51 protein-coding genes, 2 tRNA genes and 1 riboswitch (2 of these 54 only partly in view) are annotated in these 55,882 nt (G+C 70.1%); of the genes, 33 read left to right on the forward strand and 20 right to left on the reverse strand.

Going from position 1 to position 55,882, the window contains the following annotated elements; all coding sequences use genetic code 11:
• The 3 genes in view from AB0O76_RS07995 to nudC are tightly spaced (at most 59 nt apart) and all read left to right on the forward strand, a layout consistent with a single transcriptional unit that may run on beyond the window.
• On the forward strand, positions 1 to 2,552 hold the 3' portion of the coding sequence (locus tag AB0O76_RS07995) for a UvrD-helicase domain-containing protein (protein WP_365486617.1). The gene continues 1,012 nt to the left of window position 1, outside the view; 2,552 of the gene's 3,564 nt are visible here — the last part of the coding sequence; its start codon lies beyond the left edge, outside the window; it ends in the stop codon at positions 2,550 to 2,552.
• 59 nt (positions 2,553 to 2,611) lie between these two features.
• The gene (locus AB0O76_RS08000; RefSeq protein ID WP_365486619.1) at positions 2,612 to 4,051 is read left to right on the forward strand and encodes a dipeptidase; all 1,440 of its coding nucleotides are present in this window, start codon (positions 2,612 to 2,614) and stop codon (positions 4,049 to 4,051) included.
• Between the two features lie 51 nt (positions 4,052 to 4,102).
• Positions 4,103 to 5,050, forward strand: coding sequence for an NAD(+) diphosphatase (nudC, locus tag AB0O76_RS08005; RefSeq protein WP_365486621.1), 948 nt, complete (start codon positions 4,103 to 4,105; stop codon positions 5,048 to 5,050).
• A 4-nt stretch (positions 5,051 to 5,054) separates the two neighbouring features.
• Here the strand turns inward: nudC and AB0O76_RS08010 are convergent, their stop codons facing one another.
• The gene (locus AB0O76_RS08010) at positions 5,055 to 5,297 is read right to left on the reverse strand and encodes a mycoredoxin (protein ID WP_249587883.1); all 243 of its coding nucleotides are present in this window, start codon (positions 5,295 to 5,297) and stop codon (positions 5,055 to 5,057) included.
• Positions 5,298 to 5,447: 150 nt separating this feature from the next.
• Between AB0O76_RS08010 and AB0O76_RS08015 the strand changes: the two genes are divergently transcribed.
• The 5 genes from AB0O76_RS08015 (at position 5,448) to AB0O76_RS08035 (ending at position 9,385) form a co-directional block, all read left to right on the forward strand.
• Positions 5,448 to 7,658, forward strand: a complete 2,211-nt coding sequence (locus AB0O76_RS08015) for an ATP-dependent DNA helicase UvrD2 (protein WP_365486623.1) — start codon at positions 5,448 to 5,450, stop codon at positions 7,656 to 7,658.
• Positions 7,659 to 7,821: 163 nt separating this feature from the next.
• Entirely contained in the window at positions 7,822 to 8,187 is a 366-nt protein-coding gene (locus AB0O76_RS08020) for a hypothetical protein (RefSeq protein WP_365486625.1), read from the forward strand.
• 170 nt (positions 8,188 to 8,357) lie between these two features.
• Positions 8,358 to 8,726 (forward strand): WhiB family transcriptional regulator, encoded by a 369-nt coding sequence (locus tag AB0O76_RS08025; protein WP_266870611.1) that lies wholly within the window; start codon positions 8,358 to 8,360, stop codon positions 8,724 to 8,726.
• Positions 8,723 to 9,049 carry a hypothetical protein gene (locus tag AB0O76_RS08030; RefSeq protein WP_365486628.1) on the forward strand — a complete coding sequence of 109 codons (327 nt, stop codon included), beginning with the start codon at positions 8,723 to 8,725 and terminating at the stop codon, positions 9,047 to 9,049. Before AB0O76_RS08025 ends, AB0O76_RS08030 begins: the two co-directional genes overlap by 4 nt.
• 144 nt (positions 9,050 to 9,193) lie before the next feature.
• Complete coding sequence (locus AB0O76_RS08035) at positions 9,194 to 9,385, forward strand: hypothetical protein (RefSeq protein WP_365486630.1); 192 nt, start codon at positions 9,194 to 9,196, stop codon at positions 9,383 to 9,385.
• A gap of 34 nt (positions 9,386 to 9,419) precedes the next feature.
• Here the strand turns inward: AB0O76_RS08035 and AB0O76_RS08040 are convergent, their stop codons facing one another.
• Both AB0O76_RS08040 and AB0O76_RS08045 read right to left on the reverse strand, forming a co-directional pair.
• Positions 9,420 to 10,805 carry an AarF/ABC1/UbiB kinase family protein gene (locus AB0O76_RS08040; protein WP_365486632.1) on the reverse strand — a complete coding sequence of 462 codons (1,386 nt, stop codon included), beginning with the start codon at positions 10,803 to 10,805 and terminating at the stop codon, positions 9,420 to 9,422.
• A gap of 41 nt (positions 10,806 to 10,846) precedes the next feature.
• Positions 10,847 to 11,980, reverse strand: coding sequence for a TOMM precursor leader peptide-binding protein (locus AB0O76_RS08045; RefSeq protein ID WP_365486634.1), 1,134 nt, complete (start codon positions 11,978 to 11,980; stop codon positions 10,847 to 10,849).
• 211 nt (positions 11,981 to 12,191) lie between these two features.
• On the opposite strand from AB0O76_RS08045, the gene AB0O76_RS08050 reads away from it, so the two are divergent.
• From AB0O76_RS08050 to AB0O76_RS08065, 4 genes are all read left to right on the forward strand, one after another.
• Positions 12,192 to 12,788 carry a M48 family metallopeptidase gene (locus AB0O76_RS08050; protein WP_365486636.1) on the forward strand — a complete coding sequence of 199 codons (597 nt, stop codon included), beginning with the start codon at positions 12,192 to 12,194 and terminating at the stop codon, positions 12,786 to 12,788.
• A gap of 139 nt (positions 12,789 to 12,927) precedes the next feature.
• A complete protein-coding gene (locus AB0O76_RS08055) occupies positions 12,928 to 14,655 on the forward strand; it encodes a TerD family protein (RefSeq protein WP_365486638.1) in 1,728 nt (575 codons plus the stop codon).
• Between the two features lie 11 nt (positions 14,656 to 14,666).
• Positions 14,667 to 15,347 (forward strand): AIM24 family protein, encoded by a 681-nt coding sequence (locus AB0O76_RS08060; RefSeq protein WP_365486640.1) that lies wholly within the window; start codon positions 14,667 to 14,669, stop codon positions 15,345 to 15,347.
• Positions 15,348 to 15,363: 16 nt separating this feature from the next.
• Positions 15,364 to 16,119, forward strand: coding sequence for an AIM24 family protein (locus AB0O76_RS08065; protein ID WP_365486642.1), 756 nt, complete (start codon positions 15,364 to 15,366; stop codon positions 16,117 to 16,119).
• 105 nt (positions 16,120 to 16,224) lie between these two features.
• On the opposite strand, the gene AB0O76_RS08070 is transcribed toward AB0O76_RS08065, so the two are convergent.
• Positions 16,225 to 16,761: an NUDIX hydrolase gene (locus AB0O76_RS08070; RefSeq protein WP_365486643.1), complete on the reverse strand. Its 537-nt coding sequence runs from the start codon at positions 16,759 to 16,761 to the stop codon at positions 16,225 to 16,227.
• Entirely contained in the window at positions 16,758 to 18,218 is a 1,461-nt protein-coding gene (locus tag AB0O76_RS08075; RefSeq protein ID WP_365486645.1) for a zinc-dependent metalloprotease, read from the reverse strand. The genes AB0O76_RS08070 and AB0O76_RS08075 overlap by 4 nt, the downstream gene beginning before the upstream one ends.
• 191 nt (positions 18,219 to 18,409) lie before the next feature.
• On the opposite strand from AB0O76_RS08075, the gene AB0O76_RS08080 reads away from it, so the two are divergent.
• The 4 genes from AB0O76_RS08080 to AB0O76_RS08095 all read left to right on the forward strand — a co-directional run bounded on the left by AB0O76_RS08080 (position 18,410) and on the right by AB0O76_RS08095 (position 21,899).
• The gene (locus AB0O76_RS08080; RefSeq protein WP_135334375.1) at positions 18,410 to 19,522 is read left to right on the forward strand and encodes an SDR family oxidoreductase; all 1,113 of its coding nucleotides are present in this window, start codon (positions 18,410 to 18,412) and stop codon (positions 19,520 to 19,522) included.
• Positions 19,523 to 19,906: 384 nt separating this feature from the next.
• Complete coding sequence (locus AB0O76_RS08085; RefSeq protein ID WP_365486647.1) at positions 19,907 to 20,371, forward strand: molybdenum cofactor biosynthesis protein MoaE; 465 nt, start codon at positions 19,907 to 19,909, stop codon at positions 20,369 to 20,371.
• 179 nt (positions 20,372 to 20,550) lie between these two features.
• On the forward strand, positions 20,551 to 20,712 hold the full coding sequence (locus tag AB0O76_RS08090; RefSeq protein WP_365486649.1) for a hypothetical protein: 162 nt from the start codon (positions 20,551 to 20,553) through the stop codon (positions 20,710 to 20,712).
• Between the two features lie 98 nt (positions 20,713 to 20,810).
• Positions 20,811 to 21,899 carry a PDZ domain-containing protein gene (locus tag AB0O76_RS08095; RefSeq protein WP_365486651.1) on the forward strand — a complete coding sequence of 363 codons (1,089 nt, stop codon included), beginning with the start codon at positions 20,811 to 20,813 and terminating at the stop codon, positions 21,897 to 21,899.
• A 58-nt stretch (positions 21,900 to 21,957) separates the two neighbouring features.
• Here AB0O76_RS08095 and AB0O76_RS08100 read toward each other — a convergent pair whose 3' ends face one another.
• Positions 21,958 to 22,500, reverse strand: coding sequence for a PPA1309 family protein (locus tag AB0O76_RS08100; protein ID WP_365486653.1), 543 nt, complete (start codon positions 22,498 to 22,500; stop codon positions 21,958 to 21,960).
• A 146-nt stretch (positions 22,501 to 22,646) separates the two neighbouring features.
• Here AB0O76_RS08100 and AB0O76_RS08105 point away from each other — a divergent pair, with 146 nt between their 5' ends.
• The 4 genes from AB0O76_RS08105 (at position 22,647) to AB0O76_RS08120 (ending at position 28,020) form a co-directional block, all read left to right on the forward strand.
• The gene (locus AB0O76_RS08105) at positions 22,647 to 25,535 is read left to right on the forward strand and encodes a UPF0182 family protein (RefSeq protein ID WP_365487083.1); all 2,889 of its coding nucleotides are present in this window, start codon (positions 22,647 to 22,649) and stop codon (positions 25,533 to 25,535) included.
• Positions 25,536 to 25,585: 50 nt separating this feature from the next.
• Positions 25,586 to 25,659: transfer RNA gene (locus AB0O76_RS08110), tRNA-Met, on the forward strand.
• Positions 25,660 to 25,878: 219 nt separating this feature from the next.
• Positions 25,879 to 27,702, forward strand: a complete 1,824-nt coding sequence (locus tag AB0O76_RS08115) for a sel1 repeat family protein (protein ID WP_365486655.1) — start codon at positions 25,879 to 25,881, stop codon at positions 27,700 to 27,702.
• A gap of 244 nt (positions 27,703 to 27,946) precedes the next feature.
• Positions 27,947 to 28,020 (forward strand) — tRNA-Met (locus AB0O76_RS08120).
• A 46-nt stretch (positions 28,021 to 28,066) separates the two neighbouring features.
• Here the strand turns inward: AB0O76_RS08120 and AB0O76_RS08125 are convergent.
• From AB0O76_RS08125 to AB0O76_RS08140, 4 genes are all read right to left on the reverse strand, one after another.
• Positions 28,067 to 29,212 (reverse strand): ABC transporter substrate-binding protein, encoded by a 1,146-nt coding sequence (locus tag AB0O76_RS08125; RefSeq protein ID WP_365487085.1) that lies wholly within the window; start codon positions 29,210 to 29,212, stop codon positions 28,067 to 28,069.
• Positions 29,213 to 29,241: 29 nt separating this feature from the next.
• Complete coding sequence (locus AB0O76_RS08130) at positions 29,242 to 30,147, reverse strand: ABC transporter permease (protein ID WP_365486657.1); 906 nt, start codon at positions 30,145 to 30,147, stop codon at positions 29,242 to 29,244.
• Entirely contained in the window at positions 30,144 to 30,923 is a 780-nt protein-coding gene (locus tag AB0O76_RS08135) for an ABC transporter ATP-binding protein (RefSeq protein ID WP_365486659.1), read from the reverse strand. The genes AB0O76_RS08130 and AB0O76_RS08135 overlap by 4 nt, the downstream gene beginning before the upstream one ends.
• Before the next feature lie 292 nt (positions 30,924 to 31,215).
• On the reverse strand, positions 31,216 to 31,632 hold the full coding sequence (locus AB0O76_RS08140; protein WP_365486661.1) for a Fur family transcriptional regulator: 417 nt from the start codon (positions 31,630 to 31,632) through the stop codon (positions 31,216 to 31,218).
• Positions 31,633 to 31,776: 144 nt separating this feature from the next.
• Between AB0O76_RS08140 and AB0O76_RS08145 the strand changes: the two genes are divergently transcribed.
• The gene (locus AB0O76_RS08145) at positions 31,777 to 33,228 is read left to right on the forward strand and encodes a catalase (RefSeq protein ID WP_365486663.1); all 1,452 of its coding nucleotides are present in this window, start codon (positions 31,777 to 31,779) and stop codon (positions 33,226 to 33,228) included.
• Positions 33,229 to 33,309: 81 nt separating this feature from the next.
• Here AB0O76_RS08145 and AB0O76_RS08150 read toward each other — a convergent pair whose 3' ends face one another.
• Positions 33,310 to 33,711: a CBS domain-containing protein gene (locus AB0O76_RS08150; RefSeq protein WP_365486665.1), complete on the reverse strand. Its 402-nt coding sequence runs from the start codon at positions 33,709 to 33,711 to the stop codon at positions 33,310 to 33,312.
• 171 nt (positions 33,712 to 33,882) lie between these two features.
• Positions 33,883 to 34,683, reverse strand: coding sequence for a histidinol-phosphatase (hisN, locus tag AB0O76_RS08155; protein ID WP_365486667.1), 801 nt, complete (start codon positions 34,681 to 34,683; stop codon positions 33,883 to 33,885).
• Positions 34,684 to 34,844: 161 nt separating this feature from the next.
• On the opposite strand from hisN, the gene AB0O76_RS08160 reads away from it, so the two are divergent.
• Positions 34,845 to 35,450 carry a TetR/AcrR family transcriptional regulator gene (locus AB0O76_RS08160; protein WP_365486669.1) on the forward strand — a complete coding sequence of 202 codons (606 nt, stop codon included), beginning with the start codon at positions 34,845 to 34,847 and terminating at the stop codon, positions 35,448 to 35,450.
• A 13-nt stretch (positions 35,451 to 35,463) separates the two neighbouring features.
• Here the strand turns inward: AB0O76_RS08160 and AB0O76_RS08165 are convergent, their stop codons facing one another.
• The 4 genes from AB0O76_RS08165 to AB0O76_RS08180 form a co-directional block, all read right to left on the reverse strand.
• On the reverse strand, positions 35,464 to 35,787 hold the full coding sequence (locus AB0O76_RS08165; protein WP_160507132.1) for a multidrug efflux SMR transporter: 324 nt from the start codon (positions 35,785 to 35,787) through the stop codon (positions 35,464 to 35,466).
• Positions 35,788 to 35,896: 109 nt separating this feature from the next.
• Entirely contained in the window at positions 35,897 to 36,907 is a 1,011-nt protein-coding gene (gene rsgA, locus AB0O76_RS08170; RefSeq protein ID WP_365486671.1) for a ribosome small subunit-dependent GTPase A, read from the reverse strand.
• Between the two features lie 15 nt (positions 36,908 to 36,922).
• The gene (gene aroA / locus AB0O76_RS08175) at positions 36,923 to 38,239 is read right to left on the reverse strand and encodes a 3-phosphoshikimate 1-carboxyvinyltransferase (RefSeq protein WP_365486673.1); all 1,317 of its coding nucleotides are present in this window, start codon (positions 38,237 to 38,239) and stop codon (positions 36,923 to 36,925) included.
• A gap of 122 nt (positions 38,240 to 38,361) precedes the next feature.
• Positions 38,362 to 39,084 carry a M50 family metallopeptidase gene (locus AB0O76_RS08180; protein WP_365486675.1) on the reverse strand — a complete coding sequence of 241 codons (723 nt, stop codon included), beginning with the start codon at positions 39,082 to 39,084 and terminating at the stop codon, positions 38,362 to 38,364.
• Positions 39,085 to 39,133: 49 nt separating this feature from the next.
• Between AB0O76_RS08180 and AB0O76_RS08185 the strand changes: the two genes are divergently transcribed.
• From AB0O76_RS08185 to AB0O76_RS08230, 10 genes are all read left to right on the forward strand, one after another.
• On the forward strand, positions 39,134 to 39,949 hold the full coding sequence (locus AB0O76_RS08185; RefSeq protein ID WP_365486677.1) for an SOS response-associated peptidase: 816 nt from the start codon (positions 39,134 to 39,136) through the stop codon (positions 39,947 to 39,949).
• A gap of 1 nt (position 39,950) precedes the next feature.
• Positions 39,951 to 40,592 carry an alpha/beta family hydrolase gene (locus AB0O76_RS08190; RefSeq protein WP_365486679.1) on the forward strand — a complete coding sequence of 214 codons (642 nt, stop codon included), beginning with the start codon at positions 39,951 to 39,953 and terminating at the stop codon, positions 40,590 to 40,592.
• A gap of 275 nt (positions 40,593 to 40,867) precedes the next feature.
• Positions 40,868 to 41,536, forward strand: a complete 669-nt coding sequence (locus AB0O76_RS08195) for a sigma-70 family RNA polymerase sigma factor (RefSeq protein ID WP_249587852.1) — start codon at positions 40,868 to 40,870, stop codon at positions 41,534 to 41,536.
• Positions 41,533 to 41,823: a mycothiol system anti-sigma-R factor gene (rsrA, locus tag AB0O76_RS08200; protein ID WP_135334984.1), complete on the forward strand. Its 291-nt coding sequence runs from the start codon at positions 41,533 to 41,535 to the stop codon at positions 41,821 to 41,823. The genes AB0O76_RS08195 and rsrA overlap by 4 nt, the downstream gene beginning before the upstream one ends.
• A gap of 193 nt (positions 41,824 to 42,016) precedes the next feature.
• Positions 42,017 to 43,357 (forward strand): HD-GYP domain-containing protein, encoded by a 1,341-nt coding sequence (locus AB0O76_RS08205; protein WP_365486681.1) that lies wholly within the window; start codon positions 42,017 to 42,019, stop codon positions 43,355 to 43,357.
• 152 nt (positions 43,358 to 43,509) lie between these two features.
• Positions 43,510 to 44,721: an HD domain-containing protein gene (locus tag AB0O76_RS08210; protein ID WP_365487087.1), complete on the forward strand. Its 1,212-nt coding sequence runs from the start codon at positions 43,510 to 43,512 to the stop codon at positions 44,719 to 44,721.
• Between the two features lie 160 nt (positions 44,722 to 44,881).
• Complete coding sequence (locus AB0O76_RS08215) at positions 44,882 to 45,862, forward strand: hypothetical protein (protein ID WP_135335416.1); 981 nt, start codon at positions 44,882 to 44,884, stop codon at positions 45,860 to 45,862.
• A 64-nt stretch (positions 45,863 to 45,926) separates the two neighbouring features.
• The gene (def, locus tag AB0O76_RS08220; protein ID WP_365486683.1) at positions 45,927 to 46,577 is read left to right on the forward strand and encodes a peptide deformylase; all 651 of its coding nucleotides are present in this window, start codon (positions 45,927 to 45,929) and stop codon (positions 46,575 to 46,577) included.
• 302 nt (positions 46,578 to 46,879) lie between these two features.
• Positions 46,880 to 48,019, forward strand: a complete 1,140-nt coding sequence (gene cyc1 / locus AB0O76_RS08225) for an epi-isozizaene synthase (protein ID WP_365487089.1) — start codon at positions 46,880 to 46,882, stop codon at positions 48,017 to 48,019.
• Entirely contained in the window at positions 48,016 to 49,377 is a 1,362-nt protein-coding gene (locus AB0O76_RS08230) for a cytochrome P450 (RefSeq protein ID WP_365486685.1), read from the forward strand. Before cyc1 ends, AB0O76_RS08230 begins: the two co-directional genes overlap by 4 nt.
• Here the strand turns inward: AB0O76_RS08230 and AB0O76_RS08235 are convergent.
• The 3 genes from AB0O76_RS08235 to AB0O76_RS08245 all read right to left on the reverse strand — a co-directional run bounded on the left by AB0O76_RS08235 (position 49,331) and on the right by AB0O76_RS08245 (position 53,993).
• On the reverse strand, positions 49,331 to 50,332 hold the full coding sequence (locus AB0O76_RS08235; RefSeq protein ID WP_365486687.1) for a helix-turn-helix domain-containing protein: 1,002 nt from the start codon (positions 50,330 to 50,332) through the stop codon (positions 49,331 to 49,333). The two genes, AB0O76_RS08230 and AB0O76_RS08235, sit on opposite strands and share 47 nt — an antisense overlap.
• A gap of 242 nt (positions 50,333 to 50,574) precedes the next feature.
• Entirely contained in the window at positions 50,575 to 51,597 is a 1,023-nt protein-coding gene (locus AB0O76_RS08240) for a ribonucleotide-diphosphate reductase subunit beta (RefSeq protein ID WP_360767538.1), read from the reverse strand.
• Complete coding sequence (locus AB0O76_RS08245) at positions 51,597 to 53,993, reverse strand: ribonucleoside-diphosphate reductase subunit alpha (protein WP_365486689.1); 2,397 nt, start codon at positions 53,991 to 53,993, stop codon at positions 51,597 to 51,599. Before AB0O76_RS08245 ends, AB0O76_RS08240 begins: the two co-directional genes overlap by 1 nt.
• A gap of 158 nt (positions 53,994 to 54,151) precedes the next feature.
• Positions 54,152 to 54,229: riboswitch (cobalamin riboswitch) on the reverse strand.
• 125 nt (positions 54,230 to 54,354) lie between these two features.
• Between AB0O76_RS08245 and AB0O76_RS08250 the strand changes: the two genes are divergently transcribed.
• Positions 54,355 to 55,077 carry a hypothetical protein gene (locus AB0O76_RS08250; RefSeq protein ID WP_365486691.1) on the forward strand — a complete coding sequence of 241 codons (723 nt, stop codon included), beginning with the start codon at positions 54,355 to 54,357 and terminating at the stop codon, positions 55,075 to 55,077.
• Positions 55,078 to 55,144: 67 nt separating this feature from the next.
• Here the strand turns inward: AB0O76_RS08250 and mctP are convergent, their stop codons facing one another.
• A protein-coding gene (mctP, locus tag AB0O76_RS08255; RefSeq protein ID WP_365486693.1) for a monocarboxylate uptake permease MctP crosses the window boundary here: on the reverse strand, positions 55,145 to 55,882 show its final stretch. 924 nt of this gene lie beyond the right edge of the window; 738 of the gene's 1,662 nt are visible here — the last part of the coding sequence; its start codon lies beyond the right edge, outside the window; its stop codon occupies positions 55,145 to 55,147.

The raw sequence follows: 55,882 nt of genomic DNA on the forward strand, positions 1-55,882 counted from the left end.
ACGCGCTCAGCGAGAACCGCCGCAGCGGCGGACGTCTCCTGGACCTCGCCAATGGCCTCGCGGAGCCGCTGCGCGCCATGCACGCGGGCGTGGAGGCCCTGCGCCCCGCGCCCGGCGCCGAGCGCGAAGGGCTGGTGCGCTGCGCCCTGCTGCGCACGCACGCCGAGGAGATCGACTGGATCGCCGACTCCATCGCCCACCTCGTGGGCACCGGCAAGGCGCCGGGCGAGATCGCCGTCCTGTGCCGCACCGCGGCGGACTTCGCGCAGATCCAGGGCGCGCTGGTCGCCAGGGACATCCCCGTGGAGGTCGTCGGTCTCTCCGGGCTGCTTCACCTGCCCGAGGTCGCCGACCTCGTCGCCGTCTGCGAGGTGCTCCAGGACCCGGGCGCGAACGCCTCCCTGGTGCGCCTGCTCACGGGCCCGCGCTGGCGCATCGGCCCCCGCGACCTCGCCCTCCTGGGACGCCGCGCGCGCCTCCTCGTACGCCATGGGCACGCCGCTCCGGACGACCCCGACCGGCGCCTCGCGGCGGCTGTCGAGGGGGTCGACCCGGCCGAGGTGATATCGCTCGCGGATGCGCTCGACACCTTCCTGGAGATGCCCCTGGGCGATGACGCGGCAGACGACGGGCTGCCCTTCTCGGCGGACGCGAGAGTGCGGTTCGCCCGCCTCGCCGCCGAACTGCGCGACCTGCGGCGCTCGTTGGCCGACCCGCTGATGGACGTGCTGCACCGGGTGCTCGCCGTCACGGGCCTGGAGGTCGAACTCTCCGCGTCGCCGCACGCCCTCGCGGCCCGCCGCCGGGAGACGCTCTCGAACTTCCTGGACGTCGCCGCGTCCTTCGCCGCGAACGACAGCGGCGCGAGCCTGCTCGCCTTCCTCGCCTTCCTGCGCACGGCCGCCCAGTACGAGAAGGGCCTCGACAACGCGCTCCCCGGCGGCGAGAACACGGTCAAGGTGCTCACCGCCCACAAGTCCAAGGGCCTGGAGTGGGACGTCGTGGCCGTCCCCGGCCTGGTGACCGGGACGTTCCCCAGCACCCAGGGCCGCGAGAAGTGGACGGCCCAGGGCAAGGTCGTCCCGCACGCGCTGCGGGGCGACGCGGCGACCCTGCCCGACATCGAGGCGTGGGACTCCCGGTCCATGAAGGCCTTCCACGAGGACATGAAGGACCACCAGCGCACCGAGGAGCTCCGCCTCGGCTACGTGACTTTCACCCGCCCCCGCTCCCTGCTCCTGGGCTCCGGCCACTGGTGGGGCCCTTCCCAGAAGAAGCCGCGCGGTCCCTCCGACTTCCTCCAGGCGCTCTACGAACACTGCGCGGCGGGCCACGGCGAGATCGAGGCGTGGGCCGACGAGCCGGAGGAGGGCGAGGAGAACCCCGCCCTGACGGAGGCGTCCGCCGAGCACGCGTGGCCGCTCCCGCTGGACGACGCGTCCCTGGAGCGCCGCAGGGCCGCCGCCCGGACCGTCCTCGACCACCTGGACCGCCTGACGGGCGACGAGCCACCGGAGGTCGCGCACTCGCACGAGTCGGCCCACCCCTCCGCCTACGACGAGGCGCCTCCTGCGGAGGACCCGGACTGGCCCCCGCCGCCCGAGGACGACGAACCTCCTTACGAAGAGGCCGACTTCCCGGACGTCCCCCCGGAGGACTGGGACGCCCTGCCCCAGGAACGCCCGACGGTGCCCCGCCCTGCGGACTCGCACCGGGCGGCCGTCCCGCACCAGGCCTCCGCGCCGGACGCCCGTCCGCACCCGGCCGAGGCTGCCCCGGAGCACCCGTCCGAAGCCGTACCGGAGCGGGCCCGTCCCACTCCGGAGGAGGCCCGCACGCTCGCCTCCTGGGACCGGGACCTGGACGCGCTGACCGGTGAGCTCCTGCGCGCCCGCGATGCCATCAGGGACATCCCCGTGCCCGGATCGCTCACCGCGTCCGAGGTGCTGCGCCTGGCCGCCGACCCGGAGGGCTTCGCACAGGAGCTCGCGCGGCCCATGCCCAGGCCGCCGCAGCCGGCCGCCCGCCGCGGCACCCGCTTCCACGCCTGGATGGAGACCCGCTTCGAAGAGCTGCGGCTCCCGCTGCTCGGCCCGGAGGACCTGCCGGGCGGTGCCCCCGGAGAGGCCGAGATCGCCGACGAGCGCGACCTGACGGCCCTCAAGGAGGCCTTCGAGCGCACCGAGTACGCCCACCGCACCCCGCACCGCGTCGAGGTGCCCTTCCAGCTGACGATCGCGGGCCGCGTCGTCCGCGGCCGGATCGACGCGGTCTACAAGGAGGTCGACGGCGACGACGTGACGTACGAGATCGTCGACTGGAAGACCAGCAGGGCCCGCACCGCCGACCCCCTGCAGCTCGCCGTCTACCGCCTCGCCTGGGCCGAGCAGCACGACGTGCCCCCGGAGTCGGTGAAGGCGACGTTCCTCTACGTCCGCAGCGGAGAGACGTCCCGCCCGGCCGGCCTCCCCGGCCGGGCGGAGCTTGAGCGGATCCTCCTGGAGGAACCGAGCGGTGACCCGGGCGATGACCCGGGCGGTGCAACCGGGTGAGCGGCGGAGTGACGAACCACCGGACGAGTCGGTCACGGTGGGCGGCTAGGCTCGTGACCATGAGCAAGCCCGTTGACAGCGAGGTCAGCGACGTCAGCGCCGCCCATGGCGTCAGTGCCGTCCGTTCGTATGTCCAGAACCACCGCGCCGCGTTCCTCGACGACCTTGCCGAGTGGCTGCGCATCCCGTCCGTGTCGGCCCAGCCCGACCACGCCGGGGACGTGCGGCGCAGCGCCGACTGGCTGGCCGCCAAGCTGAAGGAGACCGGCTTCCCGACCGCCGAGGTCTGGCAGACGGCCGGTGCCCCCGCAGTCTTCGCCGAGTGGCCGTCGGGCGACCCGAAGGCCCCCACCGTCCTCGTCTACGGCCACCACGACGTGCAGCCCGCGGCCCGCGAGGACGGCTGGCACACCGACCCCTTCGAACCGGTCGTCCAGGGAAACCGCCTCTACGCGCGCGGTGCCGCCGACGACAAGGGGCAGGTGTTCTTCCACACACTCGGCGTCCGCGCCCACCTCGCCGCCACCGGCCGCACCGCCCCCGCCGTGAACCTGAAGCTCCTGATCGAGGGCGAGGAGGAGTCGGGCTCCCCGAACTTCCGCGCGCTGATCGAGGAGCACAAGGACCGCATCGCGGCCGACGCCGTGATCGTCTCGGACACCGGCATGTGGGCGGAGGACACCCCCACGGTCTGCACCGGCATGCGCGGCCTCGCCGACTGCGAGATCGAGCTGCACGGCCCCGACCAGGACATCCACTCCGGCTCCTTCGGCGGCGCCGTCCCGAACCCGGCGACCGCGGCCGCACGCCTCGTCGCCGCCCTGCACGACGAGCACGCGCGCGTGGCCGTACCAGGCTTCTACGAAGACATCGTCGAACTCACCGACCGCGAGCGCGAACTCTTCGCGGAGCTGCCCTTCGACGAGGACCGCTGGCTGCGTACGGCCAAGTCGCGGGCCACCCACGGAGAAGCGGGCCACACCACCCTGGAGCGCATCTGGGCCCGCCCCACCGCCGAGGTCAACGGCATCGGCGGCGGCTATCAAGGAGCGGGCGGCAAGACGATCATCCCGTCGTCCGCCCTCCTGAAGCTCTCCTTCCGCCTCGTCGCGGGCCAGGACCCGGACCGTATCGAAGAGGCCGTGCGCGCCTGGGTCGGCGATCAGCTGCCGGCCGGAATCAGCCACACGATCACCTTCGGCGCAGCCACGCGCCCGTGCCTCACGCCGCTCGACCATCCCGCCCTGCAGTCCGTCGTACGGGCGATGGGACAGGCCTTCGAGCAGCCGATCCGGTTCACCCGAGAGGGCGGTTCGGGACCGGCGGCCGACCTCCAGGACGTGCTTGCCGCACCCGTGCTCTTCCTGGGCATCTCCGTCCCGTCGGACGGCTGGCACGCACCGAACGAGAAGGTCGAGCTCGATCTGCTCCTCAAGGGAGTCGAGACGACGGCCTACCTGTGGGGCGATCTCGCCGAGCACTGGCGCGATGCACACTGAACTCACCGCCCTGCTGAATCAACCGTTCCATCGGGGGAGTTGGAAGCACCTGTGACCACCTGGACCGACCGCACCGCAGACCGTCCCGTCTCGCTCACCGCACCGAGCGGCATCGACCGAGCGGCCCACCACCGCCTCGACGAGGCCTGGCTGGCCGCCGCCTGGAGCCACCCGACGACTCGGGTCTTTGTGGTCTCCGGCGGTCAGGTGCTCATCGACGAGACCCCGGAGGGCAGCACCGAACTGGTGATGACGCCGTCCTTCGAGGCGCCCCTCACCGAGGCGCACCGCTACTTCCTGGGCACGGACGACGACGGCGTCAGCTACTTCGCGCTCCAGAAGGACTCCCTGCCGGGCCGCATGGACCAGTCGGCGCGCCCCGCGGGCCTGCGCGAGGCGGGCCTGCTCCTGTCGCCCCGTGACGCGGGCCTGATGGTGCACGCCGTCGCCCTGGAGAACTGGCAGCGCCTGCACCGCTTCTGCTCGCGCTGCGGCGAGCGCACCGTCATCGCGGCGGCCGGCCACATCCGCCGCTGCCAGGCGTGCGGTGCCGAGCACTACCCGCGCACGGACCCGGCAGTGATCATGCTGGTCACGGACGACGAGGACCGCGCTCTCCTGGGCCGCCAGGTGCACTGGCCCGAGGGCCGGTTCTCGACCCTCGCGGGCTTCGTCGAGCCCGGCGAGTCCATCGAGACGTCGGTGCGGCGCGAGGTCTTCGAGGAGGCGGGCGTCACGGTCGGCGACGTCGAGTACGTCGCGAGCCAGCCCTGGCCCTTCCCCTCCAGCCTGATGCTGGGCTTCATGGCGAGCGCCACGTCCTCGGAGATCAACGTGGACGGCGAGGAGATCTCGGAGGCCCGCTGGTTCTCCCGGGAAGACCTGCGGGCCGCATTCGAGTCCGGGGAGGTCCAGCCTCCCTACGGGATCTCGATTGCGGCCCGACTGATCGAGCTCTGGTACGGAAAGCCCCTGCCGAAGCCGGGCACCGTCGGCTAGTCGCTCAGGCGGCCAGCTTCTGCTTGACCTGCGCGAGCGACGGGTTGGTCAGCGTCGAGCCGTCAGGGAAGAGAACGGTGGGAACCGTCTGGTTTCCGCCGTTCGCCTTCTCGACGAAGGTCGCGGAATCCGGGTCGTGCTCAATGTTGATCTCGTTGTACGTGATGCCCTCGCGGTCCATCTGGCCCTTGAGCCGGCGGCAGTAGCCGCACCACGTGGTGCTGTACATCGTCACAGTGCCCGGCATGTTCTCGCGCTCCTTTGTTGCTCGGGGTGCGTCATCGCAATGACCTGAACGTACGTGACCCGGCCACCATTCCCGCATTAGTACGACTGCGTACGCCCCCCTGTGGACAACCCGGCTCACACGCCCCCGGCGACCTGGCAGCATGGCGGGGTGACATCAGCAACGCACTCCACCCTCTTCCCGCAGGTCCCGGACTCTGCCGACGCGGTGCTCGCCGGGCTCGACCCGGAGCAGCGCGAGGTGGCCACCGCCCTGCACGGGCCGGTGTGTGTCCTGGCGGGAGCGGGCACCGGCAAGACCCGCGCGATCACCCACCGGATCGCCTACGGGGTGCGCGCGGGCATCCTCCAGCCCGCCAGTGTGCTGGCCGTCACGTTCACCAACCGCGCCGCGGGCGAGATGCGCGGCCGCCTCCGCCAGCTCGGCGCCTCCGGCGTCCAGGCACGCACCTTCCACTCCGCGGCCCTGCGCCAGCTCCAGTTCTTCTGGCCGAAAGCAGTCGGTGGCCAGCTGCCCCGGATCGTCGACCGCAAGATCAAGCTCGTCGCCGACGCGGCCGCCGCCTGCCGCATCCGCCTGGACCGCAACGAACTGCGCGATGTGACGAGCGAGATCGAATGGTCCAAGGTCACCCAGACGGTGCCCGCCGACTATGTCGCTGCGGCCGCGAAGTCGGGCCGCCTCATCCCCCGGGACGCGGCGGAGATCGCCCAGCTCTACGCCGCGTACGAGGACCTCAAGCGCGACCGCGCGGTCATCGACTTCGAGGACGTCCTGCTGCTCGCCGTCGGCATCCTCCAGGACCGGCACGACATCGCCGACCAGGTCCGCGCCCAGTACCAGCACTTCGTGGTCGACGAGTACCAGGACGTCAGCCCGCTCCAGCAGCGCCTCCTGGAGCTGTGGCTCGGCGACCGCGACAGCCTCTGCGTCGTCGGCGACGCCAGCCAGACGATCTACTCCTTCACCGGAGCGACCCCCGACCACCTGCTGAACTTCCGCACCCGCCACCCCGGGGCGACGGTCGTCAAGCTCGTCCGCGACTACCGCTCCACACCTCAAGTGGTCCACCTCGCCAACGGCCTGCTCTCCCAGGCCCGGGGCCGCGCCGCCGACCACCGCCTCGAACTGATCTCGCAGCGCGACGCCGGAGCCGAACCGGTCTACACGGAGTACGCGGACGAGCCCGCCGAGGCCGAGGGCGCAGCCCGCCGCATCCGCGCCCTGCTCGCCGACGGCGTCCCGGCGAGCGAGATCGCGGTCCTCTTCCGCACGAACTCCCAGTCCGAGATCTACGAACAGGCGCTCGCCGACGAGGGCGTGCCCTACCAGCTGCGTGGCGCCGAGCGGTTCTTCGAGCGCACGGAGGTCCGCGAGGCGGGCGCGGCCCTGCGCGGAGCGGCCCGCTTCGGCGGCAACGACGCACTCCTCGACGACGTCGTGGACCTGCCGTCGCAGGTGCGGGCCGTCCTGTCCACGAAGGGCTGGACGACCCAGCCCCCGGCGGGCTCCGGCGCGGCCCGTGACCGCTGGGAGTCTCTGGCGGCCCTCGTGCGCCTGGCCGAGGACTTCGTGCGGGCCAAGCCGGATGCGACCCTCTCCGACCTCGTGGCGGAGCTCGACGAGCGTGCGGCCGCCCAGCACGCGCCCACCGTGCAGGGCGTCACCCTCGCCTCGCTGCACGCGGCCAAGGGCCTGGAGTGGGACGCCGTCTTCCTGGTCGGTCTCGCCGAGGGCATGATGCCGATCACGTACGCCAAGACCGATGAGCAGATCGAGGAGGAGCGCCGCCTGCTCTACGTGGGCGTCACCCGGGCCCGCCTCCACCTCTCCCTGTCCTGGGCCCTTTCCCGCTCGCCGGGCGGACGCCCCAACCGCCGCCCCAGCCGCTTCCTCGACGGACTGCGCCCGGGATCCGGTGCGGGCGCGGGAGCCCGGGCGGCCGGCGGCGGACCTGGCGGGGTGGAGCGCGGCAGCGGCTCCGCCGAGGGGAGCGGTGGTGCCCGGAGCCGTCGGCGCACCAGCAGGACGCCGGCCAGGTGCCGGGTCTGTGGACGGTCCCTGACCGACGCGGGCGAGATGAAGCTCATGCGGTGCGAGGACTGCCCGTCCGACATGGACGAGGGGCTCTACGAACGGTTGCGGGAGTGGCGCGCGGGCCAGGCGAAGCAGCTGGGACAGCCCGCGTACTGCGTCTTCACGGACAAGACCTTGATCGCCATCGCGGAGGCCGAGCCGGACGACGAGGGCGAGTTGGCCCGGATCCCCGGCGTCGGCGTTCGTAAGTTTCATCGCTTCGGCGCCGATGTCCTGGCCATCTGCGCAGGTCAAGAGCCTGTAAGGGGCGCCGATGGGAACTGATTCAAACTCGTCGAAAAAATAGTTTGCGCATGCGCAAGGAAGACCCATAGGTTCTTAAGCACGGGAACGGCGGCTTCTCCGAAGCCCTCGCCCCGTGCTGTACTTAATAGCCCGCAGGATCGGTTTCGGTCGATCCCATAGACGCCGAGAGGAGGCGATTCCAGTGATCAGCATCAACCAGAGCTTCATCAGCACCGCGAAAATGACCGATCGCTCGGTCGTCGCTTCCTGCCTGCTCGGCTTCTCGAACCTGGGCACCGGTCTGTCCGGTGGCATCGCTGCCGCCGCCATCCGTCCGGAGTCCTCCGTCCTGCCTCTCGCTTTCCCGCGCACCGCTCTCAACGTTCTCCCGATGCTTGAGGTCAATGAAGGCAGTGAGCGAGCGACCAGGGCACCGGAAGCAGTAGCGACGGCACAGGCGCAGGCCTATGCCTTTGCCGCAGCCGGTGCCGGAGCCAAGAAGCAGACGACGCACCACCACACGATGTGGGCCTTCCGTGGGCTCGAACCCTGGAGTGATCCAGTCTGATCCTCGATCAGACCGGCGCCTTCAGGGCCGCGGAACCCCACCCGGGATCCGCGGCCCTTCTGTTTTCCCCAAAACAGGGAGACAGAGCGAAGGGGCCAAGAGCAAGACCCGGTACCAGCCGCCAACCGGCCGACCCAGGCCGGCACGACCAGACGAGGAAGAACACCACCGTGCAACTCGAAGCGCACGCCCCGTCCGTACCGCCTTCAGAGACGCTCCCCCCGCCCGTTCCTACGGAGGACTCCACCTTGACTCCCCTCACCGCGCTCACCGCGCTCGACGACGCCATCGAGAACCTCGGCGTACCCGTCCCCTGCCGTGCCTACGACCCGGAGGTCTTCTTCGCCGAGTCGCCGGCGGACGTCGAGTACGCCAAGTCCCTCTGCCGTACCTGCCCGCTGATGGAGGCCTGCCTGGCCGGCGCCAAGGAGCGGCGTGAGCCGTGGGGCGTCTGGGGCGGCGAGCTCTTCGTCCAGGGCGTCGTCGTGGCCCGCAAGCGGCCGCGTGGCCGTCCGCGCAAGAACCCGGTCGCGGCATGAGCATCACCGGAACGATCGATCGCCCCCTGACGCACGACCCTCAGAAGCAGGCCCCGATGAAGGCAGCAGTTACGACCGAGCCCGCCGGCTCAGCCACCCCGGACTTCACCACCACCGGCGCGAACGACTCGCGCCAGAACAGGACCCGCGAGATGCAACTCATCCCAGAAGCCATGGCTCGTGCGCATATGCACGAACGCATGCGTGAGGCCGAGGCCCAGCGTCCGGCCGCGCGACTGATGGCAGCCCGCCGGATGCAGCGCCGCGCGGAGCGCGCGTCACTGCGTGCCCGGCGCGCGCTCGCCATGGCGGTCATGCACTGACCAGACGCCCGACAAGCCGAGGCATCGGCTGAGCGCCCCAACAGGGCGCGCCACGAAAGAGCCCGCGGGGGCCGGTCCGAACGGACCGGCCCCCGCGGTGCGTTGTGCCGGGCGAAGCTCCGGAAGCGGCGATAGGGTCGCCGGGTGGACCAGCAGCCTCCTCAGCCCGCGGGCGCCGAGAATCTCGTGTGTTCCCGCTGCGGAACGGTCGCCGAAGGCGCGCCGCTCACCTGGACCTGCTCCGTGGAGAACGGCACCCGCCGCTACTTCTGCGAATCCTGCGCGCGCGAGAACCTCAGATCCATCGAGGGACGGCTCGACTCCTCCTGGTGGTGAGCGCGATCCATCACCTCAGGCGCGAGCCACCACCTCAGGCCCCGGCCGCCGGGTCTTCGGCCGCCTCCTCCTCAAGCTCCTCCTCGAACTCGAGCTCCTCCTCCAGGAATCCCGGCAGCCACGCCTCGAGCTCGTCCCGCATCCGCACCGTCGCCCCGAGCTGACAGAGCACCCCTATCGTGCTCAACGTCACACGGTGGATCAGCAGATACGCGGGCGGCAGGTTCAGCTGCTTGCCCAACTGGTAGGCGGGGGAGCGCGGATCGGCGACCCGCGCCGCCTGGCTGCGCATCCAGCCGCGCGTGAACGTGTACTCCTCGACCAGCATCGGTTCGATGATCGGCAGCAGATAGTCGAGCACCGCGTCCGGCTCGAGGTCGACCGTCTCCTTGACGAAGCCCTCCTCGCACAACATCTCGTAGACCGCGGCGGCCTCGCCCTCCAGTGTCATCCGCAGGGATTCGCCGATCGTGACGGGGAGCCCGCCGGGCAAGCGGTCCACCGTGCCGAAGTCGAGGACGCCCAGCCGCCAGCCGTCCTTTTCGTCGGGCAGCAGACGGAAGTTGCCCGGGTGCGGATCAGCGTGCAGCAGGCCCGTGCGCGCCGGGCCCGAGAAGAGGAAGCGGGCCAGGAGCTGTCCGGCCCGGTCGCGCTGCTCGCGCGTGCCGTCCGCGATCACCTCCGACAGCGGTACGCCGTCGATCCACTCCGTCACGAGTACCTGCTCGGACTGGTGCACCACCGCGGGCACCACGACATCCGGATCGTCCGCGAACTCCTCGGCGTGCGCCTGCTGTGCCTGCGCCTCCAGGCCGTAGTCGAGCTCCTCGGAGACCCGGTCGCGCAGCTCCGTGATGAGCGGCTTGATGTCCATCCCCGGAATCAGCGGCCCCAGGAGCCGGGCAAACCGGCTGAGCTGGTTCAGATCGGAGAGCAGCGCCTCGCCCGCCCCCGGATACTGCACCTTGACCGCGACCTCGCGCCCGTCCTCCCACACCGCCCGGTGGACCTGCCCTATCGACGCGGCGGCCGCGGGCTTGTCCTCGAACTCCAGGAACAGCTCGCGCCAGTCCTCGCCGAGCCGCTCCTCGAGCACGGCGTGCACGGTGCTCGTCGGCATCGGTGGCGCCGCTTCCTGCAGCTTCGTCAGCGCGGCGCGGTAGGGCCCCGCGACCTCCTCGGGCAGCGCCGACTCGAAGACCGACAGGGCCTGGCCGAACTTCATGGCCCCGCCCTTGAGCTCGCCGAGCACCTTGAACAGCTGCTCCGCCGTGCGCTGTTGCAGCTCGCGCCCGACGATCTCCGCCGACTTGCCCCCGATCCGCTTGCCGAGCCCCCAGGTCGCGCGCCCGGCGAAGCCGAGTGGCAGCGCGGCCAGTTTGGCGGTACGGGTAACCGCCTTCCGGGGAAGATCAGACATGCGCCCCTCCAAGTCCCAGACAGCCGCGCCTTGTCAGGCGCCTACCCGGCCATTGTGTCGTGCGGCTCTCGGGTCCCGGCGGGGTGTTCCCCTTTATCCACCGCACCCGCCCCGCACGGGCACGAGTGATGGGGGAGCACCGGCCGTGTGTGCCAGTCGAGAGCGGGCACGGAGGCCTCCCAGCGGACCCCCGCGCTCGCCGGCGCCGCCCCGTCCAGAAAGGCGAGCGCATGCGCCGCGGCAAGGCCGGCGACCGTGGTCGACAGTGCCAGATCGCACGCCGTCACATGACGCGCGTGCCCAGAACGCCACTGGGCCAGCATGCGCGGCCAGGTGGGATCCCGGTCCGCCCGCTCCAGCGACAGACAGCCCGCACACGCCGTCGCTCCCGGCAGGACGAGCGGCCCCACCACTCCGGTTCCCTCGATCACCCCCGCATAGAGATGCGGTGTCCCCGAGGAGACCAGCGGCTCGGCGGCGACCGGGTCGGGGGCATGGGCGTCGAGTCCGTCCCGCGGCGCGATGACCACGAGGGAGAGACCGGGCTCCCCCTCATCGGCCCTGCCCGGCCGGGGTGGCCGGTCGGGAGCCGAGCGCCGCACCGCCCGCCGCGCCGCCGCGTCCCTCCTGTCCCCGACCGCATCGGCGGGCAGACCTCCCGGCGCCACGTCCCACGGTTCGACGAGGCCCCCGTCCCGCACATCGACCTGCCCTACGCCGGCCCCCGCAAGGACCGACGCCAGCACGGCGCCCACCCGGCCTGTGCCCCGGACCTGGACCCGCATGGCGCGGCGCGCCGCCAACTTCCGCATGCCGTCGCCCGGTTCGGGAGTCACCACCGACAGAGAGGTCAGATCGGGGCGCAACCGGTCCATGGCTCCGCTCCGCTTGCGCAGGGCATCGGCGGCCGGACCGCCGCCCGTCGCGTCGTCCAGGAGTCCGGCTCTGGACAGCCGTCGCACCAGGGTGTCCACGTGATCGTCGGGCAGGCCCATCCGCTTTCCCTCCTCGCGCAGGAGCGGCAGCCCGCGTGTCCCGTCAAGGAGGTTGAGAAAGCTGCCCGTCGCCGTGTCCACCGGGCCGAGCACCAGCGCGTGCGCGGGCGCCACGCCGAACTGGACGGTGTTCAGGTCGCGCCAGCCGCGGCGCAGTGCCGGCTTCAAGATCGGATGCATGGTCGTCCCCCGTGTCCCCTGTTGTCCTCCGGCGCGGTCCCCGTCCGCATCGCCGGTCGACTGCCAGAATGCCCGCCGCGGCGAACGGCCGCGGAAAGTTGTCCACAGGCAGTGGGCATTCGTCGTACTAATCGATCGCACGGGGAGGGGAACACCGCCGAACCGTCCCGGAGGCGGGACTTCCCCCACACCCAGCGGGTAACGTCGGGGCGTGCCCGCCGACCCACTGCACCGCGCCGGAAATCCACAGCGCAGCACGACCAGCCCGCCGTCACCCGGCTCGGGGGCGAGTGCGGTCGAGGTCAGACGGAGCGCCCGCCGCCGCAGAACGGTCTCCGCGTACCGGGAGGGGGATCGTACCGTCGTGCTCATCCCCGCCCGGATGTCCGAGGCGGAGGAGAAGCGCTGGGTCGACGTCATGCTCGACAAGCTCGCGGCCCAGGAGAGCAAGCGGGTCCTGGGCGACGCGGAACTGGCCGAGCGCGCCGAGCTGCTGTCCGAGCAGTACTTCGAGGGCCGGGCCAGGCCGTCGTCCGTTCGCTGGGTAACGAACCAGAACACCCGGTGGGGATCGTGCACCCCGTCGGAGGGCAGCATCCGCCTCTCGCACCGGCTGCAGGGCATGCCCGAGTACGTCGTCGACTACGTCCTCGTCCACGAGCTCGCGCATCTCCTCGTCCCCGGACACGGCCCCCGCTTCTGGCGGCTCCTGGAGGCCTATCCCCGTACGGAGCGGGCCCGCGGGTACCTCGAAGGCGTGGTCGCGGCCGACCGGCTGCCCCATGTGCCCGCCGCCCGCGAGGAGTGAACTGCCGCGGGACGCCGAGGTTGTGTAGGCGGGATGGCGGGGTTGTGTACCGGGTCTGTACCGGCTTGGCTCACTGTCGGACTTTGCGGTTAGCCTGGCGCGACGCATTTACATTCGGGATGGGGGACGGTCGTTACGTATGGCCAGGGAATTCCAACGCGGCCACAAGGCCAAGATCAGTGACCTCACTTCGGGGACCGATCTGTACGTAGGTGTGCAGATCTCAGCACCCGGACTGAGCTTCGACATCAGCTGCTTCGGCCTGGACGCGGACGAGCGCCTGTCGGACGACAGTTACTTCATCTTCTTCAACCAGCCGAAGTCCCCCGAGGAGTCCATCCAGCTCCTCGGCGCGCAGGCCGGCGACACGGAGTCCTTCCGGGTCACGCTGGACCGGATCCCGGCAAAGATCCAGAAGCTGTCGTTCACCGCGACGATCGACGGCGCCGGGCAGATGTCGCAGGTCGCCCCCGGCTACATCCGGATCGTCGCGGGCGGCGAGGAAGTGGCCCGCTACTCCTTCAACGGCTCCGAGTTCTCCACCGAACGCGCGGTGATGCTGGGCGACTTCTACCTGAAGGACGTCTGGCGCTTCGCCGCGATCGGGCAGGGCTTCGACGGTGGGCTCGACGCGCTCCTGAAGAACTTCGGCGGCGAGGTCGCCGAAGAGGAGCCCGCCGCGCAGCAGCCGCAGGCCGGTGCACCGTCCTTCGCACCGCCCGCCCAGGCCGCCGCGGCTCCGCCCGCGTTCGGCGCTCCGGCGGCCGCCGCGCCTCCGCAGGCGCCTGCCCCGGCGCCCGCTCCGGCCCCGGCTCCCGCGCAGAACTTCGCGCCGCCGCAGGGCGCGACGCCGCCTCCGGCGCCCGCTCCAGCCGACCCGTCGGTGCACGCCGCGCAGACCATCGTGGCGCCCATGAACCAGCCGCAGGGCGGCGCCGTGCCGCCTGCGCCGGCCGCGCCGTACGGGCAGCCGGGCCAGCAGCAGCCTCCGCAGCAGCCGCAGTTCGGCCAGGTCCCCGGCCAGCAGCAGGCCCCGGGCCAGACCGCGCCGCCCCCTCCGGGTTACGGCCAGCAGCCCCAGGCGCCGATGCCTCCCGGGTACGGGCAGCAGCCCGCAGCCCCGATGCCTCCTGGGTACGGCCAGCAGCCCCAGGGGGGCCAGTTCCCCGGCCAGCCCGCCGCCCCGCAGGGCGCGGCACCTCAGGGCGCCGGTGTGGCATCCGCCCTCCAGAAGTACCGCGAGGCGCCCACCGGTCAGCGCTGGACGCAGCAGAACGAGAAGCTGATCCGCGTCGACCTCGGCGTCGCCGAGCAGCCTATCCTTGCCCGCCAGGGCAGCATGGTGCTCTACCAGGGCAAGGTCGAATTCAGCTACAAGGGCGCGGGCTTCGCGGGCCGCGTCGTGGGCAACCAGACCGGCCAGGAGATGCAGCTGATGCGCTGCTCCGGCCGCGGCCAGGTCTTCCTCGCCGAGGAAGCCACCCATCTGCACCCCATCGAGCTCCAGGGGGACGCGATCTGTGTCTCCGCTGAGAACGTCCTGGCGTTCGACGAGACGCTCCAGCACGAGGTGCGCAGGATCGAGGGCCACGGCATCCCCGGTGGCGCGCTGTTCGTGATGCAGTTCCAGGGCACCGGCACGGTCATCGTCAAGACGCACGGCGTACCCGTCGTGCTGCCCGTCACGCCGACGACGTTCGCCGACTGCCACGCCGTGGTCGCCTGGTCGGCGGCGGCGCAGGCCATCGTCTCCAGCCAGGTCCGGCTGCGCAGCAACGCGTACGCCGGCTCCACGGGGGAGAGCGTGAACCTCCAGTTCCGGGGTGCGCCCGGCAACTTCATCATCGTCCAGCCGTACGAGGTCTGAGGGAGCCCGTCATGAATCAGCAACTCTCGGGCTTTGCCCCGGCGCCCGTCGCCGCCCGTATGGAGACCCATGGCCACCACATGCTCAAGGTGGCGATGCAGACCGGAAACGACCTCCTCGCGCGCGTGGGGTCGATGGTCGCCTACGAAGGGTTCGTGCAGTACGAGCCGAATCCGCCCGCCGTCCGTCAGGTCGCGCGCGAGTGGATGACCGGCGAGGGCGCGCCCCTGATGAAGTGCTCCGGAGACGGCCTGCTCTATCTCGCCGACTACGGAGCCGACGTCGTCGTCATCAACCTGGCGGGCGACTCGCTCTCGGTGAACGGCACGAACCTGCTCGCCTTCGACGCGTCCCTCCAGTGGGGCGTCGAGCGGGTCAAGGGCATGGCCAAGTTCGCCGGTCAGGGCCTGTGGAACGTCAAGATCTCTGGCCAGGGCTGGGTCGCACTGACCTCCCGCGGCACCCCGGTCGTCGTCGACTGCGGTCGTGGCGACGACGAGACGTACGTCGATCCGGACGCGCTGCTCGCCTGGTCCCCGAACCTCAAGGTGAAGGGCAAGCGCAGCTTCAAGGCCGGCTCGCTCATCGGGCGCGGCAGCGGCGAGGCCTACCAGATGGGCTTCTCCGGAGAGGGCATCGTCGTCGTACAGCCCAGCGAGGACAGCACCGACCGTCTCCGGGCACGGGGCTGAGGGGGAACAACACACCATGCAGAGCCCACTTTTCGCGCACACCGAGCAGCAGACTCAGGAGCGCTACACCGTCCAGAACCCGCAGCTGCTGCGGGTCGCCCTGGAGGGCCACGACGACATCCTGGCCCGCAAGGGCGCCATGGTCGCCTACCAGGGTCTGATCGAGTTCGACGCCGAGTACCAGAGCCAGGGCAACCAGCGCGCCCGCGCGCACACCGGCGAGGGCCTCGACCTGATGCGCTGCCACGGCCAGGGCACGGTCTATCTCGCCAACCTCGCCCAGTACATCCACGTAGTGGATGTGGACCGGGACGGTCTGACCGTGGACAGCAGCTATGTCCTCGCGCTCGACTCGTCGCTGACCCACCAGGTCATCGCCGTGGACAGCCAGTACGGCATCTCCGGCTCGGGCAAGTACCAGCTCAACATCACCGGACGCGGCAAGGTCGCCCTGATGACCTCCGGGCTGCCGCTGATGATGGAGGTCACGCCCGACAAGTACGTGAACGCCGACGCCGACGCGATCGTCGCCTGGTCCAACGGTCTGCGGGTGCAGATGCAGGCCCAGACGCACTCATCGGGCGTGTGGCGGCGCCGCGGCAACACGGGTGAGGGCTGGGAGCTCAGCTTCATGGGCCAGGGCTACGCGCTGGTCCAGCCCAGCGAGATGCTGCCGCCGCAGAACGCCGTTATCGGGCAGGGCGCCAGGGCCCAGTTCGGTATGGGGCAGCAGGGTGCCAGGGGCCAGAACCAGGGCAACGTCTGGAGCTGAGCGCTCCGCGGGGAGAGCAGGGAACACGTCGCGGGGAACTGCGGGCCGGCTGTGGCTGGTCGCGCAGTTCCCCGCGCCCCTTCCAGGGGCGCCCCCGTGGTTGCCTTACAACCGCTTCCTCGTCGCTTCCACCAGGCGTACGACCGACTCGTCGGCCACGGCCGCCACCTCGTCGTACGGGAACCAGCGAAGGTCCAGTGACTCGTCGCTGATCGCCTCGACGGCGTCCTCGGGGGCCAGCGCGGCGTACTGCACGTCCAGGTGCTGGGTGCAGGGGCCCGGGATCGGGTGCCGGTCCAGGCGGACGGGACCGCCCGGCAGCAGGGTCAGCCCCGGGATGCCGGACTCCTCCGTCGCCTCCCGCAGCGCCGCCGCGGCAAGGGCCGCGTCGCCCGGCTCGCAGTGGCCGCCCATCTGCAGCCACATCTGCAGCTTCTTGTGCAGCGTCAGGAGCACACGGCCGCGTGACGGGTCGATCACCAGCGCGCTCGCCGTCACATGCCCGTCCGTGCAGGCCTTCCACATACCGTCGTCAGGGTGAACGGCCAAGTGGTCCAGATAGAACTGGCGCAGCTCGGCCTGGTCGCCGTCCTCGTTCTCGTACGCCTTCAGTACGAGGACGGCGTCGTCGTACAGACTCACTTGTCGCTGTCGCCCTTGTCCTCGTCGGCCTGGTCGCCGCTCTGGTCCTTCTTGAGGTCCGGCTTTGCGGCGCCGCCGCCCGCCGCCTCGCCGAGCATCTTGTCCAGCTCGGAGAAGTCCAGCTGCTCGTGGTGCACAAAGCCGTCGGGGTCGTCCAGGTCGGAGGCCGTCGGCAGCATGTCCGGGTGCGCCCACAGGCCGTCGCGCCCGTCCACACCGCGCGCGTCCGTGAGCGAGGCCCACAGGCGCGAGGCGTCCCGCAGTCGGCGCGGACGCAGCTCGAGGCCGATCAGCGTGGCGAAGGTCTGCTCCGCGGGGCCGCCCGTCGCACGGCGGCGGCGCAGCGTCTCGCGCAGCGCGTCGGCCGACGACAGACGCGGCTTGGCGGCGGCGTGCACCACGGCGTCCACCCAGCCCTCGACGAGCGCCAGAGCGGTCTCCAGACGGGCCAGGGCGGCCTTCTGGGCGGGGGTGTCCTCCGGCTGGAACATGCCCTGCTGGAGCGCCTCCTGCAGCTGCTCCGGGTTCTGCGGGTCGAGCTGGCCGACCACGTCCTCCAGCTTGGCCGTGTCGACCTTGATCCCGCGCGCGTACCCCTCGACCGCGCCGAACAGATGCGAGCGCAGCCACGGCACGTGGGCGAAGAGCCGCTGGTGGGCGGCCTCGCGCAGGGCCAGGTAGAGCCGCACCTCGTCCTTGTCGATGCCGAGGTCCTTGCCGAAGGACTCGATGTTCACGGGCAGCAGCGCGGCCTTGCCGGCCGGTCCGAGCGGCAGGCCGATGTCGGTGGAACCGACGACCTCGCCCGCGAGCACACCCACGGCCTGGCCGATCTGCTGGCCGAACATGGCGCCGCCCATGGAGCGCATCATGCCGATCAGCGGGCCCGCCATGGCCTGCATCTCCTCGGGCAGCACATCGCCCATGGCCAGGCCCACACGCTCGGCGACCGGGTCGACGAGCTCCTTCCACACCGGGAGGGTCGCCTCGACCCACTCGGCGCGGCTCCAGGCCACGGCCACGCCGGAGCCCGAGGGGAGCGACGTCGCGTCGTCCAGCCAAAGGTCGGCCAGGCGCACGGCCTCCTCGACGGCGGAGCGCTCGGCGGGGCCGACGCTGGCGTCCTTGACGCCGTCCGCCGTGCCCTGGGAGACGGTCTGGCGGGCGATGTCCTTGGCCATGTCCCAGTTCACCGGGCCGCCCTCGTACGAGAGCATCTGGCCGAGCTGCTGGAAGGCGGCACCCAGGTCGTTCGGGTTCATCGAACCGAACATCGCGGCGAACGGATTGTCGCCGCCGCCCTGGCCGCCCGCTCCGGGGAAGCCCCCGAAACCGAACGGGTTCGCGGGGCCACCGGCGCCCTGCCCTCCCCCTCCGGGGGTGTCCTTCTTCTTGCCCTCGTCGCCGTCTTCCGGCTCCTCCGGCGGAAGGCCGAATCCGAATGGGGTGTCACTCACGGGATTCCTCGGCTCGTCAGGCCGCCGGTACGGTTCCGGCGGCGGCTGCCCTACAACACCACCCAGCGTAGACACCGTGACGGGTTCGGGCCTCAGTGCTTCGCCTACTCATGGCCTGCGGCAGGATGGATGCCACCTGGTACGTACGCGTCATTCGCGTATCTACTGAAGACAACCGCTGGAGACGCCCGGTGAGTTCCCCAGATCCACAGGTTCGCGCAGCGCGAAACCTCTCAACTCCGGCCCCCGTCCGCGGGCCGGTGGTAGCCGTCACGGGCGCCGCGTCCGGCGTGGGCGCGCTGCTGACCGAGCGCCTCGCGGCGTCGGAAGAGATCAAGCAGGTCATCGCCATCGACGAGCGCCGGGGCGAATGCGCCCAGGCCCAGTGGCACATCCTGGACGTCCGGGACCCCGCGATCGCCGAGAAGCTGCGGGGCGCGGACGTCGTGGTGCACCTCGCGCTCGATCTCGACCTGGAGACCGACGCCGCCGCCCGTACGGCGTACAACGTGCGTGGTACGCAGACCGTGCTGACGGCGGCCGCCGCGGCGGGCGTCCACCGCGTCGTCCTGTGCACGTCGGCGATGGTCTACGGAGCGCTGGCCGAGAACGAACTGCCCCTCTCCGAAGACGCCGAATTGCGCGCGACCGCGGAGGCGACCGGGGTCGGTGACCTCCTGGAGGTCGAGCGGCTCGCCCGGCGTGCGCCGCGTGCGCACCCCGGTCTGAACGTCACCGTCGTGCGGCCCGCCATTCTCGTGGGCGGCACGGACACGGCGCTCACGCGCTACTTCGAGTCGCCTCGCCTCCTTGTGGTGGCGGGGTCGCGGCCGGCCTGGCAGTTCTGCCACGTCGAGGATCTGTGCAGCGCCCTGGAGTACGCCGTCCTGGAGAAGGTCGAGGGGGAGCTCGCCGTCGGCTGTGACGGGTGGCTCGAGCAGGAAGAGGTCGAGGAGCTCAGCGAGATCCGGCGCATGGAGCTGCCCTCCACCGTCGCGCTCGGCGCTGCGGCGCGGCTGCATCGGATCGGTCTCACTCCGTCTCCGGCCGGTGACCTGGCGTACACGATGTATCCGTGGGTGGTCAGCGTCAGCAGGCTGCATGACGCGGGGTGGCGGCCGCAGTGGACCAATGAGGAGGTTCTCGCGGAGCTGCTGGAGGAGGTGTCCGGCAGGCGTACGGTCGCCGGGCGTCGACTCGGGCGCAAGGACGCGACCGCCGCGGGTGCTGCGGGCGCAACCGTCGCGCTGCTGGGCGCGGCCGCGGTCGTCCGCCGAGCGCGGAAGGCCCGCCGCCGGATCTGACTCACCCCGGCGGCCCTCACGGAGGGCACCTCGCTTCGTCCGGCGCCCACAATGGGGACGGCCAGGATGGGCCCGCCTTTGGACACGCCTGCCCACAACGGGGCAGCCAGGTGGGCCCGCCGTGCGGCGCGTCTGCCCAACACGAGGACGGGTGGCATGCCTGCGCACAGCGAGGACGGGTGGTGTGCCTGTGCCCACAACGGGCACAGGCGGAAGGCCTGCCCGCAACGGGGACGGGCGGCATGCCCTGCGCACAGCGAGTACAGGCGGAACGCCTGCCCGTAACGGAGACGGGTGGACTGTAGGGATCTCCAAAGCGGTACGCGCGCGTGCCGGGGGAAAGCGGTATTCCGTGATGTCCGTGCCGTGCGGCACGATGGCCGTATGGCACGCACCACGAACGAGCACCCCGGCGAGCAGGCCGGCCAGGATCCGATCCGGCTTCTGGCGATCCGTGACACCCCGCTCTCCCTGGACGAGGTGTTCCGGGCCGTCGGTGACGACGCCGCCGGCGGCACGGCGCTCTTCGTGGGGACCGTGCGCAATCACGACGGCGGCGCGGATGTCGACGAGCTGGGGTACTCGACCCACCCCACGGCCGAGGCCGAGATGCGCCGAGTGGCCGAGAAGGTCGTCGCGGAATTCCCGGTACGTGCCCTTGCCGCCGTCCACCGCGTCGGTGACCTGGCGGTGGGTGATCTGGCGGTCGTCGTCGCCGTCTCCTGCCCGCACCGCGGGGAGGCCTTCGCCGCCTGCCGCAAGCTGATCGACGACCTCAAGCACGAGGTGCCGATCTGGAAGCACCAGCGCTTCTCCGACGGGCAAGAGGAGTGGGTCGGCGCCTGCTGAGCGCTGCGGTGGCCGAGGCGGACGGAGTCCGACGCTTGAGTCTGTCGTCCCTTCTGCAAAGCCAGTTGGCCCGCGAGCTTCCGGTTGCGTAACCCGACCCCTGGCGTGAGCGTTGATGGAGCGGATGGTTAATCTGCTGATCAGTCAGTTGCGGTCGCTCATGGGGTCGGGAGGTCGACATGGCATCACTTGCCTGGTTGCTGATTCCGCTTGCGGCGGCTGTCGGTGCGGGTCTTTGGGGTGGCTGGGCCACTCGTAACCGCAAGTCGGGCAAGACGGGCGACGTCACGGAACTCAATGGCTACGCGGCCTTCCGCAAGGCCATGGAGAAGTTGCACTGAGGGGCCTGGTGGACCCGATGGCGCTCCCCGGAGCTTGACGCCCTCGTACGGACTGGCCCCAGGGGTGCACTGACAGACAGGTCCCGTACTGTCGTTCCATGCCACGCCGCACCGCGACGATGCTCGCCTCCACCCTGATGCTGATCGCGCTGCTCTGCGCGGGAGTCCTGATCAAAGTTCCGTACGCGGAGATGTCCCCGGGCCCCACGGTGAACACCCTCGGCGACCACGGCGGCGAGCCGGTGCTGCAGATCTCCGGCCACAAGACGTACCCGACGACCGGTCACCTGAACATGACCACGGTCCGGGTCACGAGCGCCGACTACAACATGAACATCGCGGAGGCCGTCTACGGCTGGCTGGCCCACGACAACATCGTCGTGCCGCACGACACCCTCTACCCGGACGGCAAGACGGAGCAGCAGTCGTCCCAGGAGAACGCGGAGGAGTTCAGCCAGTCCCAGGAGAGCGCCAAGGTCGCGGCGCTGCGGGAGCTGGACCTCCCGGTGAAGTCGCAGGTCGTCGTCTCCACCGTCTTCAAGAAGAGCCCCGCCGAGGGCAAGCTGCACGCGGGCGACGTCATCAAGAAGGTCGACGGCACGCCCGTGAAGGAGATGACGGACGTCGCCAAGCTGGTCACCAAGCACAAGCCGGGCCAGAACGTCGTCTTCAGCGTCGTCCCGGTCAAGGAGGCGGCCGCGGCGGAGAAGGCCGGCAAGGAGCCGACGGAGACCGACGACGTCGAGATCACCACGGAGAAGGCGAAGGACGGCCGCGCGATCGTCGGCATCCAGGCGGGCACCGACCACACCTTCCCGTTCACCATCGACATCAAGCTGGCGGACGTCGGCGGCCCCAGCGCCGGACTGATGTTCGCGCTCGGCATCGTCGACAAGCTGACCCCGGACGACCTCACCGGAGGCAAGTTCGTGGCGGGCACCGGCACCATCGACGACAGCGGCAAGGTCGGCCCGATCGGCGGCATCGAGATGAAGACCGTCGGCGCGCGCGACAAGGGCGCCGAGTACTTCCTGACGCCGAAGGACAACTGCGCCACCGCGGCCAAGGACATCCCCGACGGGCTCACGCTGGTCAAGGTGGACACCATCGACAACGCGGTGGACGCCCTCAAGGACATCCGCAAGGGCGACACCGCGGACCTGCCGCAGTGCACCGCCAAGAAGTGACAGACGACTGCGCCGCCGCCGGAGAACCCGGCGGCGGCGCACACGCATGAGCGCCGCGTTACTCGGCGAACGTCGCCGCCAGCGCGTCCGCGAGGCCCGGGACCAGGTCGGAGCCCGTGAGGACCTCCGTCGCGGAGTCCTTCTCGCGCAGCCGCAGGGCCGACTCGCGCGCACCGTCACGCAGCACCGCGACCGTCATGCGGACCTCCTGACGGTCCGGGTGCTCAGCCACCCACTTCGCGAGCCGGCCCTCGCTGAGCCCCTCCGGGACGGAGGTCTCCGCGGACGGCGGCAGCATCATGCGCTCCACGGTGAGCGCGCAGCCCGCCACCGCGTCCGGCCAGGCGATGGTGCCGAGGAACTCGTCGAGCGGCTTGCCCTCGGGTAGCTCCTCCTGCTCGATGGGGGTGAGGCCGGTGTCTTCCGGGGAGTTGTCGAGGCCGAGCTGCGAGGCGAGGCCGGGTTCTTGGGTGCGCAGTCGCGCCGTGTCGACGAGCGCGAAGAGGCGGGCGGGCCGGTCCCAGCCCAGGCCGGACGCGTACTCGTCGATCTCGAGCACGGCACGGGTGAGGGGGCTCGCTGCCATGGGAGTGTTGGACATGGTCACAATCCTGCCTCGTTAGTCCCGAGAAACGGGAACCGAGTAAAGCGTGAGTAAGTTGCATAGGTGTGGGTCCACGATCACCGGGCCCTGACGGATCAACAGAATCAACATCGAACTTCGAGGTGCGCACCTTGGCTTTCCAGATGCCGGACCGCGGCGGAGGCCCGACGGGGCCACGGATCAGAGTGGGCCGACCGTCCCGTCGCGTCCGGACCCTGCTCATGACACTGGGCATCCTGGCCGTACTGGCCATGCTCTTCGTCATGTTCGCGGGGTTCTGGACGGACTGGCTCTGGTACCGCTCGGTCAACTATTCGTCGGTCTTCACGACGACCCTGTGGACCAAGGTAGGCCTGTTCTTCGTCTTCGGCCTGCTCATGGCGGCCGCGGTCGGCGTGAACATCTGGCTGGCGCACCGGCTGCGCCCGCCGCTGAGCGCCATGTCGATGGAGCAGCAGAGCCTCGACCGGTACCGCATGAGCATCGCGCCGTACAAGAAGTGGCTGCTGTTCGGCATCGCCACGCTGGTCGGCCTGATCGCGGGCGCGTCCGCCGCGGGCCAGTGGCGCACGTGGCTGATGTGGGTGAACGGCGTCTCCTTCGGTCAGAAGGACCCGCAGTTCCACATGGACGTGTCGTTCTTCGCGTTCGACCTTCCCTGGTACCGCTTCCTGCTCGGCTTCGGCTTCGCGGCCACTGTGCTCTCGCTGATCGCCGCCGCGCTCACGCACTACCTGTACGGCGGGCTGCGGATCACCAGCCCCGGCGCGCGGGCGACGGCGGCGTCGACGGGCCATCTGTCGGTGCTGCTCGGCATCTTCGTGACGCTCAAGGCCGTGGCCTACTGGCTCGACCGGTACGGCCTCGCGGTGAAGTCCAGTGACTTCAAGGCGACGGGCAACTGGACGGGCCTGCGCTACGTGGACGCGAACGCGTATCTGCCGGCGAAGACGATCCTGTTCTGCATCGCCGTCATCTGCGCCCTGCTGTTCTTCGCGACGCTGTGGCGGCGCACCTGGCAGCTGCCGGTCATCGGCTTCGGCCTGATGGTGCTCTCCGCCATCCTCATCGGCGGTCTGTACCCGGCCATCGTGCAGAAGTTCCAGGTCCAGCCGAACGAGCAGGCCAAGGAATCTCCGTACGTGGAGAAGAACCTCAAGGCCACCCGCGCGGCGTACGGCATCGGCGGCACCGAGGTCAAGGAGTACCCCGGCGTCAGCAGGACGGCCGACCAGACGAAGCTGCGCGACGACGCGAACGGCGCCGCGAGCGTCCGGCTGCTCGACCCGAACATCGTCTCGCCGACGTTCCAGCAGCTGCAGCAGATGAAGAACTACTACGGCTTCCCGTCGAACCTGGACGTCGACCGCTACAGCAAGGACGGCAAGGACCAGGACACGGTCATCGGCCTGCGCGAGCTGAACCTCGACGGCGTGCCCAAGAACAACTGGATCAACGACCACTTCCGCTACACCCACGGGTACGGCGTGGTCGCGGCCAAGGGCACCGAGGCGGACAGCCAGGGACGACCGGTCTTCACCGAGTCCGACCTGCCCTCCAAGGGCAATCTCGGGTCGTACGAGCAGCGGATCTACTACGGCGAGAAGACGACGCAGTACTCGATCGTCGGCGGCCCGCAGAAGGAGATCGACTACTCCGACGACAGCGGCGAGAAGACGACGAGCTACAAGGGCGACAGCGGCGTCAATCTCTCCAACCCGATCAACAGGGCCGCGTACGCGGTGTCGTTCGGTGAGCCGCAGATGCTCTACTCCGGAGCGATCGGCGAGGGTTCGCGGATCCTCTACAACCGCACGCCCAAGGACCGCGTCGAGGCGGTGGCTCCCTGGCTCACCATCGACGGCGACGCCTATCCGGCGGTGGTCGGCAACAAGATCCAGTGGATCGTCGACGCCTACACCACCACCAACGGCTATCCCTACGCTTCGCGTACGACGCTGGGCGACACCACGGCCGACTCGCTGACCGCGGCCAACAACCAGCGTGCGGTGGTGGCCCAGCAGAACCAGGTCAACTACATCCGCAACTCGGTGAAGGCGACCGTCGACGCGTACACCGGCGAGGTCAAGCTCTACGAGTGGGACACCAAGGACCCGGTCCTCAAGACCTGGCGCAACGCGTTCCCGGGCACGGTCAAGGACAAGAGTGAGATCTCGCAGGACCTGATGGACCACATGCGGTATCCGCAGGACCTGTTCAAGGTGCAGCGCGAGCTGCTCAGCCGCTACCACGTGAAGGACGCCGAGACGTTCCTCAGTGGCAGTGAGGTGTGGCAGGTGCCCGACGACCCGACGAACAAGTCGGGCAGCGCCGTCCCGCCGTACTACCTGAGCATGAAGATGCCGGACCAGAAGAAGCAGGACTTCTCGCTGACGACGTCCTTCACGCCCAACGGCCGGGACAACCTGAGCGCCTTCATGGCGGTCAACGCCGAGGCCGGGACCAGCGATTACGGCAAGATCAGAATACTGAAGATGCCGTCAAGCAGAACGGTCGACGGACCAAAGCAGGTACAGAGCAAGTTCAACTCCAACGAGGACATCGCCGAGCAGATCAGGCTTCTGAAGGGCGGTGACTCAGAGGTCGACTACGGCAATCTGCTGACCGTGCCGTTGGACGGCGGCCTGCTCTATGTGGAACCCGTCTACGTGAAGGGTGGCGGGCTCAAGTACCCACTTCTCAAGAAGGTCCTCGTCACCTACGGCAGCAAGATCGCCTTCGAGAACACCTTGGAGGAGGCCTTGAACCAGGTGTTCGGCAAGGACGGCGCGCCACCGGTCGAGGAGCCACCACCGGGCGACGAGGAGAAGCCCGAGCCGCCGAAGTCCGACAACCCGACGGTCCAGGCGGCGCTCGATGACGCCCAGAAGGCCTTCGAGGACGGCCAGAAGGCGTTGAAGGACGGCGACTGGGAGGCGTACGGCAAGGCGCAGAAGGACCTCGAGGAGGCGCTACAGCGAGCCGAGGACGCCCAGGCCAAGGAGCCGAAGGGCAACAACAAGGGCGGCTGACCAGCGGTAAAGCACCGACCCCGCGCCGTGGTACTGTTTCAACACAACGGCGCGGGGTGGAGCAGCTCGGTAGCTCGCTGGGCTCATAACCCAGAGGTCGCAGGTTCAAATCCTGTCCCCGCTACTAGAAGACGAAGGCCCGGATCCTTATCGGATCCGGGCCTTCGTCATGTGCCCGTGGTGCCGTGCCGGCGTGCGCTGTTCTGTGCGAAGCGTGCTCCGGCCGGGGGGAGTTGGGGAATCTGTGTTTCACTTATCTCTCTGTGGGCATGTCGACAAAACGCTGAAGTGACCTCACTGGCTGCGGTATACCAGGTGTACCCAGGTTGCAGGTGGTGCGACGATGGACGTTATGGGGGACAAGGCAACTCTGTTGGAGACAGGGCGGTTTGTGCAGCCGGCCGACCGGGAGGATCCCGGGGCGGCCGCCGAAGAGTTGCGCCATCGGCTCGCCGCCGAGGCCGGAGATGTCGACGCGATGAGCGTCCTGGGAAGCCTTCTGCTGCGCCGCGGCGATCTCGACGGGGCCGAATCGATGCTGCGCGCGGCGACCGCGGAGGGCGACCGCGCGGCGGCCAACAACCTCGGAGTCCTGCTCCACCAGCGTGGATACGCAGAGGAGGCGGCCGGCTGGTGGCGGGTCGCCGCCGTCGCCGGATCCGCCGCGGCCGCGCACGCGCTCGGGCGGCACCACCGCGAGCGCGGCGACGAGCCGGCGGCCGAGTACTGGCTGCGGCAGTCCGCCGAGCAGGGCCACGCGCTGGGGGCGTACGCCCTCGCCGATCTCCTCGAGCACCGCGGTGACGCGGGTGCCGAGCGCTGGATGCGGGCATCCGCCGAGCGCGGGCACCGTGAGGCCGCGTACCGGATCGCCCGCGCCCTTGACCGGCGGGCCGCCGCCGAGCGCGTCGGGCCCATCGAGTCCGCCGAGCCTGCCGAAGACGAAGGCGTACGGTCCGCCGCTGCGGAGGCCGAGCAGTGGTACCGCCAGGCGGCCGCGCGCGGGCACCGGCGTGCCGCGCTGCACCTCGGCGCGATCCTGGAGCAGCGCGGCGAGCTGAAGGAGGCGGGCCGCTGGTACCTGAACTCCGCGAAGGACGGCGAGGCGCGCGCCGCCTGTGCCCTCGGCTTCCTGCTGCGGGACGCCGGCGACACGGAGAGCGCCGCCGTCTGGTGGCTGAAAGCCGCCCAGGACGGGGACGGGAACGCCGCGAACGCGCTGGGCGCGCTGCACGCCGAGCGGGGCGAGACCCAGACTGCCGAGCGGTGGTACCGCGCGGCCATGGACGCGGGCGATGTGAACGGCGCCTACAACCTCGGGCTGCTCTGCGCCGAGCAGGGGCGGACCGCGCAGGCCGACCAGTGGTACAGGCGTGCCGCGTACGCCGGCCACCGCGAGGCGGCCAACGCGCTCGCCGTGCTGCTTCTGCAGGGCGGCGACGCGGCGGGTGCCGAGCCGTGGTTCTCCAAGGCGGCGGAGGCGGGCAGCGTGGACGCGGCCTTCAACCTCGGGATCCTGTACGCGTCCCGTGACGACGAGGGCTCCGCCCTGCCCTGGTACGAGCGTGCGGCGGCCGCCGGGCACACGGAGGCCGCGCTGCAGGTCGGCACGGCGCGGCTGCGCGAGGGCGACGAGCAGGACGCCGAGCGGCATCTGCGGTGCGCGGCCGGTGGCGGCAGCGCGGAGGCGGCGTACCGGCTCGGCACCGTGCTGGACGCGCGGCGGCCTCCTGCGGGCCCGCCCGCGCTCGGGGAGCCCGCTGCCGAGAAGACCGAGTGCGAGGAGTGGTACGAGCGGGCCGCCGAGCAGGGGCATCGGCGCGCGCAGGTGCGGGTCGGGATGCTGGCCGCCGGGCGCGGGGACGTCGTCGAGGCGGCTCGGTGGTACCGCCTTGCCGCCGAGGCGGGCAGCCGGAACGGGGCGTTCAACTTGGGGCTGCTGCTTGCTCGTGAGGGCAGTGAGCCCGAGGCCGCGCTGTGGTGGACGCGGGCCGCTGACGCGGGGCATGGGCGGGCGGCGCTTCGGCTTGCGCTGCTTTACGCTCGGCGCGGGCAGCTGGTGGAGGGGCAGCGGTGGGCTTCCCGGGCGGTTGATCTTGGGCCCGCTGAGGTCAGTGAGCGGGCGGCTCGGTTGCGCGAGGCGCTTCAGCAGGAACTGACTGCTTAGCTCGCCCACGCTGTTTGTACCTTGGCGTTTTGTACCTTGGCGTTGTCGGGCGGGTGCAGGCCGGTGGGTGGGCTGTGCCCACCCGTTCCGCCCTGCGGAACGCCTGCCCACAGACCGGGCGGCCTGGGTGGGTTCCGCCGTGCGGAATGGCTGCCCACAGCGAGGGCGGCCACGCCTGCCCGCAGCAAGGCGCGGAAGCAGATTTGCGCTGGTCGTGGGCTTGACGTAGAGTTGCGTTTACCGACGCGGGGTGGAGCAGCTCGGTAGCTCGCTGGGCTCATAACCCAGAGGTCGCAGGTTCAAATCCTGTCCCCGCTACTGAAACCGAAGGCCCGGAACCTCTTGAGGTTCCGGGCCTTCGGCGTTACTTGTGGCCCACCGCCTCCCCGTACAGCTTGCGGTCCACCGCCTTCTCCTCCGGGACCTTGTCGCCCTCGGCGACGCCCGCGGCCTCGTACGCGTCCTGGAGCCGGTCCGTCGTGCCCGAGCGGATCTCCCAGTCCATGCGGAGTGACGGAGTCGACTTCAGGACCGACTCGTCGGTCTTCAGGAGCTTCGCCAGTTCGGAGACGAAGGCCTTGTCCGCCTTGTAGTCGCCGGCGAAGTAGGTGTTCACCGTCCTGATGTACGCGCGGAGCAGTGCCACGCCCGCGTCCGGGTCCTCGGTCAGGAGGTTGGGGCCGAACAGGAGGCCGCCGAGGGGTTCGCCCTGGGGCTGGCCGCCCAGGAAGGCGTACCGCTTGTCGCCGTCGACCTTGCGCCAGACCGGGTCCAGGAGCCAGGCGGAGTCGGTGCCGCCGTTCTGGAGGGCGGTCAGGACGTCCGCGGAGCCGAGCTGCTGGAACTGGATCTTGTCGAGGCCGCCGCCGTGCTTCTTCAGGGCCTTGCCCATGGGGTACGAGATGACCGAGCCCTTGCCGATCATGGTGCCGAGTTTCCGGCCGGCCATCGGTACGTGGTCCGCGCTCTCGCCCTTCTTCAGCTTCACCCACAGGCCGCTCCTGGACTTCGGGTCGGGGGAGAAGTTGCCGGCCGCCCACTTGATGGTGAAACCGCTGGTGATGCCGTTCATCACGGCGGCCTCGGGGGCGGCCCACTGGGCGTCGATGTCTCCCTTGGCGAGGAGGGGGAGCGCGTCGGGGGTCGGCAGCACCTTGAGGTGGACGTCCAGGCCCTCCTTCTTGAACTCGCCCTTCTTCACGGCCATTTGGAGCGGTGCGACGTACTCCGCGCTGAGCGTTCCGGTCGCGATGGTCAGGCTGCGTTCCTTCTTGAGGGGCTGCGGGGCGGGTGCGCCCTTGTCGCAGCGGGCCGGTTTCCGATCCGGTGCCAGGTCCGTCGGGTCGGTCCAACTGCCCTTGCCGCAGCCGGGAACGGCCTTGACCGTGCGCGGCTTGGCGGCCGGCGATGAGTCCGTGGTGTCGTCCTCCTTCGCGCAGCCCGCGGCGGCGAGCAGCGAGCCCGCCACCAGCAGGGTGGTCAGAGCGGTGGTACGGGTGCGGGTACGCATGGGGCCTCCGAGCACATTCGTACGTACGGTCATGACTGGCTTCTGCCTCGGTCGCGCGGTGCCCACGGGGTGAGCAACCGGCCCGCGATCCGCACCAGTTCGGAGAAGACGACGCCGAGGACGGCGACGCAGACGATGCCGACGAACATCACGTCGTTCTGGAACAGCGCCCGCGAGTCGAAGATGAGGTGGCCCAGGCCGTCCGCCGCCGCGATCTGTTCCGACGCGACGATGACGAGGACCGCGACGCCCGCCGCGATCCGGGCGCCGACCAGAACCGCGGGCAGTGAGGCGGGCAGCAGGACGTGGCGGAACATCTGCCAGGGCGACGCCCCGAAGACCTGGCCCGCGTCGCGGTGTCCGGACGGCACGGCGAGCACCGCCGCCATGGTCGAGATCCAGACGAAGAAGAAGACGGTGACCGCGACGAGCGCGATCTGCGGGCCCTCGCCGAGGCCGAACATGTTCAGGAAGACGGGCAGGAGCGCCAGTTTCGGTACGACGTACAGGGCGTCCAGGAGCGGTTCGAGCGCGGCGCGTACGAGTGGGAGGGAACCCATGAGCAGGCCGAGGGCGTAGCCCGTGACGGTCCCGATCGCGTATCCGGCGAGTACTCGCTTGAGGGTGGCCCAGACGTCGGGCCACAGCTCGCCGTCGGCCGCGCGTTCCCAGCCGTCCTCGACGATCGTCTGGGGCGCGGGGTAGACGCGGTCGTCGATCAAGCCCTGGGTGGCGGCGAGCTGCCAGAGGAGGACCAGGGCGAGCGGGACGGCGACGGCGAGGCCGAGCTCCAGGGCGCGGCGTCTGCGGTGGGTGCGGGTGGGGTGGAGCTCCTGCGGGCCGGGGCGTCTTACCAGGACACCTTCTTCCGGCTCCGGTTTCTTGTCCACGGTGCGTACGTCGTCATCGCGTACGTCCCCGGTGTCCGCGCTCATGCCGGGACCGCCTCTCGGCGGACCTCGCCGCGCAGGAGTTCCCACAACTCGCTCTTGAGGGCGGCGAATTCAGGGGTGGAGCGGATGTCGCCGGTGCGGGGGCGGGGGAACGGCGGGCGGTGTTCGGCGATGATGCGGCCGGGGCGGGCCGACATGACGAGTACGCGGTCGCCGAGCACGATCGCCTCTTCGAGGCTGTGGGTGATGAAGAGGGTGGTGGTGCGGGTGGTCTGGGTGAGGTCGAGGAGTTCGTCCTGGAGGATCGTGCGGAGCTGGGCGTCCAGGGCCGCGAAGGGCTCGTCCATCAGGAGGATCTCGGGCTCCACGGCCAGGGCGCGGGCGATGGCTACGCGTTGGCGCATGCCGCCGGAGAGGGTGGCGGGGTAGGCGTCCGCGAAGTCGGCGAGGCCGAGGCGGGTCAGCAAGGCCGTGGCGCGGGCGTTCGCCTCGCGGCGGGGGGCCTTCTGGATGTCCAGGCCGAATCTGACGTTTGCCTGGACGGTTTTCCAGTCGTAGATGCCGTAGTCCTGGAAGATCATCGCGGCCGGGCGCGGGTCCGCGGTGCGGATCTTGAGCTGGCCCTTGCTGGGCCGGAGCAGGCCTGCGGCTATGCGGAGGAGCGTTGATTTTCCGCAGCCGGAGGGGCCGACTATGCAGGTGAACTCGCCGGGGGCGATCTTCAGGTCTACCGGGCCTAGGGCGTCCACGGCTTTGGCGCCGCGGCCGAAGGTTCTTGTCAGGGCGTGGGCTTCTAGTTTGGGGTGCGGATCTCCCACGGGGTCTCCTTGCGGAGGGCAGGCGGATGTTGGGCGCCGCCGAGAATATGACGCACCGTCAGTTCTTGGAAGAGGTATGCCCTGGCTGGGATTCGCTCTTGCCTGCGGACCGTGGTCGGTTTGTGCCCACCCGTTCCGCCGTGCGGAACGCCTGCCCACAAACCGAGCGGGCGGCATGAATGCGGAACGCCTGCCCACAAACCGACAGACCGGCAGACCGACAGGCCGGCAAACTCGAAGCCCCCCGGCGTCGATCGGCGCCGGGGGGCTTCGAGAACGTACGTAAGAAGTGCTACGCCGCCGCGCAGTTGGGGCACGTGCCCCTGTATGTGACCTCTACTCCCTCGACCGTGAAGCCGAAGCGTTCTGAGTCGGGGAGGCTGGTCAGGGGGTTGCCCGTGGGGTGGACGTCTCGGATCGTGCCGCATTTGGCGCAGACCAGGTGCTGGTGAGGGGTGTGCGCGTTCGGGTCGTACCGCTTGGCCCTGCGGTCCGTCGAGACCTCGAGGACCTCGCCGAGGGTCACCAGCTCGCCCAGCGTGTTGTAGACCGTCGCCCGGGAGATCTCGGGCAGCTTGTCCACGGCACGGGCGTGCACCTCGTCGGCCGTCAGGTGGACATGCTCGCCGTCGAGGACCTCGGCCACGACGCGTCGCTGTGCGGTCATGCGCCAGCCGCGTCCGCGCAGTCGTTCCAGGAGGTCACTCATAAGGGCCAGCCTAACAGGGGGCGGGACCAGGTCCCGAACAGGTGTGACTTTGGATGCTTACTTGACTTAGACAAAGTCTATCGTAGGATCGAGTACGGCAAACGCCAAGGGACAGGACTTGCAGGAAATACGCAGGAGGCGCACGTGACGCAGGGACCGCTCACCACGGAGGCCGGCGCGCCGGTCGCCGACAACCAGAACAGCGAGACCGCGGGCGTCGGCGGGCCGATGCTGATCCAGGACCAGCTGCTGCTCGAGAAGCTCGCGCACTTCAACCGTGAACGCATCCCGGAGCGCATCGTGCACGCACGCGGCGCCGGTGCGTACGGCACGTTCACGCTCACCCGCGATGTCTCGCAGTGGACGCGTGCGAAGTTCCTCTCTGAGGTCGGCAAGCAGACCGAGACGTTCCTTCGCTTCTCCACCGTGGCCGGAAACCTCGGCGCGGCCGACGCGGTGCGCGACCCGCGCGGCTTCTCGCTGAAGTTCTACACGGAGGAGGGGAACTACGACCTCGTCGGCAACAACACCCCGATCTTCTTCATCAGGGACGCCATCAAGTTCCCCGACTTCATCCACACGCAGAAGCGCGACCCGTACACGGGCTCGCAGGAAGCCGACAACGTGTGGGACTTCTGGGGCCTGAGCCCCGAGACCACGCACCAGGTGACCTGGCTCTTCGGCGACCGTGGCATCCCGGCCTCCTACCGCCACATGGACGGCTTCAGCTCGCACACGTTCCAGTGGAACAACGAGGCGGGCGAGGTCTTCTGGGTCAAGTACCACTTCAAGACCGACCAGGGGATCGAGAACCTGACGGCGGCCGACGCCGCGAAGCTCGCCGGTGAGGACCCCGACTCCCACCAGCGCGACCTGCGCGAGGCCATCGAGCGCGGCGACTTCCCGACCTGGACCGTGCAGGTGCAGATCATGCCGGCGGCCGACGCGGCGAACTACCGCTTCAACCCGTTCGACCTCACCAAGGTGTGGCCGCACGAGGACTACCCGCCGATCGAGATCGGCAAGCTGGAGCTCAACCGCAACCCGGAGAACATCTTCGCCGAGGTGGAGCAGGCGATCTTCTCGCCCGCGCACTTCGTGCCGGGCATCGGGCCCTCGCCCGACAAGATGCTCCAGGGCCGGCTCTTCGCGTACGGCGACGCGCACCGCTACCGCGTCGGCATCAACGCCGACCACCTGCCGGTGAACCGCCCGCACGCCACCGAGGCACGCACCAACTCGCGTGACGGCTTCCTGTACGACGGCCGCCACAAGGGCGCGAAGAACTATGAGCCGAACTCCTTCGGTGGTCCCTTCCAGACGGACCGGCCGCTGTGGGTGACGTCCGCCGTCACCGGTGGGACCGGCAACCACGCCGCCCCCTCGCACGCCGAGGACGACGACTTCGTGCAGGCGGGCAACCTCTACCGCCTGATGTCCGAGGACGAGAAGGCGCGGCTGATCGAGAACCTCGCGGGCAACATCGCGGGTGTCTCGCGCGACGACATCGCCGAGCGCGCCATCAACAACTTCCGCCAGGCGGACGGTGACTTCGGCAAGCGCTTGGAGGCCGCGGTCCAGGCCCTTCGCGGCTGACGGGGTTTGTCGTAGGGAGAAAAGGCGGGCCGGATCCCTTCGGGGGTCCGGCCCGCCTTCCGTATCCGAAAGAAGTGCAGCTCAGGCCGTCAGCGTCGGTGTGCCCCTGCGGTTCGGTGCCCAGCAGCGGATGATGTCGCGGACGGAGACGATGCCGGCCGGTTCGTTGTCGTCCATCACGATCAGGTGCCGGAAGCCGCCGTGCGACATGGCGTCCGCGGCCTCCTCCAGGGTCCACGCCGGGGTGGCGAAGACGACGTCGGTCGTGGTGTGGGTGCCCGCGGTCTCGATGTCGGGGTTCTGCCCCGCGCCCAGCGAGATGAGGACGTCGCGCTCGGTCAGGATTCCCAGGCCGCAGGTGTCGGGGTCGAGGACGACGGCCGCGCCGACGCGGCGCGTCGACATCAGCCGGGCCGCCTGGCGCAGAGTGTGGGCGGGGCCGATGGTCAGAACCATCGTGCTCATGGCGTCGCGGACGAGCATGGGCTTGAGCCACCTCCTGGGTGGATCGCTACGAGAAGCGATTCACAAGTTCACAAGTGGGGGGACTCTCAGACTCGCAGCCATGCGGGTCGTCAACAAGGGGGCGCGTGCTGCCGGTTCAGGGCGTGCACCCGTGTGGCGTACGCCCTCAGCAGTGCTGGGTGAGATGCCTCAGTAGCGCTGGTTGAGGTATCCGAGCAGCTCGTCGTGGAGCAGGCCGTTCGACGCCGCCGCGTTGCCGCTGTGCGGGCCGGGGGTGCCGTCGAGGCCGGTGAAGGTGCCGCCCGCCTCCGTCACGATGATCGCGTTCGCCGCCATGTCCCAGAGGGAGAGCTCGGGCTCCGCGCAGATGTCGACCGAGCCCTCGGCGACCATCATGTACGGCCAGAAGTCGCCGTAGCCGCGGGTGCGCCAGACCGCGCGCGTGAGGTCCATGAAGCCGTCGAGGCGGCCCTGCTCCTCCCAGCCCGTGAGTGAGGAGTACGCGAACGACGCGTCCTGCATCCGCGAGACCTTGGAGACCTTGAGCCGCGTCGCGGAGGTCAGGCTGCGCCCGGTGTACGCGCCGCCGCCCTTCGCCGCCCACCAGCGGCGGCCGAGCGCGGGCGCCGAGACGACGCCGACCACCGGCTGATAGCCGCCCTCGCCAGCCTCCATCAGGGAGATCAGCGTGGCCCAGACCGGGACGCCGCGTACGTAGTTCTTGGTGCCGTCGATCGGGTCGATCACCCAGCGGCGCGGGCCCGTGCCCTCGATGCCGTACTCCTCGCCGAGGATCGCGTCGCGCGGCCTGGCGCGCTGCAGCGAGGAGCGGATCAACTCCTCGGCCGCTTTGTCGGCCTCGCTCACCGGCGTCATGTCCGGCTTGGTCTCGACCTTCAGGTCGAGGGCCTTGAACCGGTCCATCGTCGCGGCGTCGGCGGCGTCCGCGAGGACGTGGGCGAGACGCAGATCATCGTGGTAGTCGGGCATGGGTGAACAGTATCGATCTCGATCTGCCTGAGCCACAGCGCCGTATGTCCGGGCCATTCCGGGACATGACGCATACGGTGCGGGGTCGCGCCGGAGCTATTGACAGTGCCCCCGAGCGCGTCAACTCTGGCCGCAGAGCCGCTCGGCCCATGGAGGCGACGATGCCTGCAGCTCGGGAATCCTTACTGGACGCGGCCTATACGGCGCTCGCCCGCCGCCCGTGGCCGGGGGTGCGCATGGTGGACGTCGCGGCGGTGGCCGGGGTGTCCCGGCAGACCCTCTACAACGAGTTCGGCAGCAAGGACGGCCTCGCACGCGCCCTGCTGAGGCGCGAGACCGACCAGTATCTGCACGGAGTGGAGCGCGCGCTCGCCGCGGAGGGCGGACCCGTGGACCGGCTCGCCGCCGTGACCTCCTGGACGATCGGCGCCGCGCGCGGGAACGCCCTGGTGCGGGCCATGCTCACCGGCTGCTGGAGCGAACGCCTGCCCGCGCCGAGCCGCCCCGGAGTCTCCTCGTCGCCCGTGCCCGCACAGCGTCGCGCGGACGCCGGTGTCCCGACGCCCGCCGAACTGCTCGCCCTCGTAAGGGACAAGGCGGTGCACGCGCTGAACGGCAGGGCACGGCCGAAGGACACGGAAGAGCTGGCCATGGCCTGCGAGAGTGCCGTGCGGATGGCGCTTTCGTACGTCATCGCGCCCTCGCCGAAGGGCGAGGACCCGGTGGAGCTGGTGCGCGGGGTCCTCGGTCTGTGGAGCAATCCGTGAGCGGCGCCCGGTGTCAGTGCGCGGAGCCCGAGAGCTGGAGGCCGATGACGCCGACGATGACCAGCGAGATCGAGACGAGCTTGAGGGTGGAGACCACGTCGCCGAGGAAGATCATTCCGTAGATCGCGGTGCCCGCGGCGCCGATGCCCGTCCAGACCGCGTACGCCGGACCCACGTCGAGCTTGCGCAGGGCGAGGGTGAGCAGGCCGAAGCTGCCGAGTGCGAAGGCGGCGAAGGTGATCGTGGGCCAGAGCCGGGTGAAGCCGTGCGAGAGCTTCAGGCAGACCGCGAAACCGGTCTCCAGGAACCCGGCGACGATGACCAGCAGCCACGCCATGTATCTGCCTCCCGCAACTGAACGTTCCGTGACCGCTTCGCCTGGCTTGGATCAGGCTTGGTGCGATTATGCACTTGCCGCTGTGCCCGGGGCGCAAACAACGGTGAGGTCAGTCGCCCTCGCGTCGCTCCCGCGTCGCGAGCAGCCTGCGCAGTGAGTAAAGACGCGCGGGATCCGCGTGCCCGTCCGCCACCCACTGGTCCAGGGCGCAGTCCGGCTCGTCGTGGCTGCACGCGCGCGGGCAGCCCTCCGTGCCCGGCACCAGGTCGGGGAAGGCGAGGATGACGCGGGACGGGTCGACGTGGTGCAGGCCGAAGGACCGTACGCCCGGGGTGTCGATGACCCAGCTGTCGGAGCCTTCGAGGGGGAGGGCGAGCGCGGACGTCGTGGTGTGCCTGCCGCGGCCCGTGACGGCGTTGACATGGCCCGTCGAGCGGCGGCGGCCCTCCGGGACCAGCGCGTTCACCAGCGTTGTCTTGCCCACTCCGGAGTGGCCGACGAACGCGGTGATCTTGCCGTCGAGCACCTCGTGCACCCGGGCGAGCTCCGCGTCGTCGGTGAACTCCTCGCGGCTGGTGACGACGTAGGGCATGTCGAGCGTGGAGTAGGTCTCCAGGATCTTGTCGGCGGACGCCAGGTCGGACTTGGTCAGGACGAGGAGCGGCGTGAGACCGCCGTCGTACGCCGCCACGATGCAGCGGTCGATCAGGCGCGTGCGCGGCTCCGGGTCGGCGAGGGCGGTGACGATGGCCAGCTGGTCGGCGTTGGCGACGACCACACGCTCGTACGGATCGTCGTCGTCGGCCGTGCGGCGAAGCACCGACTTGCGCGGCTCGATGCGCACGATCCGCGCGAGGGTGTCCTTCTTGCCGGACAGATCCCCGACGACCGCGACGTGGTCGCCCACCACGGCGGCCTTGCGCCCCAGTTCACGGGCCTTCATCGCCATCACGATCCGGTCGTCGACCAGGACGGTCAGACGCCCCCGGTCGACGGTGAGGACCATGCCCTCGGCCGCGTCCTCGTGCTTGGGCCTGATGTGGGTGCGGGGGCGGTTGCCCTTGCGGTTGGGGCGGACGCGGATGTCGTCCTCGTCGGGGTTCTTTCCGTAGCGGCGCATGTCTGGATCAGCCCGTCAGTTCCCGAGCATTCCGGTCCACAGGTCGGGGAAGTCGGGCAGCGTCTTCGCCGTCGTCGCGACATTCTCGATCTGTACGCCCTCCACCGCGAGGCCGATGATGGCGCCGGCGGTGGCCATGCGGTGGTCGTCGTACGTGTGGAAGATCCCGCCGTGCAGGCGGCGCGGGCGGATGTGCAGGCCGTCGGCGGTCTCGGTGACGTCACCGCCCAGTTCGTTGATCTCCTTGGTGAGGGCCGCCAGGCGGTCCGTCTCGTGGAGGCGCAGGTGGGCGACGCCGCGCAGCGTCGAGGGGGAGTCGGCGAGGGCCGCGACGGCCGCGATGCCGGGGGTGAGCTCGCCGACCTCGCTCAGGTCCACGTCGATGCCGTGGATCGAGCCGGAGCCGGTGAACACCAGGCCTTGCTCGGTCAGCTCGCAGGAGCCGCCCATCTCCGTGAAGATCCGGCGCAGCGCGTCGCCGGGCTGTGTGGTGTGCGCGGGCCAGTCGGGGATGGTGACCGTGCCGCCGGTGACCAGGGCCGCCGCGAGGAACGGCTGGGCGTTGGAGAGGTCCGGCTCGACGGTCAGGTCGCGGCCGAGCAGCGCGCCGGGGGTGACCCGCCACACGTTCGGCTCACCGCCCGACTCCGGGGTGTCCACCTGGGCGCCGATCGCGCGGAGCATGTCGACGGTCATCCGGATGTGCGGCATGGAGGGCAGCGCGGAGCCGGTGTGGCGTACCTCGACGCCCTGGTTGAAGCGCGGGCCCGAGAGCAGCAGGGCGCTCACGAACTGGGAGGAGGAAGAGGCGTCGATCTCGACCGGGCCGCCGTCGATGCCACCGCCGCCGTGCACGGTCAGCGGGAGGGCGCCACGGCTGTCGTCGTCGATACGGGCGCCGAGGGCGCGCAGGCCGTCGATCACGCCGTTCAGCGGACGCTCGTAGGAACGGGGGTCGCCGTCGAAGCGGATCGGGCCCTCGGCCAGGGCCGCGACCGGCGGCAGGAAGCGCATGACCGTGCCCGCGTTGCCGACGTCGACCGTGGCCGGGCCGTGCAGACCGGAGGGGATCACGCGCCAGGCCTCGCCCGAACCGTCGGGCCCCACGCCCTCCTCGATGCCGACGCCCATGGCGCGCAGGGCGCCCGCCATCAGGAGCGTGTCGCGGGAGCGCAGCGGGCGGCGCAGCCAGCCCGGCTCGGCGGCGAGGGCGGCGAGGACGAGGGCACGGTTGGTGACCGATTTGGACCCGGGCACATGGACCGTCGCGGCGACGGCTCCGCTCGCGTGCGGGGCTGGCCAGAGGGTGCTGTGCGCTGGGTTCACGGTCATGCCCACACTTTAGTGGCTCACGGTGACGCCAGATCTTGATCAAATGTGGCGAAACCCAGGCGAAACAGCGAACTGGTAGAGGCCAGAGCCCTCCTGGGCCTCTCGGAACCCCGCGGAACTTCTCACAGACCGAGCAGCCAGCGCCCTCCGCCTATCAGTGAGCACAGCGAGACGGCGTGGAAGAGGAAGAGCCACATCCCCGCCGGGACGTGCGTGAGCCGCGACAGCTGGTCCGCGTCCGAGTCGCCCGCCCCACCGCGCCTGCGCTTGGACTGCAGCTCGAAGGCGGGACGCACGCCGCCGAGGAGCAGGAACCACACCACCACGTACGCGAACGCCGCCTGCACCTGCGAGCTGGTCAGCCAGGAGACCAGCAGGAAGGCGCCGCCGGTGATGACCATGGTGAGGGCGCCGTACGCGTTGCGGATCATCACCAGCATCACGAGGAGCAGTGCTGTGGCGATCCACAGGAAGGCCGTGATGCGGTCGGCGGCAAGCAGCGCGGCGCCGCCGAGGCCGAGCAGCGGCGGCGCCGTGTAGCCCGCGGCGGCGGTGAGGATCATGCCGATGCCGGTGGGCTTGCCGCGGCTGACGGTGAGGCCGCTGGTGTCGGAGTGCAGCCGGATGCCGTCGAGGCGGCGCCCCGTCAGCAGAGCGATCAGGCCGTGGCCGCCCTCGTGCGCGATGGTGATCGCGTTGCGGGCGACCCGCCAGACGCCGTGCGGGACGACGACGGCGAGGGCGACGACGCCGGTGACGATCACCAGCCACTCGTCGGGCGCGGCCTGCGTACCGAAGACCCGGTCCCAGAGGTCGGCCAAGCTGGCGTTCGCGGTGCTCTGCATTGCTTCGACCGGCTCCTTCTGACGTACGGGGTCTGGCAGTCTGGCACGTATGTGCGGACGGTATGCATCGAGTCGTAAGCCCGAGGATCTCGCAGGAATCTTTGAGATCGAGAAGTGGGAGCCCGAGGAGGCGCTGGCCGCCGATTACAACGTGGCCCCCACCAAAGAGGTCTACGCGGTCCTGGACCGCCCCCTTAAAGACGCCGATGACCCCCGCCCGGTTCGCCAGCTGCGCACGCTCAAGTGGGGCCTCGTGCCGTCCTGGGCCAAGACGCCCGAGGGCGGCGCCCGGATGATCAACGCGCGCGCCGAGACCGTGTACGAGAAGCCCTCCTACCGCCGGGCCTTCGCCGCCCGCCGCTGCGTCATCCCGGCGGACGGCTACTACGAGTGGGTCACCGCCGCCGGCGAGCGGGAACTGGAGGTCGAGGGCAAGAAGAAGCGGCCGCGCAAGCAGCCGTACTTCGTGACGCCCGCCGACGGCTCGGTCTTCGCCATGGCGGGGCTCTACGAATTCTGGCGCGACAAGACACTGCCCGACGAGCACCCCCTGGCCTGGTGGGTGACCTGCACGGTGATCACCACGGAGGCGGAAGCCACGCCCCTGGCGGTCGCGCCCAAGGAGGGCCCGCGCTCGCTGGCCGACATCCACCCGCGGATGCCGCTGATGCTGACGCCGGACCGCTGGGACGCCTGGCTCGACCCGTCCCGCACGGACGTCGACGACCTGCGACCGCTTCTGGAGCCGCCGCCGCACGGCCTGATGCGGGCCTACCCGGTGTCGACGGCGGTCAGCAACGTACGCAACAACGGCCCGGAGCTGCTGAAGGAGCTGGAGGGGCCCGAAGAAGGCACACTCTTCTGACGTGACCAAGAGTGAGATCGTCCAGACCGACGCCGGTGACGCGCGCATCACCTGGCACCCCGCGCCGAAGAAGAAGGCGCGGTTCGTGCTCGCGCTCAGCCACGGCGCCGGCGGCGGCATCGAGGCGCGCGACCTGAAGGCCATCGCCGCCGCCCTGCCCGCGCACGGCGTGAGCGTCGCCCTCGTCGAGCAGCCCTGGCGTGTTGCGGGAAAGAAGGTGGCGCCCGCGCCGAAGACGCTGGACGTCGGATGGCGGGGCCTGTGGCCCGCGCTCGCCGAGCCCGGTCTTCCGGTGATCGCGGGCGGCCGCAGCGCCGGCGCGCGCGTCGCCTGCCGCACCGCCACCGAACTCGGCGCCGTCGCCGTGCTCGCCCTCAGCTTCCCGCTGCATCCGCCGGGCAAGCCGGAGAAGTCCCGCGCCGACGAGCTGCTCGGCGCCGGGGTGCCCACCCTCGTCGTGCAGGGCGGCAACGACTCCTTCGGGAAGCCCGCCGAGTTCCCCGAGGGGACGTACGAATTGGTGGAGGTGCCCTTCGGAGACCACGGGTTCGCGATCCCCAAGCGCGCCCCGATCGACGAGGCCGAGGCCATGAGGATCATCACGGATGGCGTCACACGGTGGACGGGAATGTTGGGTGCATGACCTCTGTTGTGCGGAACAGACGTTAAACGCTGTTCGTACGAGAGGAAGTCCGCCGCATGGGTTCGACCATCTGCCCGCCCGTCTCCCACCGCCGCCCTTCTGCGGACGGGCAGAGCCCGGCACCTTCTTTTTCCCGCACCAGTGCCTCTGACCTGGAGTGGACGGTGCTGAGCGCGCCCAAGACCGCTCCTATTCGAGCGGCGGCGGTACCGGATCGTCGTCTATCCTCCGATTCGAGTGGGGCTGCTTTCGGTCTCACCACGTCTTTTGAGGAGGTGGGTCCGGTCACTGGGACCGACGCAGGGGCCGAGAACGGCCAGGCGCAGCCCGAGGAGACGCAGGCGGAGCGCACGGCCCGCTTCGAGAGGGACGCCCTCGGTTTCCTCGACCAGATGTACTCGGCGGCGCTGCGCATGACGCGCAACCCGGCGGACGCGGAGGACCTGGTGCAGGAGACCTACGCGAAGGCGTACGCGTCGTTCCACCAGTTCCGTGAGGGCACCAACCTCAAGGCGTGGCTGTACCGCATCCTCACCAACACGTTCATCAACTCGTACCGCAAGAAGCAGCGCGAGCCCCAGCGCAGCGCCGCCGAGGAGATCGAGGACTGGCAGCTCGCACGCGCCGAGTCGCACATGTCCACCGGTCTGCGCTCGGCCGAGTCGCAGGCGCTCGACCACCTGCCGGACTCGGACGTGAAGTCCGCCCTGCAGGCGATCCCCGAGGAATTCCGCATCGCCGTCTATCTGGCCGACGTAGAGGGCTTTGCGTACAAGGAGATCGCGGACATTATGGGGACACCCATCGGTACGGTGATGTCCCGGTTGCACCGCGGCCGTCGCCAACTGCGCGGCATGCTCGAGGACTACGCCCGCGACCGCGGCCTCGTCCCCGCCGGCGCCGCGTCAGAGTCGTCGAACGAAGCGAAAGGCTCAGGCTCATGAGCTGCGGAGAGCCGCACGAGACGGATTGCAGTGAAGTCCTGGACCATTTGTACGAGTTCCTGGACCGTGAGATGCCGGACAGCGACTGCACCAAGTTCGAGACGCACTTCGAGGAGTGCTCTCCGTGCCTGGAGAAGTACGGCCTCGAGCAGGCGGTCAAGAAGCTGGTGAAGCGCTGCTGCGGCCATGACGACGTCCCCGTCGACCTGCGGGCCAAGGTCATGGGCAGGATCGATCTGATCCGCTCGGGCGAGGCCGTCCCGGAGCACGACGTGACGGAAGCCTGAGCTTCCTGTAGTTGAGCCTTGGCAGGCCGTGACGGAAACGCGTCACGGCCTGCCTTCTTTCTGTCCACTGTCACTCGTACGTGCCAATTTCTGCACGGGGGGCTCGGAGCGGGGGGTAGCCGTTCTAGTCTCCGGACCTTGGAATGTCCTGAACGTGCTCCGGGGGGACGGTCACGGGGGAGGAGACAGTGCCATGCGGTCCATCGCTCCGTTGGCGCGCGCCTACATCCTGTGCGTCGCCCTGGGCGCCGCGGCCTGTGCCGCGCCCGCGCTGAGCGCGCGCACGCCGTGGGCCGCCGTCGCGCTGCTCGCCGCGCTCTACGCCGGGTGCGAGCAGGTCTCGCGGTGCCGGGTCATCGGCCGCCGAGCGCCGAACGGCCTCGGCACGTTCTTCCCGGTCCTCCTCGCCGCCGTGTTCCTGCTGCCGCCCGCCGCCGCCGCGCTCGTCGCGGTGCCGGGAGCACTGCTCGCCCGCGTGGAGCGGCGCCCCCGGTGGGTGCGCAGGCTCTGGCGCGCCGCTCAACTCGCCCTGGCCGCCTGGGCGTCCTCCCGGGTGTACGAGGCGTGCGGCGGTCCCGCCACGGTCGCCGCGGCCGATTTTCCGTACGCGCTCGCGCCTGCGGGAGCCGCCGTCCTCGCCTTCTCCGTCGTACTGACCGTCCTGGACGGCGGCATTCTGGCGACCGCGGAACGGGTGCCGGTGCGGGCCGCGTGGCGGGGGCTCCTCCTGCGGTCGTTCGCGCCGGTCGCGGTGCACGGTCTTGCCGGGCTGATGATGGCGGTGCTGTGGCGCAGCCCCTACGGGCCGCTCGCCGCGCTGCTCGTGCTGCTTCCGATGGGCGTCTCCTGCTGGGTGTTCGCGCAGTACCACCGCGAGCGGGCCGCCCACCAGGCCACGATCCGGGCGCTCGTGCAGGCCGTCGACATCAAGGACCGGTACACACGCGGGCACAGCGAGCGGGTGGGGCGGGCCTCGGTGATGATCGCCCGCGAGCTCGGTATGGCGGACGAGCGGGTGGAGAGCCTGCGGTTCGCCGGGATCCTGCACGACGTCGGCAAGCTCGGCGTGCCGACGCGGCTGCTGCGCAAGGACGGGCCGCTGACGCCTCAGGAGCGGCGGGTCATCGAGCTGCATCCCGAGTACGGGCACGAGATGGTGCGCGGGATCGGGTTCCTCGGGGAGGCGCGGGCGGCGATCCTCCATCACCACGAGCGGATCGACGGGAGCGGGTATCCCTACGGGCTTGTCGGGCGGCAGATTCCGGAGTTCGCGCGGGTGGTGGCGGTGGCGGACGCGTTTGACGCGATGACGTCCACCAGGTCGTATCGCCGGGGGCGGCCTGTCGCTGCCGCGATGGCTGAGCTTTCCCGGTGCGCGGGAGCGCAGTTCGATCCGGCCATGGTCGATGCTCTGCAGCGGGCGCTGGAGCGGTATGGGTGGCACCCGGCGGTCACCGCGGACGACGCCGGGGTGCCCGGGCCCCGGCAGGGAGCTTCCGAGGTCCCTGCGGCGCCGGGGCCGGCAGCGCGGTGAACGCATCTTCGTCAGGACCCGGCGGTGAGGGTTGTGCCCACCCTTCCCCAAGCTCTCGGCTCCGCTCGAGCAGGGGAGGCCCCACTCGCCGTGCGGAACGCCTGCCCACAACCAGGGCGGGGAGAGCGGTGACCGGGCGTCTGCCCACAACAGTGACCGTGCTGATTTACAGCGCCGCCGGGCTGCTCACCCTCCTGGCCCTCGGCTGGACCCTCTGGCACGGAGTTGTCGAAGGTGGCATCGCGCTTGCCTTCGGAGGGCTTGTCGCTGTGGGGGAGCTTGCCCGGTGGACGGCCGGGGGGAGTGATCGGGAGCCTGCGCCGTTGGGGGCCGCGGGGGCTCTTGCGTACGCGCTGCTCGGGGAGATCGGCGGGCGGGCCACGCACCATGGCGTGCTGCAGGTGATCGCTGTGGTGGTCGCCGCCGCGCTCGTCGGCGCCGTACCTCATGTGGCGCTCGGCAAAGGGCCCGCCCTTGACCATGTGGCGCGGCGGGTGCTGACCGTCGGGTTCGCCGCGGTGTGCTTCCAACCGCTGTACAACTCCGGGAAGTTGGAGGAGTGGGTGGGCAAGGGGCCCGCCTTCGCCGCCGTCATCGTCGCGCTGCTCGTCCTGACCGCCCTCTGCGACGCCGTGCTCGCCGCGGCCATGGCCCACGCCCGCACCCGCTGGCCGTTCGGACCGCTCCTGAGGGATGAGCTGCGGGCCATGCTCGGGATCGGGTCCGCGGTGTGCGCGACGGGGGCCGTGATGGCGCTCGCCGTCGCCGTCGCGGGGCTCTGGGCGCTGCCGGTGTTCAGCCTGCCGCTGCTTCTGACCCAGCTGTCGTTCGGGCGGTACGCCGCCGTGCGGACCACCTACCGGCAGACCATCACCTCGCTCGCCCGGGCCACCGAGATCGCCGGGTACACCCCGCACGGCCACGCACGCCGCGTCGCCGCGCTCAGCCGGGCCGTGGGGCGCGATCTTGGGCTCCTGGAGCCGGACCTCGTCGTCCTCGAGCACGCGGCGCTGATGCACGACATCGGGCAGCTCTCCCTGCTCGACCCGGTGCCTGCGGGGGCCACCGCCGCCCTGCCGGAGGCGGAGCAGCGGCGCATCGCCCTGCTCGGGGGCGCCGTGGTGCGGCAGACGGGGGTGGACGGGGACGTCGCCCTGGTCGTGGAGCGGCAGGCGGATCCGTATCGCGATCAGCCGCTCACCGCCCGTATCGTGCGTACGGCGAACGCATACGACGAGATGGCGCGGGGAGAAGGGCCGGGGGGCCCGCTCAACGCCCTGGAGCGGCTGCGCCTCGCCACCGGCCACGACTATCAGCCTGAGGTCGTGGAAGCCCTGGCCAGGGTGCTCGCGAGGGGGAAATGACCGTGTCCCGCAGGGGCCCGGGGAGGGCGGGCGTGACCGCGTGCCCGCTGGGTAACCCATGGGTAATGAGCGGCCGTCCGACCGTACGTGGTTGGATGCGAAGAGGGGCCCCTCGAACACAGCAGGAACTCTGGAACTCGGTAACTGGCAGGCGGGAATCGTGAGGATCTTCGGCAAGGGACGGCACCGGCCCTCCGCCTCATGGCGGCAGGCCACCGACCGCGCCTTCACGCTGATCGGCGACGGGCGGTACGAGGACGCGGGCGCGCTCCTTACCCGCGCGGCGGATCTGGAGCCGTGGCTCTCGGAGTCCTGGTTCAACCTCGCGCTGCTCCACAAGTTCCGGCACGACTGGGAGCAGGCGCGGGCCGCGGGCCTGCGGGCCGTCGCCCTGCTCGACCGCTCGACCGGCGCCCCCGACTGGTGGAACGTGGGGATCGCCGCCACCGCCCTGCAGGACTGGCCGCTGGCCCGTCGCGCCTGGCAGGCGTACGGCCTGCGCGTGCCCGGCGGTGTCGCCGCCTCCGGTGAGCCCACCGGCATGGACCTGGGCAGCGCGGCCGTCCGCCTCTCGCCCGAGGGCGAGGCCGAGGTGGTGTGGGGGCGCAGGCTCGACCCGGCGCGCATAGAGGTGCTCTCCATTCCGCTGCCGTCCTCCGGGCGCCGCTGGGGCGAGGTCGTGCTGCACGACGGCGTACCGCACGGCGAGCGCTCCACGGCCGCCGGGCACTCGTACCCGGTCTTCGACGAGATCGAGCTGTGGGCGCCCTCACCGGTCCCCACCTGGGTGGTTCTCCTGGAGGCCGCCACCGAGGACGACCGGGACGCCCTGGAGAAGCTCGCCGCCGACGCGGGCTTCGCCGCCGAGGACTGGTCCTCCTCCGTACGGCTGCTCTGCCGGATGTGCTCCGAGAGCCGGATGCCGAGCGACGAGGGCGACGGCGAGCACCTGGACCCGCACGACCACAGCGAGCCCGGCCATCCCGGGCCGCTCGGCCACCGCAGCCCCGGCGCCCTGTGGGTGCCCGAGCGTGAGTGCGGCATCGCGGCGCCCGCCGCCCTGGTGCGCGGGCTGCTCGACGGCTGGGTCGCGGACAGCCCGGACTCCCGTGACTGGCGGGATCTGGAAGAGGTCTGCTGACCGGTGCCCGTAGGCTGTACGGGCACCATCTCTTGTGGGATCCCAGGAAGGCGTACGTCGGACAATGGCGCAGGACACTGAGCAGCAGGCCTCGGGCGGGGTGCTTCCCGTCGACGACGAGGGCTTCGTCATCGACACGGAGGACTGCGAGGAGCGGGAGACGGCCCTCCGCGAGCGGGGCACGTCCCGGCCCATCACGGTCGTCGGCAACCCTGTGCTGCACAAGGAGTGCAAGGACGTCACCGCCTTCGACGACGAGCTCGCGCAGCTCGTCGCCGACATGTTCGCCAGCCAGCGGACCGCCGAGGGCGTGGGCCTCGCGGCCAACCAGATCGGCGTCGACCTGAAGGTCTTCGTCTACGACTGCATGGACGACGAGGGCCGGCGCCACGTCGGCGCGGTCTGCAACCCCGTGCTGCAGGAGGTCCCCGCCGACCGCCGCCAGCTGGACGAGTCGAACGAGGGCTGCCTCTCCGTCCCCACCGCGTACGCGGAGCTGGCCCGCCCGGACTACGCCGAGGTGACCGGGCAGGACGAGAAGGGCAACCCGATCAAGGTGCGGGGCACGGGCTACTTCTCACGCTGCCTGCAGCACGAGACGGACCACCTGTACGGCTACCTCTACATCGACCGCCTCTCCAAGCGGGACCGCAAGGACGCGCTGCGGCAGATGGAAGAGGGCACCCCGCGCTACCCCGTGGTGTCCCATGACTGACGCACGCGACGCCTGAGAGGCGTGGGAACCGCGTGACACGAGCGGCCCCTGGTCGGGAACTCCCTCCCGACCAGGGGCCGTTCGCATGGCCCGCTCGCGTGTGCGAGCAAATCCGGCTGCTCGTGATCCATATTCAGTCACATAAGGGGATTCTCTCGGCACTGGGGGGTAGTGAATGGCGCAAATCTGTTCCCTGAACGGTCAGTTGTGGTGCTGAATGGAAAGCGCGGGGATACGCAACGGCGCGCGCCGGGTACGGCGGGAGGGGCGTGCGTCACCAGGCGGCTGAGAGGGGTTTGTTCGTGCGTGCATATTCCGGAAGCACTTCACAGAAACAGCCGTGCACGAGGCCACACACGCAGAGGGTATCGGTACCACCGGCGCTGGCACTTCCGGTGATCGAAGCAGCGTTTCCTCGCCGTCTGCACCCGTATTGGCCAAAGCTTCAGGAGAAGTCCAGGACCTGGCTGCTCGAAATGCGCCTGATGCCCCCGGACAAGGTCGAGCGGTACGCGGACAGCCTCTGCTACACCGATCTGGTGGCGGGCTACTACATTGGCGCGCCCGACGAGTTGCTCACCGTGATAGCGGATCTCAGCAGCTGGTTCTTCGCGTGGGACGACCGGCACGACAGGGACTCGGTGCACGGCAGGGCGGCCCAGTGGCGGCGGCTGTGCCGGGGTCTGCACGGCGCCCTCAACGACCCGGAGGAGTATCTGCACCACCGGGATCCGTTGGTCTCCGGGTTCGCGGACTGCGTGCTGCGGCTGTACGCGTTCCTGGGCCCCAGCTGGAACGCGCGCTTCGCCAGGCACTTCCACCCCGTGATCGAGGCGTACGACCAGGAGTTCAGGAACCGGCGCTGCGGGACGGTGCCGCCCGTCGAGGCGTACATTGAACTGCGCCGGCTGACGTTCGCGCACTGGGCGTGGATCGACCTCCTTGAGCCCACCGCGCGGTACGAACTGCCGCGGGCGATTAGGAAACACCCCGCATACCGGCGGGCGGCCCTTGCGACGCAGGACTTCTCCGCCTGGTACAACGACCTGTGCTCGCTCCCGAAAGAACTCGCTGGAGACGAACTGCACAATCTCGGGATCAGCCTCATCCAGCACGAGGGATTGACGCTCGAAGAGGCGGTCAGGGAAGTCCACCGGCGCGTCAGCCGATGCGTCGAGGATTTCCTCGTGGCCGAGGAGGAAGTCCTGCTGCTCGCCGATAAATTGGCGGACGGATCAGAAAAGGGGCGGGAGCTGTCGGACGCCCTTGAATCATGCGTCTTCAATATGCGGAACTGGTTCTCTTCCGTCTATTGGTTCCACCATGAATCAGGCCGCTATCGCGTGGACAGCTGGGACGACAGGTCCATTCCTCCGTACGTCACGGAAAACCATCTGATGGAAAACACCATGGCCGAAAACGAACTGGTAGGTGAGGAATGAGCGTCGAATCCACGATACCCGCGCCCGCCGCGTCAGGATCGGAGCCGCCGCTCGTCGGCGGCGGCGCACCGCTCATCGGTCACGCCTGGCACCTGATCCGCGACCCGCTCGGCTTCCTGGCCGCGCTACGGGACCATGGTGATCTCGTACGCATCAGGCTAGGGCCCAAGACGGCGTACGCGGTCTGCGATCCGGAGCTGGTCGGGCAGATGCTCAAGAGCCCGGAGTACATCGTCGGTGGACCGCTCTGGGACACCCTTGAAGTGCTCCTCGGCAAGGGCGTGGCGACCAGCAACGGCAAGCTGCACCGGCGTCAACGGCGCATGATTCAGCCCGCGTTCAGGCCCGAGCGGATCGCCGACTACGCCAAGGTGATGGAGGAGGAGGCGCGCGCCACGGCGGCGCGCTGGGATCACGGCCGCACGGTCGACGTCAGCGCGGAGATGTTCCGCACCGCCGTGCGCATCGTCTCCCGCTCGCTCCTGGAGGTCGACTCGATCGGCGAGAAGGCGGACCGCATCGCCGATTCGCTGCACACCGTCTTCGAGGGGCTCTACCGGCGGATGGTCCTCTCGGTCGGGCCGCTGTACCGCGTGCCGACCCAGGGCAACCGCCGCTTCCAGAAAGCGCTCGACGATCTGCACGCGCTGGTCGACGAGATCATCGCCGAACGCCGGGCGACTGATTCGGGCCAGCAGGACCTGCTGGCCGAAATGCTTCGGGCGCGCGATGAAACGGGTCAGCCGCTCAGCGACCAGGAGGTCCACGACCATGTGGTCTCGCTTGTCGTCGCGGGGGCCGAGAATGTCGCGTCGACCCTGGCGTGGACGTTCCAGCTGCTCACCGAACACCCGGAGCAGGAAAGGCGGTTGGTTGAAGAGGTAAATTCCGTCGCGCCGGGCCGGGAGGTCACATTCGCGGACCTCAAGAACCTGCCGCACACCCGGAATGTCGTCACCGAGGCCATGCGTATACGACCTGCCGCTTGGATATTCACGCGCAGGTCCGTAGCCGAAACGAACCTCGGCGGCTACCGTATTCCGGCCGACGCCGACATCGTGTACAGCGTGTACGCGATGCAACGCGATCCGCGTTCCTTCGAGCGCCATCTGGAGTTCGACCCGGACCGCTGGAATCCGGAACGCGCAGGTGACGTACCGGAGTTCGCGATGATGCCGTTCAGTGTCGGTAACCGAAAGTGCCCGGGTGACCACTTCTCGTTGGCCGAACTCGCCATCATCCTGGCGACGGTGGCCCCGAGGTGGCACCTCTCGCCCGTCCCGGAGACCGACACCGGCACGAAGATCGGCATCACGCTGCATCCGAAGCGTCTGGTCCTTCGCGCCGAGCGGCGCTGACGGCCGGTCCGCGGAAGGTGCGGCGGTAGGCGTTCGGTGTGGTGCCGAGCGCCCGCAGGAACTGGTGGCGCATCGCCGCGGCGTTGCCGAAACCGGCGCGCCCGGCGATCGCGTCCACCGTCTCGTCCGAGCCCTCAAGCAACTCCTGTGCCAACAGCACCCGTTGGCGCAGGAGCCAGCGGTAGGGCGTGGTGCCCGTCTCCTGCTGGAAGCGGCGCGCGAAGGTCCGCGGCGACATATGGGCGCGCTCGGCCAGTCGCTCCACGGTGATCTCCGTGTCGAGGTGGCGCTCCATCCAGGCGAGCACCCCGCCGACGGTGTCGCACGCCGTGCGCGGCAGGGGTCGCGCCACGAACTGTGCCTGACCGCCGTCGCGATGGGGCGGTACGACCATGCGCCGGGCGATGGCGTTGGCGACCTCGGTGCCGTGTTCCTGGCGCACGATGTGCAGGCAGGCGTCGATCCCGGCGGCGGTCCCCGCCGATGTGACGACGGAACCCTCGTCCACGTACAGCACATCGGGCTCGACATGCGCCCGCGGATAGCGCACCGCGAGCTCCCTGGAGTGCTGCCAGTGCACGGCGCAGCGCAGCCCGTCGAGCAGTCCGGCGGCGCCGAGCACGAAGACGCCGGAGCAGACGGACAGGACGCGGGCGCCGCGGTCGACCGCGCGGCGCAGTGCGGCGAGCAGGTCCTCGGGATAGTCGCGGCCCACGAACGACTGTCCTGCCGGCACGGCGATGAGATCGGCCTCCTCCAGGCGGTCGAGGCCGTACGGCGTGGTGATCGAGAAGCCCGCGTGGTTGCTCAGTACCCCGCTCTCCGCGGCGACCACCGCGAAGTCGTACACGGGAAGACCCTCGTCGCTCCGGTCGAGGCCGAACACCTCGCAGACGACGCCGAGTTCAAAGGGATTGACGCCGTCGAGCAGCACGACGGCCACGTTTTTCAGCATGCCGCCAGTGTGCCGCGGTCTTGGCAGTAAGTCGATGGTATGTGGCAGTCCTGCCACTGGCGCCGGTGTTCGGCGTGCACGACAGTGAGGACATGAACACATTCCTCGGATACGTGACCGTCGTGACCGTCTTCCTCCTCCTGGCCGCACCCTCGCTCGTCGGGTACGTCCACGACCGCAGGATCGACCGTGAGCTGCGTGAGGCCCCCCGCGCCCCACGCAGCTCACGGAAGCCGGAGGTGCTAGAACTCGTCGTCGAAGGAGACCGAACCCTCGACGGCGACCTGGTAGGCCGAAGGGCGCCGCTCGAAGAAGTTGGTCAGCTCCTGGACACCCTGAAGTTCCATGAACGAGAACGGGTTTGACGAGCCGTAGACCGGCGCGAAGCCGAGCCGCTGCAGCCGCTGGTCGGCGACGCACTGCAGGTACTCGCGCATCGAGTCGGTGTTCATGCCCGGCAGGCCGTCACCGCACAGGTCGCGCGCGAACTGCAGCTCGGCCTCGACGGCCTCCTTGAGCATGTCCGTGACCTGCGTCTGGAGCGCGTCGTCGAAGAGCTCGGGCTCCTCCTTGCGGACGGTGTCGACGACGTCGAAGGCGAAGCTCATGTGCATCGTCTCGTCGCGGAACACCCAGTTGGTGCCGGTCGCAAGGCCGTGCAGCAGACCCCGCGAGCGGAACCAGTAGACGTACGCGAAGGCACCGTAGAAGAAGAGCCCCTCGATGCACGCGGCGAAGCAGATCAGGTTCAGCAGGAAGCGACGCCGGTCGGCCTTGCTCTCGAGCCGGTCCATCTTCTCGACCGAGTCCATCCACTTGAAGCAGAACTCGGCCTTCTCGCGGATGGAGGGGATCTCCTCGACCGCGTCGAAGGCCGCGGCGCGGTCGTCCGGGTCGGGCAGATAGGTGTCGAGCAGCGTCAGATAGAACTGGACGTGCACGGCCTCCTCGAAGAGCTGACGGCTCAAGTAGAGCCGCGCCTCAGGGGAGTTGATGTGCTTGTAGAGCGTGAGCACCAGGTTGTTCGAGACGATCGAGTCGCCGGTCGCGAAGAACGCGACCAGACGGCCGATCATGTGCTGCTCGCCCGGCGAGAGCTTGGCGAGGTCGGCGACGTCCGAGTGGAGGTCGACCTCCTCGACGGTCCAGGTGTTCTTGATCGCGTCCCGGTAGCGCTCGTAGAAGTCCGGGTAGCGCATGGGACGCAGGGTCAGCTCGAAGCCCGGGTCGAGGAGGTTCTTCTCGCTGTTGGTCGTGGAGCTCATTACTGGCAGGCCTCGCAGGACTCGGGGTTTTCCAGGGAGCAGGCGACGGCGTCGGGGTCGGTCGCCTGCTGGGGGACGGGGGCGGCGGTGGCGTTCGATCCGCCGGCCGCGCGGGCGATGCGCGTCGCCGGGCGCGAGCGCAGGTAGTACGTCGTCTTCAGGCCCGACTGCCAGGCGTACGCGTACATCGAGGAGAGCTTGCCGATGGTCGGCGTCTCCAGGAACAGGTTCAGGGACTGCGCCTGGTCCAGGAACGGCGTGCGCGCGGCGGCCATGTCGATCAGGCCGCGCTGCGGGATCTCCCACGCCGTGCGGTACAGCGCGCGGACGTCCGCCGGGATCCAACTGAAGCCCTGCACCGAGCCGTTGGCCTCGCGCAGCGCCTCACGGGTCTGCGCGTCCCACACGCCGAGCCGCTTCAGCTCCTCCACCAGGTAGGCGTTGACCTGGAGGAACTCGCCGGACAGCGTCTCGCGCTTGAAGAGGTTGGAGACCTGCGGCTCGATGCACTCGTAGACGCCCGCGATGGACGCGATGGTGGCGGTCGGCGCGATGGCGAGAAGCAGCGAGTTGCGCATACCGGTCGCGGCGATACGTTCCCGCAGCGCGGCCCAGCGCTCCGGCCAGGTCAGCTCGACGCCGTAGTGGTCGGGGTGCAGGACGCCGCGCGCGGTGCGGGTCTTCTCCCAGGCGGGGAGCGGCCCGTTGCGCTCGGCGAGGTCGGCGGAAGCCTCGTACGACGCGAGCATGATCCGCTCGGCGATGCGCGTGGAAAGGGCGCGCGCCTCGGGGGAGTCGAAGGGCATCTTCAGCTGGAAGAAGACGTCCTGCAGACCCATGGCGCCCAGGCCCACGGGCCGCCACTTGGCATTCGAGCGGCCGGCCTGTTCGGTCGGGTAGAAGTTGATGTCGACGACACGGTCGAGGAAGGTGACGGCCGTGCGGACGGTCTCGTCGAGCCGCTCCCAGTCGATGTCATCGCCGGAAGGCAGAACGAACGCGCCGAGGTTCACGGACCCGAGGTTGCAGACCGCCGTCTCGCCGTCGTCCGTCACCTCCAGGATCTCCGTGCAGAGGTTGGAGGAGTGGACCGTGTGGCCGGGCTCCGCCGTCTGGTTGGCGGTGCGGTTGGCGGCGTCCTTGAACGTCATCCAGCCGTTGCCGGTCTGCGCGAGGGTGCGCATCATGCGGCCGTACAGGTCGCGGGCCGGGATGGTCTTCTTGGCGAGCCCGGCGGCCTCGGCCTTGCGGTACGCGGCGTCGAACTCGTCGCCCCACAGATCGACGAGCTCGGGCACGTCGGCCGGCGAGAACAGCGACCAGTCCTGGTCGGCGGCGACCCGGCGCATGAACTCGTCGGGGATCCAGTGCGCGAGGTTGAGGTTGTGCGTACGCCGCTGGTCCTCACCCGTGTTGTCGCGCAGCTCCAGGAACTCCTCGATGTCGGAGTGCCAGGTCTCCAGGTAGACCGCGGCTGCGCCCTTGCGGCGGCCGCCCTGGTTCACCGCGGCGACGGAGGCGTCCAGCGTCTTCAGGAACGGCACGATGCCGTTGGAGTGCCCGTTCGTGCCGCGGATCAGCGAACCGCGGGAGCGGATGCGGGAGTACGAGAGGCCGATGCCGCCCGCGTGCTTGGAGAGGCGCGCGACCTGGTGGTAGCGGTCGTAGATGGAGTCCAGCTCGTCCAGCGGGGAGTCGAGGAGGTAGCAGGAGGACATCTGCGGGTGGCGGGTACCGGAGTTGAAGAGCGTCGGCGACGACGGCAGGTAGTCCAGGCGGCTCATCAGGCGGTACAGGGCGGCGACTTCGTCCACCGAGCGCGCGCTGTCGTCCTCCGCCAGGCCGCTCGCGACGCGCAGCATGAAGTGCTGCGGGGTCTCGATGACGTGCCGCGTGATCGGGTGGCGCAGGAGGTAGCGGCTGTGCAGGGTGCGCAGTCCGAAGTAGCCGAAGCGGAAGTCGGCGCCGTCATCGAGCGCGGCGTCCACGAGACCGTCGAGGCGCGCCGCGTGGTCGACGACGAACGCGGCGGTGCGATCCGCGATCAGGCCCTCGCGGTGACCGACCGCGACCGAGTCGGAGAAGGAGCGCACGCCCTGCGACGCCGCCTCCTCGCGGATGCTGATGCTCAGCAGCCTGGCCGCCAGCTTCGAGTACGCGGGGTCCTCGGAGATGAGCCCCGCGGCCGCCTCGGTGGCAAGCTCCCGCAGCTCCGACACGTCCGCCTTGGCCGAGCGGCCGCGCAGCGCGGCGGCGGCGACTCTGCCGGGGTCGGCGTCGGGGAGGTCGGCGGTGAGGTCGGTCAGGGTACGCAGCAGCGCGGTGCCTGGGCCGTCGGCGGTCTGCTGACCGTCGGTGGTCTGCGCTGACGCAGGTTCGGCTGGCGCGATGGTCACGTGGAGCACTCCCTCGCTCGGCTCAGAGCCTTGAGGAGGGGTCAGGGGACACACGGGCGGCGCCCCGGGCAGGGCTGAGCTCCGCGTCCACCAGCCCATTCCACGAGGCCCGGACGTCGTCGGCACCCGGACCGGACGGAACGGGTGCGCTGTCGACAGGTCTTCGGACTCGTGGGTACGACAAATGCGTACTCATACACCGTTGCGGGACAGTTCCGGACTTGCACCGGATTCCCCTGCGGCGACAGCGAGCACGAGCATACATCTTGTGCTGGCTCTGAGCGGCAGCCCCACATCTTGTGTCGGCATGGGTATCCCCTAGGGTGGCGGCCGAACTGATCGTCGAACAGGGGGAGTCGCTGTGCGGGGACGGGGCGCGGGCTGTGCCGCGGTGTTGCTGATGCTGCTCAGTGGCTGCGGGGACGGCGGGCAGAAGGCCGACGGGCCGCCGAAGCGGGAGACCACGGCCGCCGGAGCGGACGGCCACGCGGACCCCGGCAAGGTCTTCACGGACGCCGAGCTGAAGGCGGCGCTGCTGCCCGCGAAGGCGATCGGCCCCCGCGCGAAGAAGCCGGAGATCACGCTGGGCCTCTTCAACCGCCAGTTCGGAAGCGGCGATTGGAGCGCCTGCGAACCCGGCGACGGCACGCGGGCGGAACTGGCGCAGATGCGCGGGGCCAGCGCCGAACAGTGGGTACGCCCCGACCCGGACAAGATCTCCGAAGGCGATCCGTACGTCTATGAACGCCTCGTCTCGATGCCCGCCGAGCGCGCCGGGCACTACCTCGACCTGCGCAGGCAACTCCACGAAGCCTGCCCGCGCGTCACCGTCGACACCGAGGCGGCCCCCGTCGACGAGCACCACGAGGCCCGCGATCTGCCGGACCTGGGCGACGAGGCGGTCCTGGAGACGACGCGGACCACGGGCGGCGACGAGTACGACGGGACCCCGCACTACGAGGCCGAGGTGCGGGTCGGCGGCGTCCTCGTGATCGTGGGCGCGGGCACCGACAAGGACCTGACGATCGCCTCCGCGGCCCAGGCGGTGGTGCGGGTCCGCACGGAGCTCTACAAGGCCTTGTAGCGCCCCACGCACGACAGCGGGCCGCCGGATCACTCCGGCGGCCCGCGTCACGTACGTACGAAAAGGCTCAGTGCCCGCCCGGCGCCCCCGCCGTCGCCTCCTCCGTCGCCTTCGGCAGGTCCCGCACGACGCCCGGGTCGCCCGCGTCCGCGGTGTAGTCCTCCGGAGAGGTCTCGTCGACGCCGTCAGGGGCCTTCATGGCGCGCAGGGCGAAGGTCATGACCACGGTGACCACCGCGTTCAGGACGAACGCCGTGAGGCCGATGTAGCCGATCTCGCCGATGCCGGGGATCTCGTCGGACGAGCCGCCGAAGTGCTTCTGCGTCGGCGACGCGACTCCGTACGCGGCGACCGTGCCGTAGATCATGCCGATCGCCCAGCCCGCGAGCAGCGCCCAGCGGTGGAACCACCGCGTGAACAGGCCGCCGACCAGGGCAGGCATGGTCTGCAGGATCCAGATGCCGCCCAGGAGCTGGAAGTTGATCGCGACCGTCTTGTCCATGGTGAGGACGAAGGCGAGCGCGCCGACCTTCACGAGCAGCGAGACGAGCTTGGAGACCTTGGTCTCCTGCGCGGGCGTCGCGTCCGGCCTGATGAAGTCCTTGTAGATGTTCCTGGTGAAGAGGTTCGCGGCCGCGATCGACATGATCGCCGCCGGTACGAGGGCGCCGATGCCGATGGCGGCGAAGGCCACGCCGGTGAACCAGTCGGGGAACATGTTCTCGAACAGCTGCGGGATCGCCAGCTGGCCGTTCTCCACCTTGACCCCGGCCGCGATCGCCATGAAGCCGAGCAGCGCGAGCAG

Origin of the sequence: Streptomyces sp. NPDC086554 (assembly GCF_040686095.1) — a bacterium.
Lineage (GTDB): Bacteria > Actinomycetota > Actinomycetes > Streptomycetales > Streptomycetaceae > Streptomyces.

What these genes read in the sequence shown, in the direction of transcription:
- AB0O76_RS08240 (WP_360767538.1), bottom strand. Translation starts at nt 51,597, where the DNA reads ATGAGCTCCACGACCAACAGCGAGAAGAACCTCCTCGACCCGGGCTTC.
- AB0O76_RS08140 (WP_365486661.1), bottom strand. Translation starts at nt 31,632, where the DNA reads ATGAGTGACCTCCTGGAACGACTGCGCGGACGCGGCTGGCGCATGACC.
- AB0O76_RS08160 (WP_365486669.1), top strand. Translation starts at nt 34,845, where the DNA reads ATGCCTGCAGCTCGGGAATCCTTACTGGACGCGGCCTATACGGCGCTC.
- AB0O76_RS08185 (WP_365486677.1), top strand. Translation starts at nt 39,134, where the DNA reads ATGTGCGGACGGTATGCATCGAGTCGTAAGCCCGAGGATCTCGCAGGA.
- def (WP_365486683.1), top strand. Translation starts at nt 45,927, where the DNA reads ATGGCGCAGGACACTGAGCAGCAGGCCTCGGGCGGGGTGCTTCCCGTC.
- AB0O76_RS08085 (WP_365486647.1), top strand. Translation starts at nt 19,907, where the DNA reads ATGGCACGCACCACGAACGAGCACCCCGGCGAGCAGGCCGGCCAGGAT.
- AB0O76_RS08235 (WP_365486687.1), bottom strand. Translation starts at nt 50,332, where the DNA reads ATGCTGAAAAACGTGGCCGTCGTGCTGCTCGACGGCGTCAATCCCTTT.
- AB0O76_RS08205 (WP_365486681.1), top strand. Translation starts at nt 42,017, where the DNA reads ATGCGGTCCATCGCTCCGTTGGCGCGCGCCTACATCCTGTGCGTCGCC.
- AB0O76_RS08000 (WP_365486619.1), top strand. Translation starts at nt 2,612, where the DNA reads ATGAGCAAGCCCGTTGACAGCGAGGTCAGCGACGTCAGCGCCGCCCAT.
- AB0O76_RS08230 (WP_365486685.1), top strand. Translation starts at nt 48,016, where the DNA reads ATGAGCGTCGAATCCACGATACCCGCGCCCGCCGCGTCAGGATCGGAG.
- AB0O76_RS08105 (WP_365487083.1), top strand. Translation starts at nt 22,647, where the DNA reads ATGCCGGACCGCGGCGGAGGCCCGACGGGGCCACGGATCAGAGTGGGC.
- aroA (WP_365486673.1), bottom strand. Translation starts at nt 38,239, where the DNA reads ATGACCGTGAACCCAGCGCACAGCACCCTCTGGCCAGCCCCGCACGCG.
- AB0O76_RS08055 (WP_365486638.1), top strand. Translation starts at nt 12,928, where the DNA reads ATGGCCAGGGAATTCCAACGCGGCCACAAGGCCAAGATCAGTGACCTC.
- AB0O76_RS08045 (WP_365486634.1), bottom strand. Translation starts at nt 11,980, where the DNA reads ATGCATCCGATCTTGAAGCCGGCACTGCGCCGCGGCTGGCGCGACCTG.
- AB0O76_RS08030 (WP_365486628.1), top strand. Translation starts at nt 8,723, where the DNA reads ATGAGCATCACCGGAACGATCGATCGCCCCCTGACGCACGACCCTCAG.
- hisN (WP_365486667.1), bottom strand. Translation starts at nt 34,683, where the DNA reads ATGCCCGACTACCACGATGATCTGCGTCTCGCCCACGTCCTCGCGGAC.
- AB0O76_RS08150 (WP_365486665.1), bottom strand. Translation starts at nt 33,711, where the DNA reads ATGCTCGTCCGCGACGCCATGAGCACGATGGTTCTGACCATCGGCCCC.
- AB0O76_RS08115 (WP_365486655.1), top strand. Translation starts at nt 25,879, where the DNA reads ATGGACGTTATGGGGGACAAGGCAACTCTGTTGGAGACAGGGCGGTTT.
- AB0O76_RS08095 (WP_365486651.1), top strand. Translation starts at nt 20,811, where the DNA reads ATGCCACGCCGCACCGCGACGATGCTCGCCTCCACCCTGATGCTGATC.
- AB0O76_RS08100 (WP_365486653.1), bottom strand. Translation starts at nt 22,500, where the DNA reads ATGTCCAACACTCCCATGGCAGCGAGCCCCCTCACCCGTGCCGTGCTC.
- AB0O76_RS08165 (WP_160507132.1), bottom strand. Translation starts at nt 35,787, where the DNA reads ATGGCGTGGCTGCTGGTCATCGTCGCCGGGTTCCTGGAGACCGGTTTC.
- AB0O76_RS08090 (WP_365486649.1), top strand. Translation starts at nt 20,551, where the DNA reads ATGGCATCACTTGCCTGGTTGCTGATTCCGCTTGCGGCGGCTGTCGGT.
- rsgA (WP_365486671.1), bottom strand. Translation starts at nt 36,907, where the DNA reads ATGCGCCGCTACGGAAAGAACCCCGACGAGGACGACATCCGCGTCCGC.
- AB0O76_RS08060 (WP_365486640.1), top strand. Translation starts at nt 14,667, where the DNA reads ATGAATCAGCAACTCTCGGGCTTTGCCCCGGCGCCCGTCGCCGCCCGT.
- rsrA (WP_135334984.1), top strand. Translation starts at nt 41,533, where the DNA reads ATGAGCTGCGGAGAGCCGCACGAGACGGATTGCAGTGAAGTCCTGGAC.
- AB0O76_RS08010 (WP_249587883.1), bottom strand. Translation starts at nt 5,297, where the DNA reads ATGCCGGGCACTGTGACGATGTACAGCACCACGTGGTGCGGCTACTGC.
- AB0O76_RS08180 (WP_365486675.1), bottom strand. Translation starts at nt 39,084, where the DNA reads ATGCAGAGCACCGCGAACGCCAGCTTGGCCGACCTCTGGGACCGGGTC.
- AB0O76_RS08125 (WP_365487085.1), bottom strand. Translation starts at nt 29,212, where the DNA reads ATGCGTACCCGCACCCGTACCACCGCTCTGACCACCCTGCTGGTGGCG.
- AB0O76_RS08040 (WP_365486632.1), bottom strand. Translation starts at nt 10,805, where the DNA reads ATGTCTGATCTTCCCCGGAAGGCGGTTACCCGTACCGCCAAACTGGCC.
- AB0O76_RS08130 (WP_365486657.1), bottom strand. Translation starts at nt 30,147, where the DNA reads ATGAGCGCGGACACCGGGGACGTACGCGATGACGACGTACGCACCGTG.
- AB0O76_RS08065 (WP_365486642.1), top strand. Translation starts at nt 15,364, where the DNA reads ATGCAGAGCCCACTTTTCGCGCACACCGAGCAGCAGACTCAGGAGCGC.